This is a genomic window from Paenibacillus sp. LPE1-1-1.1, assembly GCF_040676435.1.
In the GTDB taxonomy this organism is placed as follows: domain Bacteria; phylum Bacillota; class Bacilli; order Paenibacillales; family Paenibacillaceae; genus Pristimantibacillus.
On sequence record NZ_JBEGHY010000044.1, the window covers coordinates 57,672 to 115,342 of the forward strand.

The following is a 57,671-nucleotide window of genomic DNA, read 5'->3' on the forward strand; positions in this document are numbered from 1 at the left end:
CGCCAATCGGCGGTATAGGGGGAGAGCAGGAAGTCGATTCCGAAGTGGATACCGTCATTGATTCCCAGGATGAACAAGTTCCGCTTGCTACTCTTCCGAAGACAGGCGATTCCAGCCCGGCTCCTTATTATTTAATCGGCGCTTTTGCGCTAACAGCCGGTTTTATCTCGCTTCGTAAGCAAAAACAACAAAGAAAATAAAAGCTCTTTTCCTCGCACTCCGGCGCTGCTTTACAGGCAGCTTCGGAGTGTTTTATCATATTTCGTTAACGAGCGGACACAAAAAATCCCGTATCGGAGGATACGGGATTTTGTAATGCGTGTAATAACGAATACATTGACTGTTACAAAGTCACCCAGCCATATTTAATCGATTGAATAACGGCTTGCGTACGGTCGTCTACTTCCATCTTTTGCAAAATGCTGCTCACATGGTTTTTAACCGTTTTTTCGCTGATAAACAAGAATTCTCCGATTAGCTTATTGCTCTTGCCTTCGGCCATTAGTCGAAGAACCTCTGCCTCACGGCGCGTTAACGGGCTCTCATCGCCTGCTACGAATTTCACTCCCGGCTCTTGGGCAGCTGCTGCGCCTGAAACGATTCCCATCTCGTCTAAATAAGTCATGCGGCGAAGCTGGTTGATCAGCTTGCCCGTTACTTTAGGATGGATATAGGCATGGCCTTGAACGACGGAGCGAATAGCGTTAATCAGCGATTCAGCCTCCATATCTTTCAACAAATAGCCCGTTGCCCCTTTTCGAAGCGTTTCAAACACATAGCTCTCATCATCATGGATAGAAAGAATGATAACCTTTACGTCAGGAAACATACTTTTCAAACGTTCTGTCGTGACAACGCCGTTCTCGATTGGCATATTGATATCCATCAGAACGATCTCTGGAATCGTATGATTGCAAAATTCCAACACTTGAATGCCGTCTCCGCATTCGCCAATGACTTCAAGATCGTCTTCCATATTCAGAATCCGCTTAAGACCTTCACGAAACAGCTGGTGGTCATCCGCAAGTAAAATTTTGATTGTACTCACATTGCTTGCAGGTTTCTGGATCATCATCATCTTACTCCTTTCTAGATTCGGCAGTAGTAGGTATATCTATCATAATTTTCGTCCCTCTACCGGGATTTGAGTCTATATCCATCCTTCCCTCTATCAGTTCAATGCGTTCTCTCATCCCCACCAATCCAAAATGTGCGTTTCGACTAGCATCCTGTTCAATGAGTTCGCTGTGAAAACCAACGCCGTTGTCTTGAATAACGAGTGAAATATGCTGCGGCTGATAGTTAATTTCAAGTTTGACATGAGTAGCGCTCGCATGCTTAAGAGCGTTGGAGAAAGCTTCCTGTACCAAGCGGTAGATTGCCGCTTCCATTGCCGACGGCATTCTAACCTCTTTACCGATAAGCTCGAATACGGTATGTATTTTTGTTTTCTCTTCGAAATCCTGCGTGAATTTACGAAGAGTCGGCACAAGTCCCAAATCATCCAGAGCCATCGGACGCAAATTAAATATAATTTTACGTATCTCTTCCAGCCCGGAGCGAACCTGCCCTTTCAAATCTACTAATTCTTCCTGTACCAATACAAATTCCTGCTTGATAAGCATTCGTTCTGCAATTTCTGTCCGAAGAACGATATTGGCGAGCGATTGCGCCGGTCCGTCATGAATCTCCCTGGCGATCCGTTTGCGCTCTTCCTCTTGCGCCAATATGATTTTCAAACCCAGAAGCTGCCTGGTTTTGGCAGACTCGATAATACGGGTAACCTGATTCAAATCCCCCGCTAAATATTCCAGAACGACATTGATTTGCGAAGCGATTGTTTCTGCCCGCTCAATGGAGTTTTCTACATTGCGGACACGTTTTTGCAAATCGTCGCGACGTGCCTTCAAGTAGGATTCCTTCTCCCGGTACACCATCAGATCCAGCTGGATTTGAGTAGCTTTCTCATACGCAGACTTAATATCTTCTTCCTTGTAGCGCACAAAATCCCGGCTAACCTCTGTCAGCCTAATCCGCGCACGGCGGTAGTCCAGCTCGAGCTGATCGACCTTATCGATCGTCTTCACCGTTTCTTGAAGAACGATTTCAAGCTCCTGCTCCAGGGTCTCCAGCTCCGTGCGCGCTGATTCGCATATTTCATAAATTTGATATTTGCTGTCTTCCATTACTTCAATCGCATTTTTGATGACTCGATTTATATCTCCCGTAAGGTGGTCCACTGTAGATCGGCAACCTTTCTGTAGTAAAGGTTAATCTACTCTATCATACCACAGATTGGTTATCATTCGTCCATCGTTAATCGATGGTAATCTTTTTCGTTTTCCCGTCATAGCCCACCTTTAGACCTAATTTTTCCGAAAATAGGCGAACCGGGATCAACGTGCGGTTGTTTCGGATAATCGGCGTTACCTCTGAGCTTTGACGCACGCCGTTTAGAATAAGATCCTTTTTACCTAGCGTCATTTCCATCAGCTTATCGCCGCGCAGCACCGTAACTTGACCTGTATTCCCATTAAATAACAGCCGGGATCCCATTGCATCCGATACAAACCGAACCGGTACAAACGTTATCCCGTTCAGCACGAGCGGTGCGGAATCCAGTTTTATTGCTTTTCCATTTACCATAGCCGTTGTTTTGCCTACAGTCATTTCGACCTTCGTCTTTGTATCAACCGTTACTGAAGGCGGATATTGCAGCTTCATATTATCTAGTCCGATTGCACCGGAAGGCGACCGTTCATCCTGGCCTTCCGCAATGGTTACTACATAAATCCGTTTGAGCTTAACCGGGAGTTTCATCCCTGCGGACGATAGGTTGACCTTTACGTTTTTCCAGCCGCTAAAGTCGAGCTGCTTAGCCAGGTCCAGAAGATGGGCTTTGCCATCGGCATCAATAAACTCCGCGCGTACCCAATTCAAGCTGTTGTCCCCGTAGAGGTCAACCGTCATTGACGTAGGTGAGCCCTCTATGGCGCGGCCATTTGTATTAAACACCGCGTAAGATGCTTTCGTTCCCGTACCGTTCGTGAAATCATAATCCAGCTTCAAAGCCTTCGCAGAGGTTTGACCCGGAAAATCCGATACCAAGTTCACGCTGCCAATCGTTGTTGCAGGCGTGATCTGCGACGTGATCGGATACGTCGATTTCTCGAAATCCTCGAAGGTGCTGACCGCTTCGCCCTGCGTAAAGGGAATCATGGCTGGAAACCCGTCATAGCGCGCAATCGCATAGCCCGTGGATGTTCCTGCATTTACCGATTGTACGGTTAGGCTGTCGCCTTTTTGTGCAGCCGTAAAACCAATAAACTCCCATTTTACGGAATCCCCGCTCAATTTATACGAACTGCCGTCCTTAAGCTTGACGGTCAGCGGAACGGAAATCGTAGCTCCTTTTGCCAATACGCCTGCCGCCGTATCGATGGAAAGCGAAGCCATTTGGTCTTGGCCGATCACTTCGATTTCCTGCTTGGTAGTGATTGCCCCAGACTTCACGCTAATCGTTGTTTTACCGGCTTTAGTCGCTGTGAATTCATTCCCCTGGAAGGTGCCGATTGCCTTCTCCGTGCTCCACACCGCCGAGGCATTATCTACATCGTATGGATTGTAGTACGTATCATAACCTTTTAACAAATAAGACGACTTTTGACCTATGAACATGACTTTAGACCCGCTCACGGAAATGCCTTTAAGCGTTCCCTTGGGAGCCGTAGTGAATACGCCTATTCCATTCGCAACGCTTCTTTGGGTGGAACCGTACTGCGTGGAATGAGCCAGCTGAAGCGCATAGTTGCCAAGCGGGCGTTCAATCATCGTGGTTGAGCCGCCTCCGTCTAGATTGACGCCTTTAAAAACACCCAGCTGCAGCATAACCTGCTGAAGCTCCTTCAGGCTGAGCCCTGTATTGCCGCCGAAACGCTCGCTCGTGATGAGATAGACTTTTGTTCCGTCCTTCGAATAACCTACTCCTGAACGGGAAGTATACGACGAACCGCTGACACCTGTAACATCGCGTGAAAACGGCGCTGATGCCCCCGCATTCACTAACAGCGTATGACCGCCGGCCATCATCTCAAAGGATGCCGGATCAATCTTCATGCCCGTTGTTTGCGACACAAGCGAATAATCAGCCGTTATCGGCTGTCCGACCTGCAGATGCTCCTTCACGTACGTTGCCGCTGTGCCATGCGTACGGAGTATGTAGCCGTCTTCCGGCGCTTGTCCCGCAATCGCTTTATCGATCGAGATCTCCTCGATGATCCCGTTACGGACTAAAACCTCTGTAGGCGTTGCGCCTGAATTTTTCGGACGCTCCGTTCCGCCCCATGCGCTTGTATAGATATACATCTGATTAACATGGCTATATTTGGTGCCAGTTGTTTCGGGAGAATACGCAGATTGGTTAAGGCCTTCTAGCAGGAAGGACGAGCCATCCGCAGCCGTTACCAAGCCTTCGAATGAATAGTTATCGATCATCGGCTTCCGATCCTTCGATACCGAAAAAGCATACATCCCTTTCAGTTTCGACGGGCTCGTCATGAACATGCCGCTAATCACCTGGCCGCCCATCGGCGCACCTTCATTGCCCATGACAAAAACATCCGCATTGATGGCTGCGACCGCCCCGTTTTCTTTCGTCATATTTAGTATGGTATTGACTTGGCCAATGCTGTTATTTTTGCCGCTCATCGCATTTAAGGAGACATAAGGATTTGTTAGATCTATCTCAATGACATGCACATCGGTTTGTACTTTTGAGCTTCCGCGCGTTGTATGAAATACGTAATCCAGGCGTTTGGCCCCTGCAGTAATAAACGATTGCTGCGAAAGCTTAAGTATAGGGTCGCTTGCAGCTGCCTTTGCGGACTCTATAACTGCCTTCTGCCAGCTTCCAGGCAGAATCGATGCAATCGGTTGTACTAACAATGCTCCACCTAACATAACGACTATAACGCGTTTCCCCAAGCCCTCCGACTGCCGTTCGATCATTTTTTGAAACGTGACCATTAGAATTGCAACTCTCCCATCCATTAATCTAATAGTTATAGACTACAAGAGTAGTAGAAAAGTTCCGTCCGATAAGAGACTGCTATCGTTTTATTTCATCCGATAAATATCCTCTATGCTATTTCAAGGAATACCAAAAAGGCTCAACTCGCCTGGAAGACGGTTAAGCCTTTTTCAAAAGTGATTACAGCAAGCAAATTTCAAGAATCCCGATAAACTTCGAAAACTAGTTCATTCTTCTATTTATAAGAAATTCACTTTTTGCAGCAAACGCATAATCATGACCGTACCTTCCGCGCGTGTGGCATTCGTTTGCGGACTTAATGCCGTGGCCGTTTTACCGCCAATAACGCCAAGGTATATCGATTTTGCGACATCTTCTTTCGCCCAAGCGCCAACCTTGCCGCGATCCGTAAACTTCTGCAAATAGGAGGCCGTCGATTGCGGAAGCGTAACGGTTAGACCGGCTGCCTTCGCTGCCCTAATCATCATGACGGCCATTTCCTGGCGCGTAATCGGATTGTTCGGCTTAAAGGTGCCATCCGTATTGCCTGCAACGATTCCCGCGGCCGATGCGGCACCAATATAAGCGCCCATCGCCGTATTTGCGTTTACGTCCTTGAATTTAGCCGCTGCCGGGCGATTGCTGCTCAGGCCAAGCCCTTTCGCGATATACGTTGCGAATTCACCGCGCGTTATGTTTTTGTTCGGTTCAAACTTCGTTGCCGTGCGTCCTTCAACGATGAATTTACGCAGCAGCATATGAATGGAAGCCGCAGCCCAGTGATTGGATAAATCCGAGAAGCTGTTCGAATTGGATACAAGCGCATAGGAACTGTTGCCCTTTCTTTTGAAAGTAGCTGTCGTCTTGCCGCCGCTAGTCGTTAGTACCGTTGGAACATAGGAGATTCCGCCTGTAGCAGGGTCAAACCAAACGACCGCCGTTTTGCTGGAATCAATCGTTTGATAGGTTTGAATCGTGCGTGATACATAACCGTTAAAATCATTCACGGCCTTCTGTATAGAACCGCTCACTGCCGTTACATCAAAATGGTAAGGTCCCGCGATTAGGCTCGTATTTGAACTGTTTATTTTAGAGCTGATATTGCCCGTCAGCGTGGACAAGCCTTGGTCGATGCGGATAAGCAATTGACCGGAGCTGCTTCCGCCGCCGAGCAACGAATTGATATTGGAAAAGTCAGCTGCATTCAGCTTCAGCTCGTAAGAAGCATCGCCGAATTGAACGGCAAATACAGAGCTGGCGTTTAAGCGGAATGCTGTGTCCAGCGCACTTATTGGGACTGCGACAATCGCTGCGCGTTCCGTTGCCGGCACTTTAAACGCTATGCGAGGGATAGCCAAGCCTGCTTTGCGGGCTGTCTCGTATGCCGTAAGCATTTTCTCGCCCGATACGGTGTACCGATTAGCCTGCGCGCCGGCAGGCGAGATATCCGCTGTCACTGAGGCTGCCGATGTTTTTAGACCAATGCCTCCGCCGTCGGCAGCTTCGTAATCACCAGATAGCCCATCTAGAATGGTCGTCTGATTTGCTGCGCTTATATTGGAGAAGCTGCTTATTGTTGTTCCGCTGTTTGTGCGAAGTCCGGCGGATGTTGCGTAATAAGTTACGGTAATGGCTTCGCCGACTGTGAAGGGCGCTGCCATCGTTAAAATGGCCGATGTTCCGCTAATATCCACTCTCGATACCGATTTTACGGAATCATTGGCTTTTACAAGAAACTGGATTGATGCCGGTACATAGCTGCTACTCAAATTTTCGGAAAAGTTAATCGTTAACGTGGGTCCCTTCGCAATGACTCCGTAAATACTGCCGCTTTGGCCCCCGCCAGATGCTCCCCCTGATGTAGCATTGTTAAAGGAAGGAGCGGCATTGCCGGCTTGATCGGTAATCAAAGTCACTGAGGCTAAATAAGATACCGAGACAACTTGTCCGGCATTTACAGCTGACGATAAGGTTAAAAGGACCGTGTCACCTGTAATTCGAACTTGAAGAATAGAGCGCGCGATATTATCGACCAATACGCCGAATTGGCCAACGGAAGGAACGCTCTGTGAATTCAAGCTTTTATTGTATTTCAAAGTTACGACTGTGCCGCTAAAGCTAACGGATTGCAGCGTCGGCACCCCTGTATCCGGCATGCTGTACATACTGTAGTTTTGAATGGCTGACAAATAGTTGCCTGCCGTATCCCTAATCGGATAGGAACCGGGCGCATAGGAAACATGGACGGTTTGATAGTTTTGAATATTGCCGTTAATGGTTAGCAAAACATTGCTGCCTTTGCTTGAGATCGAGGTCGTGCTGTATTGAACGCCGCCGACGCTGACCGAAAATTGTAAATAAGCATAGCTGCTTACAGCCGCTAAATCCTTGTCAAACGATAAGGTAATGGCGGCGCCTGAGGCATTGCCGCTCACTAGCGTTGGCGGCGTGACATCTTTGGCTCCGGCCACGTCTTGATATGCAGCGCTTGCCGCTTCATTGCCGGATGTATCCTGAATAAGTCCCAATGCCGCCTTGGTATATGAAAGCTTTACCTGCTGGCCTGCTACGATTGGGCTCGATAACGTAAGAAGGACCGCTTCTCCTCTTACCTGTACTCCGATTACGGAACGGGGCGCCCCGTTAACCGTTACATAAAAGCTTCCTGGGGAAGGAACCGCATACGCGTTCAGTTCCTCGCTATAGCTCATCGTAATCGCGGATCCGCTCCACTCCAGCTTACTCAAGGCCGGCGCTGTGTTATCCGAACCAAACGTTTGGAAAGTCCATTGGTATTCATTTAAAATCCCGGCGAAGCTGTTGCCCGCTAGATCCGTCACTGCGCTCGCATCGATTGATACATAATAACGGGTATTCGCTTCCAATGCTTGCGTAGGAGAAATGACCAGCACATTGTTGTGATTACCGTCTACATAAAAGCTAGCCGGGATGGGTGACAGCAGGCTATTTCCGATCGGGTTAAACGTTATTGAACCGGTCGCGCCTTTCTTAACAGCCTCGCTGAACGTCGCTGTGAAAGCTTGGTTTAGCCCGACAGAAACCGCATTGCTAACCGGATTCAAAAGTGCTAAGGTCGGTCTCACCGTATCTTGTGAAACGGTGAATTGCCATGATGTTGATGATGTTATTCCCAAGTAATGATTGCCAGCCGCATCGCGAATCGCACGATTGCCGATCGTTACATAATATTTCGTATTATTGACGAAAGCTTTCTCGGCTTCACCGCTAATCGCTTTATTCGGATCAATGGTCATCTGATAGGTTCCACCGCCCGTTACGCGTTCGGATGTGATCGGAATGGAGCGGAATAAGGCTCCTGTTGCCGATTCCCTAATTTCAATGGCTCCGCTGCTAGGAAAAACGGGCTCGTTAAAGGTTATTTTCAAAACAGAGCTTAAGCTGTTGATAGTTCCGCCTGTTGTTGGAAAATATGCGGACTCTACAGGAGGATTGATTTCATTGCCCGGGTCCGTGCTAAAGTTCCACACCGATGCTCCCGATATCCCGTGGTACCACTGATCCCCGCTTGGATCAGGCTGAGTAAAGGCACCTGCGTCAATTAACACATAATAAGCCGTGTTCGGTTCCAAATTAGAGCTTGGTGTAATTTTGACTGTATTATTCGTTACTGCAACTCTGGATGAAGCTGCATCAAAGCGCTCTAAGGTTGTATTGTTACTGATTCTGCGTATTTCAATATATTTATTCGGACGTGCTTGCACGTTTTTATCAAAGGTAATGGTAAGCGCTGCGTTAATCGGTACAGATGTTGCATTATCTGCCGGCACAAACGGTGCCGCCACGTTCACGGGAGCCGTTGCGGTTGCAAAATTCCACGTTGCCCCGTTATAGAGATTGCCTGCCGCATCTTGAAAAGCCGTATTCGGAATGACTACCGAATACGCTGTGTTCGGCTGCAAGGCCGACGGCGGTTGAATGACGATTTGGTTGGTCCCGCTGCCTCTCACAGCATTGGAAGTAACGGCAATCGTTTTGGTATCTTCCGCGGAATTGATCTGTATGCTACCGCTGGCCACGTAGACAGGTTCGTCAAAGGTAATGGTGATCGGCGTGGTAACCGCCGCGGGCACCGAGGTTGGCAGCAATACTGTATGATTAGGCCTAGTCGAATCTACTGCCGCAACCGTACGGAAATTCCAGCTGCTTGCGCTATTGATCCCGGCATAGCTTGCTCCGTTCGACTGGTTTACGAAAGCACCGGCATCTACCAATATGTAATAATTCGTATTTAAAGCAAAATTATTGGACGGATCAATGGTTACCGTACGCTGTGTGGAATCAATGGCTATTCGACCAGAAGATAACGGAATGCTTTCCACCAAATTGCTCGTTGCATAATCATAAATAGAAACAGACGTTGAGCTTGACCCTTTGCTAATGCTTTCGTCAAAGGTCATCTTCAAATCAGCCGTAAGGGATACATTAGCGAGATCATCGGCTGGACTGAGGCTTAATGCGACCGGACCTGCAGATGCGGCAGACGCTTGCTGCGGATCTGTTGCCCAGCCTGCCAGGCTTAGTTGGAGCAGCAGCATAACGGCGATAAACGATGACAGCTTGCTGGTTCGATTCATTTCAATTCACTCCTCAAAAAATTACACTCGTACCTTATTTGTCGGTTAGTTGATATGAAAAATTTAGGTTAAACTACTTTTTTGTGTCGAATGGCAAATAAAAAAGCTGTCCTCAAAGCAGCAGAGCTACTTAGAGGACAGCTTAGACGCCTATTAAGGCGTTATTTGTCGTTATAGGAATTACACGCCGCTTTGCACGCCAGCGTCTGCTTTAAGCTTCTCGGCTTTGTCAACGCGTTCCCAAGGAAGGTCAACGTCCGTACGGCCAAAGTGACCATAAGCAGCAGTTTGTCTGTAAATTGGACGACGCAGGTCAAGCATCTTGATAATGCCAGCCGGGCGAAGGTCGAAATTGCTTGTGATAAGGTCAACGAGCTTGTCTTCACCAATTTTGCCAGTGCCATACGTATCCACGTTGATTGAAACCGGTTGAGCAACACCAATCGCATAAGCCAATTGGATTTCGCATTTGTCAGCAAGTCCTGCAGCAACGATGTTCTTAGCTACATAACGAGCTGCATAAGCAGCCGAACGGTCAACTTTTGTAGGATCCTTGCCGGAGAATGCGCCGCCGCCGTGACGAGCATAGCCGCCATACGTATCAACAATAATTTTACGGCCAGTTAGTCCTGCATCCCCTTGCGGTCCGCCGATTACGAAGCGGCCAGTCGGGTTGATGAAATATTTTGTTTCCTCATCCAGCCATTCAACCGGAACAACCGGTTTAATAACATGCTCGAGGATATCTTGTTGGATTTGCTCAAGCGTGATTTCTTCCGCATGCTGCGTAGAAACAACGATTGTATCCACACGAACAGGCTTGCCGTCTGCATATTCGATTGTCACTTGCGTTTTACCGTCTGGACGAAGGTAAGCAAGCGTCTCGTTCTTACGAACTTCAGACAAGCGACGGGCGATACGATGCGATAAAGCGATTGGAAGCGGCATAAGCTCAGGAGTTTCGTTTGTTGCGAAACCAAACATCAAACCTTGGTCGCCTGCGCCGATATCTTCGTTCTCTTGCTTCATGTCCTTGCCATCGCGAGTCTCAAGCGCTGCGTTAACGCCTTGTGCAATATCAGCCGACTGTTCATTGAGCGACGTCAATACTGCGCAAGTGCTGGAGTCAAAGCCGTATTTGGCACGTGTGTAGCCAATTTCCTTAATCGTGCGGCGTGCGATTGCTGAAATATCTACATAATCAGCACTGCTGCTAATTTCCCCAATAACCAAAACAAGTCCTGTTGCTACTGAAACCTCACAAGCGACACGCGCGTGTGGATCTGCTTCTAGGAATGCATCTAAGACAGCATCGGATATTTGATCACAGATCTTATCCGGATGGCCTTCAGTAACGGATTCCGATGTAAACAAGTGGCGTCCTTTAACCGACATTCGTATCAACCTCCTACAACCTTAGTATGAAATAAGTGCGGACATTCTACACAAAAAATGAACCTTTCCCCGAAGGAAAAGGTTGTTTGACAACTCTTCTAAAACAGTATGATACCGAAAATGTCGCTTTGTGTCAATGGACGCCGACTTTTTATACAATTATTGGTATCCGCCAAGAACTGATTCCGCTTGCGCAATCAGTCTTCTTGTGATTTCTCCGCCTACCGAGCCCGCTTGACGTGTCGATACGGAAGACCAATGTACGCTTTGTCCTCCGCCAGCTCCGGAAGAAGCTCCCAACTCTCCAGCGAACTCTGTGTCAGCACCTGTGCCTGCATAGGCTCCAGATGTCAACCCAAATTCTGCTGCAATCTCATACTTCATTTGATTTAATGCAGCTTTGCTTGTAGGAACAACCACTTTATTCGAACGACTCATGAATAGCACCTCCATAGAATGTAGAATACATCTGTATTGTGCATCCTTCCATCCTTTTTGAAGCGTATAATCTATTGTCAGTTCGGGTAAAATGTAGTCTATCCATCCATATTATTGCAAGGTATAACTTCCCTTTACCAGTACAGTTAAACCATTCTTCTGGTTTGGATCAGGTAAAATGCCGCGTCCTTCGCGGGGAAACAGCAGCAAATGGTTAGTCGGAACCGCTTTACCCTTTGTCAAATCTGTTCCGCCTGTAAGATCCGCAATGCCGCTGGCATCGGAGCTGTAAGCAATCGCTTTGCCAACCCTTACAATGACTTCAGTACCTTGTCCTGCCATTAGCGTCTTGCCTGCAGGAACCGTAACAACCTCCAGCGCCGTATCAGTGCCCGGTGTTTCAGTAGATCCGCCGCCCGCTTTGGCAAGTAGCTCATCAACATAGCTTTTCGTTACAACCGGATCCTCGGCAGAGCCTGGAGTCAGCGCATTGGATTCCGCTTCAAGCGGTGAAGCAAAGTTCACGCCGACCCACACGCCAGCTCCTATTAATATTGCAGCTACGACTCCTCGCAATACTTTTTGTTTCACTTAGCCATCTCCTCTCTATCTCGCATCTCCTATAAAGATACTAGATTTAAGTAAGAGAAACCAGTTTTTTCACCAAACCGTTATTTATTTGCTAACCAATTCGTGTAAGTAGACCATTGAATATCTACCGATGCAAGCTTCTTTTGGCCACCGTCCATCAACTCGTAAAGGTTAAGCGTGTAATTATCGAATACTGGCGTACCTGTTAGATCCTCATTCACTTGGGAGAAGTTTTCTCCAAGTTTCCAGAGCGTACCGGCATCCGTTTTTGTTTCCAGATCGATCGTATGCGTAAAGATGATCTCTTTAGTAGAATCCTTCTCCAGAGCAATCATTAATTTATTTGCGCTAAAATCATCATAAGTACGATCTTTAGTCACCGTTGCGCCCATGTCGATATCAAGCCCATTCTCAAACATAAAAGCAGTAAAATAAGTCATATCAACGGTATAAGGTCCAACCTTGATTTGTTTAAAGCTCGATACATCCGTTTTCTCTACCGGGAGCTCAAGCTGTACCGCACGAATGTAGCCTTTTGCCGTTCCCGTACCTTGAATCATGCCATTGTCATCAAAAGCCTCGCCAATCATCAGCTTGATGCCTTCTCTATTTACGTATGGCGGCAGATCCGCGTAAACAAGCAATTTCTCCTTATTCGTAGGCTTGATCAGTTTATTTGCTTTTACAGTTTTCGCCTCATAATAGTTGCCTTCAACCGTTTTAAAATAAGCTACCCAAGTTGGAAGAACACTATTTCTTGTTTGTGTATTCGTAACGTCTATATACACTGCGTATAAATCTTTATCTTCGCTTTTGTAGCTTCTTACATCCGTCACTTGGGCAGTAAACCGCGATCCTACGTTCGACGGAGTATACAAAACTCCTGCTTTCAAAACAGGTACCTGTGTAATCGCTGATTTGGTCACTTCGGCCAGCGTCGTTGTTTCTTCGCCTGTTTTTTGATTCAATTGCAGCTTAAATTCCTTCCAGGTATAGCTCTCCGGTATTTCACCTATGAAATGCACGACTGTCGACGTGCCAGGCGCAAGACCGATCTCATCATTTCCGTTCAATTGTTTGGAGGCTAACGTAATATTATCATCGATAATAAATTGCCCATTCAGCGTAGGCAGCGGCAGGTAAACAGACTCTTTATTTTGAATGACCATCTCGGCAATGACTTGATCCTTCGTTCCCCACGGCAATCTTTGTACATTCTTCAGCACTACGCCATAGGTGCCGAAATCATTTGTAAATGTCGTTGATGCTGTTCCTGAAACGGTAGTTGAAAGCTTAAACGGGATATCGAAAGTGACTACAGGAAGCTCAACTTTGCTTGTTTCTGTACCCGCATTAGCCGTAATAATAAGCTTCCAGCCTGTTGTTGCGAGCGTAGATGGTATAGAACCTGTCAAACGAATGGCGTTTAGAACAGCCGGCTCTAACAAGAGGTTTTCATCCGTTTTGTTTTTCAATGAAAGCTTATATAATCCAGCAGATGTTTGCGCATAATAATTATAAACAGGTAAGGTAACACCGAATTTACTGGTATTTCGAGCAACATAACTTAGATTAAATTCATAGGCCTTATCTTTTTTGGTTACATTAATTTGATCAACTCTCACATTTACATTGGAATTGTTGATTTGAATCGCCTTGAAGCCGCCAGCTTTCACATAATTGGCATAGCCTTTAGGAAAAGTGTACTTTGCTACTGTACGCTCATAGCCTGCAACTGAAAAGTCGAACTTAATAATATTGATCACTAATTGATCCAATGTCATTTTAGAGCCCACCTGGCTGTAAAAGGTCAACGTTGCAGAAGATTTGGGAGCAATTCTTTTTTTAGTTTGATCCAAAAGGGTAAGCGTATATTTGGTTCCGCCGACCGACTTCAAACGGGCCCAGTAGTCATTCAGAACAAGATCTTTGCTATCACCGTTATAAAAAGTAAAAGTAAAGCTTGCAGTTGCTCCGCTTGAGCTAGGTACTAAATTGGCGTCTATTAGCTGAACGTAGGATGCACCGCTTATGTATATCTTTTTGTTCACAGCTGCTGCAGCAGTGCTGGCCGCGAAACTAACCGGTATTGCACTGAGCATAACGACTAATGCAACGAAAACAGATATAAATATGGATGTTTTTCTAAAGCTGTGCCGCATTGTAATAATCACTCCTATTATTTTAGCATTTCCTATTTAGACGATGAAAACATTGCAATAGTTTCGCTTCGCACTAAATAAGTTAAAGATAGATCTATAGGCTTGTACTTCTTGACCTCCTATCTACCCACGAGGATCATGTTCTTCTATGTATAACTATAACGATTTTGTGTGAACTCTATATGAACAAAAAAAAGGCCGTCGGTTACCCGACGGCCTTTCTTTATCGCTTAGAAACTAATCGAGATTAGTTCTTTTTAACGATTACCAATGCAGCTTCGTTGTAGATACCAATCGAAGTTGTACCAGCGAATACAGATACTGTGTAAGTACCAGCAGTATCTTCTTTAGCGCCAACGATATCAGCATAGTTACCTACGCTTACTACGTCAGTAGCAGATACGAAGAATACAGAAGTGTTACCAGTTGCGATGTAGTTAGCACCACCAACAGTGAATGTGCTGTTGTTGCTGTTAACAGCAATTGCAGAACCAGCTGCGCTGGAATCAGCAGTTACAGATGCAACATCGTATACCGCGTTAGTTGTTACAGTATCAGTCAGTTCAACTGGAGCTTTAGCAGTTGTTCCGATTGTGTTGTAAGCAGCTAGGCTGATAGGGAATTCTTTTGTTTCGCCTTTAACGTTCAGTTTAACCGCGTAAGTTGTAGTAGTTCCGTTGCTGCTTGCTACTTTCTCAACCAACAAACCGTGAACTGCAGGCAATGTCGCGCTAACTGCTTCGTTATCAGTAAGCAATACTACGAATGATGCTTTAACGCCGTTGCCAGCAACAGCAACTACGTCAGCTTTAGTAATGTCAGCAATTGTTCCTACAGTAACGTTGTCGTTAACAAGGTCAGTTGCTTTCAATACGATTGTCGAGCTGTCATATTGCAATGTTGTGTATGTGCTACCTGTTACAGTAGTCAATGTAGTAGCAGTTTTGCTGTCTACAGCAGTAGTAGTACCAAGGTTCAGTACATCAGTTACACCAGAGATTTTGCCATCAGTGTAAGCGAAAGTTTGAACATGGTCTTCAGCTAGAGTACCAACAAATGTTGCATCACTTGCAACAAGCGCTGTTTGTTTAGCATTGTCTTTAACGGAGAAGTAAGTGATTCTTTTCTTAGCTGCAATAATGCCGTCTTCAATTACACTTACGTTTTCAAGCTTAGTGATTACAACATCGTTGGAGTTAGCGCCAACAGTTGGAGCGGATGCATCAGCTACTTTACCGTCTTTGTTAAGAAGTAGAGTGTAGCTGTTGTTAATTGTCAATGCGCCAACACCAGTAAGTACTGAGTATTGTTTGCCATCGATTGTGTAAGCAGCAGTACCGTTAACAGTTGTTTGACCAACAACTTTACCAGTTACTACATTACGAGTAGCTTCGATTTTAACTGCACCAGCAGCGTTAGAAGCGTAAGTTACGATATCATTAGCAAGTAGGTCTTCAACTTTAGAAGCAACACCGTTAAGCGTTACTACTGCAGTGTCAGGAACAGATACAGTTGCAGCAGAAGTAGTAGCACTGCGATCCGTATCAACGTTCAAACGAGCCGCACGGTAAGCAGTTTTTGCATCAAGGCTTGTTACGCGAGCGTCAAGCACGTTCCATTTTGTAGCTTTAACAAAACGAACTGTACCGTCAGCGTTCAGGAAGTATTCAACTTCATCGTCAACTGTCAATGCTGTGTTAGCATCGCCGTTTACAAATGAACGTACAGGATTTGCAGAAGAATATTGTTTAGTAACTAGCTCGTCGCCGACTTTTACAGTCAGGTATGCGCTGTTAGCAACTGTTTGAGCTACAGATTTAACGCCTTTAATAACTTTAGCTGCGTCTTGGTTGTCAGAGATAACAACGATTTTGTCGTTTTTAAGGATGTAAGAAACTTCGCGACCAAGAAGGTCAGCCAATTTTTTACCGCCAGTAACGATTACATTGTCGCTAACTGCTACAGTGCTAGCAACGCCAGCTTCTGTAGTAAAGCTAAGGTTTTTGTTGGAGTCAACAGCTGAAGCAAGTAGGATACCCGATTTAGGGGAACCGATTTTGCCAACAAGTGGTGCACCAGCAGTTTCAAGGCCTGTTACGGAGTTGTAAGTAATTGTGTTTGTGTTGATTGTTGCGGAAGTCAATTGTGCTACTGTACCGCGAAGTGCGTTTTTACCTACATCTACGCTGCTTACTTTATCAAACAAGTTGATTTCGTCAGCTTTGATCAGGTAGTTGTAAGGCCAAGCGCCAGAAAGGTTAGCTTCTTTGTAGCCAAGTGCGCGAAGCATGATTGCTACAACTTCTTCGAATTTAACGCTGTCGCTAGGACGGAATTTACCGTTGTAACCAACGATGTAGCCTTTTTGAGCTGCTGCGTTGATGTAACCGGAGTACCATACGCTTTGCTTAACATCGGAGAAAGAAGGTTTAACGTTCTTCAAGATGTTAGCTGCGGATTCATTACCAGATGCGATGATTGCTGCTTTAGCCAATTCTGCACGAGTAATTTCGTTACCAGGCTTGAAAGTGCCATCCTCGTAACCGTTAAATACTCCAAGTGCTACTAGTTCTTCTACAGCCGATTGCTCAGGCTTGCCTGCTACATCGGATGGTGTTGCTGCGAAAGCTGGAACTGATAATGGAATGACTAGCGCTGTAGCTAGTACAAATGCTGCTATTTTTTTCTTCATAACCTTTATTTCTCCTCCTCTAAATACGTGCGGTTGTTGAGAGTTTTGTTTAAATAGTGAATTGCTCTTTTCCCTCATAGCCGATTCACCCCCTTTCCAGAGTTGAGCATAGATTTGATATAAATGATGTCTACAATCATGATAAACCCATTTGTAAGATCATGTCGTAGAAACTTGTAAAAAATGCGAGAAAATTGCTAGAGTCACGACACCACTATAACATTATACAATGGGCGGGTCGTACCGTAAAGAGGAAGTTGAGAATTCATTCCAATTCTTTACCAGCTGCAGTAGGTCTAGCGCATCAATTCCATGCGTTTGTTACAACGTCATGTATTTAAACGCATGTTGCCGTAAAAAGTTGCGATGTTCTGAAAAAAAATTAAAGTTTTTTTGTTTGACGCGTTATGTACCTCATTTCACCTGCTTTGCTCGTACTCGTTGAGCACTTTGTTAGTATAGCTTGTTTACATAGAGTTCGTCGATAATAAACATTTTCCAAATTTAATGTTTCACGCGGCGTGGAACGCCCGTGGCTGCAAGAAAAAAGGCTGGCTGCAGAATGTCTCCGCAGCCAGCCTTTTTTTCTTTATATAACCAATTAACGGATGCTCGGAAGCTTTTTCAAATCAGCCAATATACGAGCAACAATGATTGCTGCATCAGAGCGCAGAAGATTAGATCTTGGCTCGAATACAGAGCCTGCTTTTGGGTTACTCGGATCTACGGGAGAGCCGATAATGTATTTTTTCTTTGCGATAGCAATAACCGAGCTTTTCGCATAGAAATTCACGCTTCCTGCATCTTTAAACGTTTTCTCCAAATCCTTATCGATTTTCGTCGAATCCGTAGCCAGCTTCAAGTCGAGCGCCCTTGCGATAATCACAGATGCCTCTTCTCTTGTTAGGTTGGCGCTAGGCTGGAACGTTCTAGGGCCTGTACCGCGGATGATGCCTTCCCGGGCCGCCGTTTCTACATAGCGGTAGTCCCATAACGCATCGGGGTTAATGATCGCCGGCACATCATCGAAATGCGGCTTGCTGAGCTCATAGTTGAGAGGAATATCGAGCGCTTTGACCATCATTCTCGCGAACTCTCCGCGCGAGATGTAAATGTTGGCGCCGAAATCATCAAAGCCCGCTGCATTCATAATGCCTTTCGAATAAATGGCTTCAAGGAAGTTCCTGGCATAAGGATGGGAGGTCATGTCAGTGTACGAGTACACCATTTTACCGACCACATAGTATCCGAATTTATTAAAAGGAACCGTAATGGTGTTTTTCTTCACGTCTACCGTTCCGCCGATATTTTCCCAATACTTCGCTTTTACATCGTAACGGTAGACCGTGATGATCGTGCCGATGCTATCCTTCATATTCGGGTCGAAGGCAAGCGTTAGCGTTCCGGTCTTGGAAGTAACCAGCTCTCTATTGTCCGGACGCTCATCGTAGGTAGGAATCTTCGTTCCGCCCTTCCCTGTCGCGTTCGGGAATTGATACGGGTCAACCCCCATAGTCAGCGGATCGTAAGCACTCGTTGTCGCTGGATCATCTGCTAATCCCGCATCAATCCAATAAACCGGACTAGCTTTGGTGAAGCGAGTAGGATATGAAAGCCTGAACCTTGTCCCAAAACTCTCCAAAATAATATTGTAGTTTGGCGGCAACGCTTCTAGCTCGCGTCGGTCAACGACCCCATCTTCGGAGTTTGCGATGGCAAACAAGAGATTATGGCCGGTGAACACTTGGTTTTTCAGGGCCGCGGGCACGTTGAAATCGGTTCTGATCAGCGTTGTGCCTTTTTCGAATTTCAAATTCAGCGCTCCGTCAAATATCTTGTGGCTGCTCGCCATCGTTTGAAGAAATTGTGCGCCTGGAATATTGGTTGGCGCATACGTAATTTCAATGCTGCTTTGCACTTTATCATTCGCGCTCGAGATTACGAAATCAATTTTGTTTTTGCCAACTTTTAAATTATTTACGAATACGCGGTACGTATTCTTATAAAATTGTTCCACGGTAGCAGGATTATTATCGGAATCAAAATCAATTTTCTCTGCCACTTGTTTATTAATCGTGATCGTCTCCGCTCCAGGAGCATCGATGACAACTTCAATGTAGTTTTGATTGACGATATTTTTGGCCGGCAAAATCGGACGCAGCACTTTGTACGGCAGCGATGTCGGGTCAACTTCTAACCGATAGGACGCTTTCGGTCCTGTTTCGCCGTTGTTAAAAACCGTAAAGGTATACACGCTTGAGCTGCCGTCCGGGTTCAATTCTTGTCCCACTAAAATGAACGAGAATGTTTTCGTTAAAATATCATAACGAACCGCAAGATTGGCTACTTCATTAGCTGCGCCGTTATTTACGGTACCCAGCACGGTAGTGCCGCGCATAATAAAGAGTTTCTTGCTTAAATCCCATGCAATCGGATTCGTAAAATTACTGTTTTCGATTTTCAGGATATAGTTGCTCGGATCCGTAAGGCCGTTCGCAGGAGTATCCATCTGCGTAATTTTCGCTTGGATATTGTTGACGATATCGGCATCCGTGGCGCCTACAGCCGTAAAATCAATAAAGTCAAATGTACCGAATACGTTCATGAATGCTTCATTTGTCGTAAACACGCTGCCGCGGTTCACGAAGTTCGGATCATTCGGAACCGGCTCGCTGTATTGCGCGCCATAAGGATAAATGATAGTGCCTTCAACCGGTATGACAGGAATATTCGTCGGGATGAAGTAAAGCTTGATTTTTTTCTCATAGGAATTTTTACTTCCTTGGAATACGAACTTGATCTCATTCTCACCACTGAACAAAGAATCGAAAGCTTTTGTGCGTTCGGCAGCATTTAGAATCGTAAAGCTTGTTACTCCGCTTGTCCCTTGCGCGAGCTTGATTGGCGTATTGTTCACATAGAAGAACACCGTTTGCGCTGCTGTACCGTTAAAATCGTAACGAATTTCAGAAGTATTGTTGATATTATTGAGAATACCTTTGAAATCGCTCAACGTTCCGGTAATAGCCTCGGCAATCCGATCCGCTTTAAGCTTATTCGTGTCATCATAGACGGTCATATTATCAAATACGCTTGTATAACTGACATATGGGCCAAATAGCATCGTGAACTTAACCTGCTTCGTTACTCCGCCAACATTCAGCGTAACGGTCTGCGTACCCTCGAACGGAAGCTTTTTGAAAATAAGAATCTCACGCTTGTACACTTTGCCGTTCAGGTTTACGAACTTATTGACAAGACTGGATGAAACATTTTCGATGTTACTTGAGCTGGTGTAGTCAAAGCTTGATGACGGTGCGGATGTACCGGAAACATTTTTAATATCCGTTGCCGTTACTAGATTAACCGGGGTAGCCATATCCGCCGCACTCGGATTTCCAACAAGAACTTCCATAGCGAATGGCACAGTGTAAAGATTAGCGCCTTCAAGCGGAGTTCCGGATAAAGCTTCACCGTTACCTGTTCTATAACCGCTCAGGTAGTTAATCGTTTCAATAAATTTCAAAGATGCATTCTTCAACGAGAAACCCATAAGTCCGGTTCCTTCATCTGCCGGCTGCCCTAATGCGTCTTTTTTCGCGTTTTCTGCCGTAATTTGAATGCTATAGGATTTGTCGAAAACTAGTGGATGGGTGGCTCCAATAGCCGTTGTAAACTGATAGATGAAAAAGGCTTCATTTCCCGTATAAGTACCGACCGGAGTTGCTTCTGTCGTTGGAACGAGTGGGGTCCCAGCATTAGGTTGCGTATAGCTGATTCCGCCGCTCGCCGTAATCGTGTACTTAATTTTAATGTTTGCATTAGGATTCGGATGCGGCTCAAGCGTGCCATCCGCTGGAACGGTGTCATCCTTCAAATAGTTAGGAACAATAATTTTACCCGTTAGCGTCGTAGAATCCTCGTCCGTTACTAATAGGTTCGGATTGTATTCGAGCGGCTCGGACGTAGCTACCGAGTTAGCCGTACCGTTCAGGTTCACATCGTAAAATGTAACTTCCCCATTATAGAAGGCAACCTCGCGAGTCGTTTCGACCGTTTGGTTCGCATTTTTCACCTTAATCGTAACGAGGTTTTTACCTTTTTGAATCGTGATCGGCGATGCCGCAAACTGATAACTGTTGGAGCTGTTCACGGAATAGGTTTTGCTGCTTCCGTTTACGTCAACCGTCACCTGCTGCGCATTCGGCGCGAAGCCCGTAATGCTGATATCCGCGGACTGACGGCCTGCGGATGCCGCAGAGTGAACGACCGTAGTGCCTGCTTCTTCAATGTTGAATTTGTTTCCGTCAAGCTGTGCCACCAAATCATAAAATACCGGACCGTTGTGATATTCGATGTAGATCGAATTGGTCACTTCGCCGCCGCCTTGAACGCCCTTGAACGTAATGCGGTTCAGACCCGGGAAAAGTTCAACGTTAAAGACTTGGATAGAAAATCCATTGATATAGATGTTGCTTGTGATGTTCTCACGCTTAGAGCCAAGCTGATCATCGGTAGGATTATCATTGCCTTTGTTATTGATGATCTGAGTGACGCTGTAAGAAACCGACGAGGGATCTACCCCCGTAATGGATCCTGTCAGCGTTAGGCTGGGATCCGTCGTTACCCTTGCTTGCGTAGATAAATCCTTCTCGGTAGGGAAGCTGAAGCTGCCCGTTGCGGCGTTTGCCACCTGTGACGTACTGAACGGCGGCAACAATGTAATCAACAGTGCCAGCGTTAGCGCTAATGAAAGTAATCTTTTCAAAACAATGTTCCTCCTTTATGTATATAACGAGCATGGGTATTAGAATTAAAGTTCGACTGACGACTTTGCGGCTTGCTTGCGAATAAACCTTCCTCCCTTTTCCTCTTTAGCCAGTTATCGGTTGCTGAGCAGTTAGACGCGCTGATTGCAGAAAAGTTCTGTACTGTTGTTATCGGTTAACAGCTCCCATTTTTTTAGTGAAATACACAATTTAGGACAAAAAAAGAACCCCGTTTCCCATAGGGATTCGGAGCTCTTGATTATTTTGAACGGGATTCAGCGTCAACCTTGAGCCGAAGCCTCATGCGGTTTAAAAAATTAATTAACGGCCTGCGCGTTTTGTCTACGATTCCGGTAACCTCGGCCCCAATTTGCAGGAAGAACATCAGCATGCAAATAACGCCAAAGGTAATCCAGTTCGCCGCACTCGATTGCACGACGGCCGATTGCACGATAGCCAGTGCGCCGAAGATCGCGGCAACGCCCCAAATGATAAGAACCGTACGACGGTGGCTGAAGCCAAGGTCACGCAACCTGTGATGCAAGTGCCCTTTGTCTGGCGCAAAGATCGGACGTTTGTTCACCCAGCGGCGAACAATTGCGAAGAAGGTATCCGAGAGCGGTACGCCGATGATGAGCAGCGGCGTTACGAATGATACGATCGTAACCTGCTTGAACCCCAGCATTGAAAGCGTAGCTAAGCTGAAGCCAAGGAAAAGCGAGCCCGAATCTCCCATGAATATTTTTGCGGGATGGAAGTTGAATACGAGAAACCCGACGATTCCGCCTAAAAGCAGCGTGCTTAGCAGGATAACGGGCTGGAAACCCATTAACGAAGCCATCACGACAATCGTTGCGATCGCGATGCCGGAAACGCCGGCAGCAAGCCCGTCCAAACCGTCAATCAAATTGATCGCGTTCGTCACGCCGACGATCCAGAGAATCGTAATCGGAATACTGATCCAACCGGCAATCGGCTGCATCGTTTCTCCGAACGGAATGTTCAGCAGGTCGATTTTGACGTCAAAGACGAAAACGACAACGCATGCTGCGGCCACTTGGCCGAGAAGCTTCACTTTGGCTGACAGCTCGAAGCGGTCATCGAAAGCTCCTAAAATAATAATCATCGTACCGCCGACAAGCAGCGCGTTGATCATGTTTGAGTCTTGAGGACGGAGCAAGCCGTCCGGTATAAACGGCGATAAGAGAAAAAATGCGCCAACGAATGCAATATAAATAGCTAGACCGCCAAGCCGCGGCATGATCCGCGTATGTACTTTGCGGTGGTTTGGTTTGTCTATTGCGCCTATTTTGAATGCGAACTTCTTAACAAGCGGCGTCATCGCAACGGCTAAAACCAAAGCGATTATGAACCCAATTGAATACAGCAAGCCTACCGGCATGTGTGCAACTCCCCTTTTCTTTCTACCGAAGTGAATTATACTCCGATTGAAAAAGAAATTCCAACCCCGTTTTCAACCAATTTAGCGGGTTTTAACGAGAATTTCACGGTGTATACCGAGGTTTTGTTACGTTTTCTTTGTCGCGAAGCACTTTCACTACGAATTTCGGCAAAACGAGCATTCTTTTGTACCTTTTGGGCTCTTGAAGCAAGCGGTAAAACCATTCAAGCCGAAGCTTCTGGAATAGGATCGGAGCTCGCTTTAGCTTACCCGAAACGACATCGAAGCTGCCGCCGACGCCCATAATTAAAGGCACGCCGAGCTTTTGCTTAAACTTTACGATCCAAGGCTCCTGCGTATCCGCTCCGCGCGCGACAAACAATAAGTCAGGCGCCGCTTCCCGGATAACTTCCACTACTTCATCGTCCTGCTCCGGTCCAAAAAAACCGTTCCGATAGCCTACGATTTTCACTTGAGGGTATTGCAGCTGCAGTTTTTCGGCCGCGGCTTCAATAACCTCTTGCGAGGTGCCAAGCAGATAAGCCTTCCATTTGCGCTTTTCGCCCTGCTCCAAAAGACGGTGCATCAGATCAAATCCCGTTACGCGCTCCGTGACCGGATTGCCAACGTATTTAGCTGCCCACACCACGCCTGCTCCATCCGGCACGATAAGATCCGCGCGCCGGATCATCGCGCTGTAGTTCGCGCTTTCGACTGCCGACATAATCATGATCGGATTCGCGGTAATGACATGCGTTAACCGTCTTTGTTCGATGGCTTCCGTTAAATATTGAACCGTATCATCCATTCCCGCCTTGGAGAATGGTATGCCGTATATCGGCACTGTTGGTAATTGTTTCGACAAGAGGAACTCACCTCGATAATGTATGACGCAGGTATTGAACGATTTGTTGCGCCGGTTTCTGCGATTGTTGTTTTAAAAGGTCGATCATCGGCTTATGCTTCGCCTGCCAGCCGGCTTTGTCAGCGAGCAGCTGGCATGCCGCATCCGCAAAGGCGTCCGCGTCCAGCTGCTCGGTCGTGCCGATAGCCTTCAGGCCCAAGCGGCCTAGAAACTGATCGATTTTTGGGTCATAGGAGAGGCCAAGCATGGGAACCATCTGGCCGGCCGCGTAGATAAGCGCATGGAGGCGCATGCCTAACAAAGCGTCGCACCGGCTGACCTCCAGCAGCATTTGCTGGGGGTCGTCGCCGGGCGCGGCCAGCTCGGCGGAGGAACCATCGCCGAGCCGGCCGCGCAGCCGTTCCATCACCTGCTCCGACGTTTCCGTGTCGGAGGGGGTGTGGAACGGCAGGAAGCGCAGCCGCACAGGCATGCGCTTCGACAGCGCGACCAGCGCTTCGGTGGCGCGGGCGAGATCGGCGCCGTCGCTGCGCCACCGGCGCAAGGATACGCCGACTAGCGGCGGCTCCGTAGATCCGCCCTCGGCAGCATGCGAGATGCGGCTTCCTGCTTCTTCCGAGCCCTCCGGCAGCGGCAAGCCCATGACCGGGTCCGGCACCACTTCAATCATCCGTTCAGGCACCCCGATCCGGCCAAGCAAGGCTGCCGATTCCGCATCCCGCACGGATACGTATGCGCTGCGCTTCATTACTCCGCGTATAAGAGGATCCATGATGCGGCGGTTTACCGGTCCGATGCCTTGCGAGTAAGCGAATGTAGGTTTGCCAAGCAGCTGCGCGAGCTTCATAACGCCCGTATAATAGGGAATCGTCTTCGTACCCGTAGCATCCTGAAGAAGGCTTCCGCCTCCGCTTATGAGGCCGTCACTGTTCTTCAGCGCATGCCACAGATCTGCGGGATGCATCCTCCGAACGCTTTCCACCCCATACATGCTGCTTGTCCAAGCCGGATCAGCCGATAACACGACCGGCTGAATTTTTATGCCTTGAGAGCTACCTTCTTCTTCTAAAGCAAGCAATATCGATCGGAGCACCGCTTCGTCGCCGCTGTTGCGGAAGCCGTAATAGCCTGAGATTACTATTCGACGAACTTGTGAATGATTGCCGGTGCCCATTTACGAATTGCTCCTTCCACTAGCTGCCAAGCCAGGATCAAAATACAGCCGATTACCATACCTGTACCCAAGCCTAACAGTACGCGAATCATTGAGATATAAAGCGGAGTATGAAGATGCGCGAATGTATCCACCATCGACAGCTGTCCAATCGATCCGATAATAATAAGCAGCCAAGCCGCACGGTAACGAAGCGATAAGAATAGTCCAAGCAGCAATAACGGATGCGCCAGCAAAAATTCTTTAAACCTCGGCCTTACGCCGAAGGTCGATTCCAGGAAATGACGGATTACCAGTTCCACGGAGGATACTTGCCCGCTGTTGCCCGTACGCGACAAGTAATAATATCCAATGATTCCGATAATGCCCGCAAGGATAATCCAAGTTAATGTAATCGGCTTAGAAAGCAGCGCTCTCAGTCTGCCTACCGACATTTGGCTGTTGTACAGCAGCACATAAACCGCTACTAACGCAATAGGCGCGAGATGAAGCAGGCTTACTCCGCGGAACTGCTCCAGCACCAAATTGTAAGTGATGTTATTAAGCAATCCGAAAACAATCGGCACTGCCATCAGCGAGATCAACGTCGCGACAATGAACCAATTCAACGCTAGTCCAAAACGCCGGCCCGTAGACAACGCCGGAAACAGCCACTTCATCTTGTTTCCATTCTCGTAGACGGCACCCGGCTGCTGAGGCGTCGGGCTCTGCTTGCTGCGGCCCACCGTCCAGTCAACCCCGCCAACCACGCGCCGGTCACCTACCGTCCGGGAATAGATGCGATTCATGACCCACACTAAAGCAAGCGTTGGCGCGGCAATCGCCGCCCCTAAAGCTAAGCCCTGTTCCATGACAGAGCTGTTTAGCTTATACATGCCTGCGCTGCCGAAGAGGCCTATAACGAATACGGGAATATATACGCCTGGAATAAACGCGCCTACCAATAAAGCAATTAAGGCTATGGCGCCCGCAGCGACAATAGCTCTGACCGGCTTATTCCAAGATGGCTGTTCATAATCGAAAGCCTTTGCCGTGCCTGACGCAAATCCAGCCTTAGACAGCTTTTCGACTATGCCGTTTTTTTCGCTCATGGCCTCAGCCAGCCTGTCCAAGTTATCGACGACTTTAGCTTTATCCGTGTTGGATTGGGTGGTCCCGTTCATGAAAAACATTCGAATGTTGCGATCCTTAGCCGCTAGAAGAAAACGGTCGCCGATCGCGTCGGAAGTCATCGTCATCCCGTCGTTCTCCGACAAGGAATATAACCGGACTACATTATAGTTTGTAATATATGCTAATTTATTTATGCCTTCTTGAGGTTTTTTTAAATTTTCGATTGCCGCAACGCCCATATCGTATTTTTTAAGCAGTTCACCGAACTGATACAGGCTGTTGTCCATGGCTTGATCAGATGCGCCCTTTACTTTATCGCCGTCAAACAACACGCGGTTCACGCCGTACGCTTTTAATTTTGCAAGCACGGCTTCCGTTTCCGCTTGATCGTAAGGCTTTACGCGGTCGGAGAAACGCGGCAGAATCCGAAAGCCTGCGTCTTGAATCGTTTGCAGGGACATCGGGTCAAAATCCATCGTTTTCATGATCGCTTCGGCAATCGGCATTTCGACGACCATTCCGTTACGGCCGCCGTAGGACCAGCTGCTGTACACGGCCTCCGATCGATCAAGCGCCTGGCGCACGATCGGACCGATCATTTTTTCTTCTTCGGGACCGTTAAATAAAATATAAGTAAAGTTTTGGTCTGCCTGCTCAAATTTGTTTTGAAGCAGCGCAGCGTCCCTTGAGCTGTAAAAGGTCAGCCTTCCCGATAACTGAAGCTCCTTCAGCGAGCTCTCGTATACGGCCATCGTGGTAATACCTGATTCCTTCAACATTGCGAGCTTCTCCGTCAGGAATCCCTGAGGCCTTGCCTGACGCTCCGACACATCGACAATATCGCGGTAATCAAAAACATATTCCACTTGCTTCGACGATTTTTCCATTTCCATGCGAACAGCGCCGAGCGGCATTGCTGCCGCTACCCCTAGTAATGCAATAATCCAAAGTACGAATCTCGCGCGCCGATTCCATTGCTGCCAACGTAAAAACACGTAATTCCTCCGTTCTAACAGGCTGATTGTCGATCTATTCGCTACGGTCTACCCGTTCCATAACGGCGGTTTTTAACGTTTCCAGCGCAGCAGCGGCGGCATCCTTCGATTCACCCTTCACTGCGAAATAAACCTTGATTTTCGGCTCGGTGCCGGAAGGACGCAAGCAGAACCACGAGCCGTCCTCAAGCAAATACTTCAAAACGTTTTCAGGGCGAAGGCCGTCATGGCCCTTGCCGTAATCCAGTACCTGCTCCACTTTGACGCCGCCGATTTCGGTTGGCGGGTTTTGGCGCCAATCATCCATAATCGCTCCGATTTTTTGAACGCCGTCAAAGCCCTTGAGCGTGCGCGACTCTAAGCCCTCTAAATAGAAGCCAAATCCAGCGTACAGCTCAAGCAATACATCATACAGCGTTTTCCCTTGACTGCTATAGTATGCCGCAGCTTCCGCAATCAATAACGCAGCAACAATCGCATCTTTATCGCGTGCATAAGTACCCGTTAGATAACCGTAGCTTTCTTCATAGCCAAACAGGAAGGTATGCTCGCCTGTTTTCTCATAGCTTGTCATTTTTTCACCGATATATTTGAAGCCGGTCAGCGTATTCTCTACCGCTACGCCAAAGGAGCGCGCGATATCCGCGCCAAGCTCGCTTGTCACGATCGTTTTGATGACAATGCCGTTATCCGGCAATTGTCCGCGTTCTTTCAGCTGGCTCAGCACATAATGAACCATTAAAGCGCCAGATTGGTTACCCGTAAGAACGACATACTCGCCTTCGTTATTTTTCACAACCGCACCCATACGGTCCGCATCCGGGTCCGTACCGATAATGATGTCCGCATTCACCTGCTGGGCAAGCTTGATTGCAAGCGTGAACGCTTCGCGCTCTTCCGGGTTAGGGGATTTCACCGTGCTAAAATAGCCATCCGGCTGCTCTTGTTCCGGTACGATATGAACATTCTTAAATCCAACCTTCTTCAGCACTTCACGGACCGGCATATTGCCTGTCCCATGCAGCGGCGTGAAGACAACGCTGATTTTCTCTCCGATGCCGCCTTGAATGAGCTCCGCATTCAGGCTCTGTGCAACGACCGTATCAATAAATTGTTGATCGGCTTCTTCTCCAAGCCAGCGAAGCAAGCCCTTTGCTTCCGCTTCCTCGCGGCTTAGCCTTTTCACTTCATCAAAGCCGGTAATTTGTCCAATGGACGCAATAACCTGCTCCGCTTCTTCCGGAATGAGCTGGCAGCCATCTGCGCCGTATGCTTTGTAGCCGTTGTATTCAGGCGGGTTATGGCTTGCCGTAATGACAATGCCGCTGGATGCTTTAAGCGCACGTACAGCAAAAGAAAGCTGCGGAGTCGGGCGCAGCGCCGTAAACAAATAAGTCGTAATTCCGTTTCCTGCAAGCACGAGCGCAGCATCAAGCGCAAATTCAGGCGAGTAATTACGGGAATCATGAGCAATGACAACCGATGGGCCGTCTCCCTCCGGCTTCAAGCCGCCGAGCAGCCAATTCGCGAGTCCTTGCGTCGCTTTTCCTACTGTGTATGCGTTCAAACGGTTCGTCCCTGCGCCCATTACGCCGCGCAGGCCGCCCGTACCGAATTCAAGGTCACGATAGAAACGGTCCGTGATTTCTTTTTCTTCTCCTGCAATGCCGCGAAGCTCTTCCTTCGTTGCCGCATCGATAAGCGGATCGTTCAGCCAAGCCTCATATTTAGCAATAACCGTAGTATTCGTTGGATTCGTCATAATTAGCAGCCTCTTTCATTCATGAATTTTGGTTTATGAAGGATTAGATAAAGCAAACATAAGCTCGCCTTCGGCAACGATCTGATCACCTACTCTTGCTGTTCCTTGCCCTTTGCCAATTGAACCCTTGAGCCTTGTAATTTGAACTTCAAGCGTCAGCGTATCGCCAGGCTTAACTTGTCCGCGGAAACGGAAGCCGTCAATGCCCGCAAAAAAGCCCAGTTTGCCTTTATTAGCCTCAATCATCAGCATGGCCACGGTACCGACCTGCGCGAGCGCTTCTACAATCAGCACCCCAGGCATAACCGGATAACCGGGGAAATGGCCGACGAAATAAGGTTCGTTCATCGTCACGTTTTTGAGACCGACTGCCCGCACCCCCGGCTCAACCTCCAAAATCCGGTCGATAAGCAGGAACGGAGGGCGGTGCGGAATGATTTCTTGAATTTGATTAATGTCCAACATGTCAAAAAAAGCCCCTTTCAATGGTTAGGTGGTATAAAAAGCGTCAAATTGTACGACACTATATATATCCATCATAAAACTGCAGTTTATGAAGGTTAAGATAAGAGGCTTGGCTGCTTGGACCCGAAGTGTCCTCCGCCAAGCCTCTTTGTTCATATATAAGAAATTATAAGCTTTCACTTATAATGCGCTTATATATCTGCGCGAAACGGGCTTTCGCCGACAAAAGCCGGTTGCAGCCGTTTATGCTTGATATGTAGTTGCCTCAGATGTTCACGTATGTCCAGCCGGTGTTTCTGCAATCGGTTTGTTCAGCGCCTTGAACATGAAAATATACATGATTGATGTCAAGAAGGAGAAAGCAATAACCGCCCACAAGTAGGAATGAGCGTTAGGCGCTTCGAAGAAAATAAGCATGATCGCTGCATAGAAGAGCACGGTTGTCAGCTTTCCCATCCAATTCGCAGGCACCGTCTTTTTTCCCCGAAAATGAAAATACAATCCTCCGGCTATCATGCCCAAATCGCGCAAAAACATCGCCGCAGCAGCAGCCCATGAAATATGGCCGGAGATGAGCAGCGATACAATAACCGTAATGAGCATCAACTTGTCAGCGAGCGGATCAAGCATGATACCGACCATCGTCACCTGACCGCTTTTGCGAGCGATATAACCGTCAAGCACATCGGTAATACCGGCAGCGACCATAATCAGAAAAGCTGGAATCATATGTCCTTTTACAAACACTATTATGTAGACGGGGATCAATACAAATCGCAATGATGTTAAGAGATTCGGCAGATTCAAATTCTCACGCTCCTCTACCTATTGCTGACTGTCCACCATGGTTCCCAACTATTATACAACTACCTCCCGTAAAAATAAAACCACCGCAGCTTTGCAAATCCCTATCTCCTGTTCAACAGCCCTTATTTTCGGGGGTTTACTAAAATTTAATAACAAAAATTGCCTTTGTTATTCACTTTCGCCATCCCTAAACCGTTAATAGTTAATAAAAGAAAAACATTTACTTTAAACCGGAAAGGACAGGATGTAGTGAATTTTAGTTTACGTTTCAGCATGTCGTTGAAAGAAACACGCAGGTGGCTGGCAGCTGTGCTTGCAGCCGCTATCCTCATGACCTCGGCCTCGGGCGTCGTTATAGCCGCAGAAGATACCGTAACCGGCATTGAATTTAATTACGAGGCGTCGGATTACAACAGCAGCACCTCGTCGCTCGAAGTATTCGTTGAAGATGACAAAGTCAATTTATCCGTGTTTGCCTCCATTTCAGGCTCTTCATCCAAGAAGGATGTTACCACGGAAGCGACATGGAAATCTTCCAATACCGCATTCGTCAAAGTAGATAAAGGCATCTTATCCGGCGTCGGCAAGGGAACCGCGACGATTAGTGCCACTTATAAAGGCTTCACCATTTCCATTAAAGCCGCATCTGATTATGTTTATGATTCCATAACGCTGATGCAGAACTCATCAGAGGCACCCGCATCCAAGGATATTGAAATCGGTCAAGCACTAGCCTTCACGCTTTACGGAGCGAAAGGAAGCGTAACCGACTTAGCCGTCACGACCGAAGCGGTATGGACAACCTCTAATGCCGCAGTCGCAACCGTTGATGAAGGCGTAATTACTTTAATTGGCGTCGGCTCTGCTGCGATATCCGCGAAGCTCAAGGGCAAGACCGACACGATTACGCTTAATGTCTCGTCCCCGTACAAGACGATTACGATCGATTCCGGAGCTTCCGGCAATTTGGTCGAGTTAAACATCGGCTATGACGACAAAGCTTTGACAGCATCCGCCGCGCCCAAAACAGGCGGTACGGAACCCGTCACGGACGTTGCCAAATGGGTCAGCGCCAATGAAAAGATCGCCACGGTAAAAAAAGGCGTCGTATCTGCGGTTAGCGCAGGCAAAACAACGATTACCGTCTCCTATAAAGGAGTTTCTGCAACGGTCGATGTCGTCGTCCGCACGGCTTTCCAATCGATCAAGCTTTCGCCGGAGAAGGAATACCATCTGATGCTGCAGGACTCGCCTCTCCAAATAAAAGCCGCGGTTCTAGACAACGCCAATGTCACGACAGATGTAACCAATACAGCCGAATGGGCGTCCTCTAACGTCGTGGTCGCTACGGTGTCTGCAGGTAAAGTGACGCCTAAGGCAGTAGGAACAACCAAAATAACGGCCAGCCACAAAGGCGTGAGCCGCAGCATCGACATTATCGTATACCCAAGCGTTAATGAACTGAGCGTGGAGAGCAAAACCATTGACGGTTTCAATGGCATCAGCGGGGATTTGCCTGCAATCATGGCAACAACCTTTGACGGAACAAAGATAGACGTCTCCAAAATCGCTGCTTGGACCTCATCCGACCAGAAAATCGCAATCATCGAAGACGGAAAATGGACAGCGAAAGAGCTCGGCGAAACTACGCTTACGGCTACCGTACAAGGGCATAAGGTCGAAGTGAAGCTAATCGTACACGTGAAGCCGTTGAAGCTGATCGCCGATGTGAAGGATCTGAGCATTATTTTGGGAAAAGAAACATCGTACCCTTCCGTAACCGTCATTAATGAGGATGGCGAAGAAGAGGATGTCTCCAGCAAGATCAAGTGGAAAACGACCTCCGAGGATATCGTTCTGAAAGAAACGACGATGAAGGGCTTGGATGTTGCCAGCCTTACGCTTACCGCTACATACCTGACTAAGAGCGTATCCGTGCGGATAAAAGTCGAAGAAGAGATTACTAAGCTTGTCGTTGACCCCGTTACGGTCGAGCTTTATCCGGGAAAAACCAAATCGGTTAAAGTCACCGGCTATTACAAAAGCGGCAAACAAGTTTCGTTAAGCTCCAAAATGAACTGGGAGGTCGGAAATCCGGGTATCGCAACCGTTAGCAGCACGTCCGTTAAAGCCGTTGCCGTCGGAACAACGAAGATCACCGGCTCCTACCAAGGAAAAACCGTCGTCGTGCCTATCGTAGTGGTTCAGAAGCTGAAATCGCTTGTTCTATCAACTAAATCGGTACAGCTCAGCACGGGCGGAACTTATTCCGCTAAGCTGCAAGCCAATTTCACGACCGGTACTCCTGCCAATGTTACGGAAAGCGCCGTTTGGACAACATCCAAAGCAAGCGTTGCAACCGTTGAAGATGGCAAAATCGTCGCGGTCAGCAAAGGCACCGCATCCATTAAAGCAAGCTATGCCGGCAAAAGCGTTACGATACGCGTAACCGTCAAATAAAGAGAACAAGGGCTGTCCCAGGTTTGATTTGAACCCGCGGATTGCCCTTATTTTTTGCCCGGCAAAAAAAGGCTACCGGATCAGCAGCCGCAGCCTTTTATCCGATAGCCTTTTTTATTTTATAATCATCAGGATTCAGCAAAAACGAGATCGTATAAATGCCGCCACGTCGCCCAGCTGAACACTTCGCCCTCTGCTTGCTTGCCCAAAACGACATAGCCAATATAGAGGCCTGCCACAAGCATGATAACCATTATGAGCGGTACGATGCTTTTGCGTAATATCCACAGCAGCATGTTTACCCCTTGGGACCGTTGCTTCTTTTTGGAGCTACCGTCAGCCTTTGAGCGGCTTTTGCTCTTCTTTCTGCCGGCGCTGCCCTCTTCCGCTGTACTCCCGAACCCGCTTTCTTCGCGGTCCATTCGTTCATCGGCCATACTCATCAACATCATCCTATCCTTATGCGCGCAGCCCGTTCGTAAGGCTCATCATCGTATCGCTGGACGATAAAGCTCTAGCTGCCAATTGATAAGCGCGCTGCACATTAATAAGCTCGGTCATTTCATCCGTGAGCTCAACATTGGATTGCTCCAAGTAACCTTGACGCAGTACAATGCTATTTTCCGAATCCGGCACGATCTCCTGCACGACATCGCCAGCGTCAATTCCGTTAGCAACCACAAACAGGTTATCGGCAACCGCAGTCAATGCCGCGGGCCTTGAAGCCTGCAGCAGCTTAATGCTGCCGAGCTCTATTGTCCGCTCAGAGGATACACCAAGCACCGAGCCGTCCGGATTCACGCGGAGACTATACCCTTGCGGCAATACGATATTGCCTTCAACCCTATTCCCAGTCACGGCGTCTCTTACGTTAGCCACGACCGGATAACCGTCTTCCGTTGCCAAAATCGTATCACCGTTTGCGCCGACCGTCAACTGAAACGCCCCGTTACGCGTATAAGCGCGGTTGCCAGCGTCGTCCACTTCCACCTCGAACAGCGCATTGCCTTCAATCGCAATATCCGTTTCCTTATTCGTTCCCTGCATAGGGCCTTGGGACAAATTCGGCTGTACCATTGTCATCCTCGAACCCCAGCCTTGCGTGAAATCCATCGGCGTTTTACGCCCTGGCTGACTGAAAGCTTCCGGCTGGGTTCTTAGGTTCGTCAGAAGATCCTCAAAGGTCGCTTCCTTACGTTTGTAACCAACCGTATTCACATTCGCAATATTATCCGCAAGAAGATCGAGCTTCTGTTGGAGCCCGTTCATCGATACCATTGCGTTGATCATTGAACTGTTCATGCTTCGTGCACCTCCGCTGCTTCAACCTGTTGTTATACGCGGCCTACGTCGTTAACCGCTTTGCTTAAGCTTTGATCGTAAAATTGGATAACCTTCTGATTCGCCTCATAGGCACGAAGCGCAGACATCAGGTCAACGGCCGCTTGCGCCGCGTCGACATTCGAGCGCTCGACATAGCCCTGCCTCACTTCAACGCGCTCGCCCGGAGCAATGGCAACCGCTTCGCCGTCCTCGTCTGCAAAGCGAAAGCTTCCGTTCCCCTCGCGCACCAGCAAATTCGGATTATCGACGCGGCTGATCAGCAGCTGTACGCCTATATCCTGACCCGTCGAATCGATAAATCGCTGGTCTCCCGTTAAGACCAGACTGTCCAGCCCCACACCGACAGGCATTTGAATAGGCAGCCCATCCGTGCCAAGCACGCTTGATCCGTCGCTTCCCATCAGGAAGCCTTCCTCCGTCAGCGTGAACTTCCCGCCCCGCGTGTACCGGATCTCGCCATTTTGATCCTGCAAAGTAAAGAAGGCTTGCGGCTGATAGGTCACCTCTCCGTCTTCTCCAACGTTTTTGCCGGAAGCATCAAAGGCCAGCCCGTCCAGTTCAATATTGGAGACCAATGCGAAATCCGATGAGTTATTCGTTTGCGTTAAATCGCCTTGCAAATGGATAGACAAGCTTTCTTCGGCAAACACGCCGCTCGTCAGCTTCCCGATCTTTGCATAGTTTTCTTCGCCCGCTCCCGTTAATGACAGCATCATTTCCGGAAAAGAACGGGTTACCGCATTGGTTTGCTTATAGCCTGGCGTATTTATATTTGAAATATTATTCGTGACGGTATCATGTCTGCGCTGCTGGGAAATCATGCCGGACGCAGCCGTATACAAGCCTCTTAACATCGTTGTTACCTCCCCGGATGCTTTCAATCGAACTTACTATATATGTTATCGGTTGAAAGCAAGGCTGCCTGAATAGCTTGTCCTGCGACCTATGACTCATTTACGCCTCGGCTTCGCCCCCCTAAGGCTACCTACCCGCGCAAAAGATTATGTTTTAGGCCGCTGCTGTCTTTACTTCTTCCCGAGCTTGTCCAAGTTATCTAGCAAAATTCCAGTTCCTTTAACGACGCAGTGCATCGGATCCTCCGCAATCAGCACCGGTACCTTGAGCTCTTCCGCAAGAAGCGCATCAAGTCCGTCCAGCAAAGCGCCTCCGCCCGTCAAAATAACGCCGCGGTCAATAATATCTGCCGACAGCTCCGGCGGCGTGCGCTCAAGCACGGACTTTGCTGCCGATACGATAGACATAATCGGATCCCAAAGCGCCTCGCGCACCTCTCCCGAACGGATCGTCAGCGTAAGAGGAAGCCCCGAGACCATGTCACGGCCGCGAATATCAATCTCTTCTTGCCGTCCTCCCTCAAGCACCGTTCCGATCTTGATCTTAATGTCCTCGCTCGTTCTCTCGCCGATGAGAAGCTTGTATTTATTTTTGATAAACTTCATGATCGCATCGTCGAACTTGTCCCCTGCAATCTTAATGGAGGAGGACGTGACGACGTCGCCCATAGAAAGAACGGCCACGTCCGTCGTGCCTCCGCCAATGTCAACTACCATATTGCCGCTGGGCTGGAAGATATCCATTCCAGCCCCTATTGCGGCAGCTTTGGGCTCATCCTCAAGAAAAACTTCCTTAGCGCCGCTGCGTTCTGCAGCTTCGCGAATCGCTTTTTGCTCTACTGAGGTTATATTGGTCGGCGCGCAAATCAATATTCGGGGACGGCTAAACCATTTCCGTCCCTCGACGCGGTCAATAAAAGCTTTTAGCATGATTTCCGTAATCTCAAAATCCGCAATAACGCCGTCGCGAAGCGGACGGATCGCTATGATATTGCCTGGTGTCCGGCCTACCATGCGATGAGCTTCCTCACCGACGGCCAGCACGCGCTTCGTATCGCTTTCAATCGCAACGACTGAAGGCTCATCGAGCACGACGCCTCTACCTTTCACATGAATGGATACATTGGCTGTACCCAGATCAATCCCGATATCCTTGCTCAACATAAGGCTTAAGTCCCCCAACGAATAATAATTACCTAACGTACGTTTGGCTCCCTTGACACGGAAACCGCTAACGTTTATTATTCGCCAAAAAAGACAAATTTCCTCTATAATTCGAGAAAAAACTTCATAGCTTTCCTGCGGCGAGCACCTCGCGTTTCTTCGTGCTCGTTTTCTTGTATTTGATCTTGGTCGCTTCTCCTCCCCTCAAATGCCGGATGGATTTGTGGTACTCGAGAATGTGCTTAACCTGATCGGCCAAATCGGGGTTTATTTCAGGAAGCCGCTCAGTCAAGTCCTTGTGCACCGTACTTTTGGATACACCGAACTCTTTGGCGATCGTTCGCACCGTGTGCTTCGTTTCCACGATGCAGCGGCCTATTTTAATGGTTCGCTCCTTGATGTAATCGTGCACGTTCCCGCCTCCCTACTCGAGATAGTTTGGTACATTATATGAGTAGGTCACGTATATATTCGTTGTGGTCAAGCCTGACAAGCCGGAATGTGAAAAATTTTTCAGAAAAACGTAAAACAGGCAGGGATTTGATCCCTGCCTGTACGTCTAAAGACCTATTTTTTCAATAATCGGTTACTCGGCGATTAGCGAGCTCGGGTTAACCGGTTTTCCATTGCTGCGTGTTTCGTAATGAAGGTGAATGCCCAGGTCGCGTTCTAAATCATTGCGGCCTGCTTTTGCGATCACGGTACCTTGCGTCACATCGTCGCCTACTTCAACCGCAACATCGGTTACGCTTTGGTATACCGTTACAAGACCGCCGGCATGCGTAATCTCAATCACATTTCCATTCGTCGGTTCCGTTTTTACATAAGTAACTTTACCGGAGAGAGCAGCCAGGACGTCGAAGGATTTGCCGCTTGGGTCAACGAAGTCGATTCCCATATGCGGGGAGAAGGTGTCTCCTACTTGAACGAGTGCTGCCTCGCGCTCTTCATCGCTAGCTTTTTCGTCATAGAACGGCAGTTCTACTTGCAGTGCGGCTCTGTCAGCCAGCGGCCATTTAATCGACTCATTGCCTGCGATAACTTCTAGCACTTGATCGTCCTTGCCTTGCGTTTCGGTCGTACCCTCTTTTGAATCTTCAGTCGAAACGGCTTTTCCTGTTGTAGGACTCGTCTGATCCGCTCCCTGATAGATCCACATTAAGGTTACGATAATTGCTGCCGCGGCCATGAAGATTGCTGGGGATACCCATCGCTTTGCAAAAAGGTTTCTCCATCCACTGCTAGATTTGGCGGCAGACGTTCCTCCCAGAACGGTTTTGGGAGTTTCTTCTGGTCTTTGCTTCGGTTTGCTTTGATTTTGATCATTCATTTTCTATCACCTCACTAGCCATTGTTACCAGATCTGCTAGGTTTATACCTGAGGCGAAATGAAATATTGAAAGAGTTAAATATTAGGAGTGACTGGCCAGCTGCTCCGATAGCTTCGAAGCTTGCTCCACTTGAACGCTAGAATAGTAATGCGCCAAAATTTGCTCGGCGCTCGCCCCCGATTGCGCCATGCCGTTCGCTCCCCATTGGCTCATGCCGACACCGTGCCCATAGCCGTACGTCGTAATCGCTATCGTGCTGCCTTTGATTTTCCAGGTGAATTGAGAGGATGCGAGACCTAGCTTTTCTCTCACTTCCCGGCCCGTGAAGGTCGCTCCGCCTATGACGATCTTGCTGATCCGGTTACCCGCCGTCTTCTCTACTATACGAATGGCTGATTTGGCAGAGCTCTTCCCCGAGACCCCAAGCTTGTTATAAAACTCTTTTAAAGAGAGCTCTACCGTTTCCTTATAGCGCGGCGAAATAGCTTCATCCCAAGGACTCGCCACGCTGCGAAGATATGGAATCTCTTGCTTCCAATAATCCTCTGAGTTTTCAGTATACCCATTGCTGGTGGAAAAGAAAGCCGCTTCGATCGGATCCCCTTTATAGGTAATGATTTTGCCTCTCGTCTCTGCAACCGCATCATTCAGTTTCTTCATGTTTGTCTTTTGATCGGCCTTTGGCCATTTGCGGGCGAGGTCCGCGAGCGAGACATAAACTTGGTGCTCAACCGTGTCCGTCACGTCGGCGCCCTTAACCGGCACCCCGCTGTCATTGCCTTGAACGATTCTCCGTATCATATACGTACGTGCGGCAATGGCTTGCGCCTTCAATGCTTCCAGCTCAAAGCCGATGGGCATTTCCGCGGCCACGACGCCGCGGACATAGGTTTCCAGCGGAACGCGCTCGATCCGTTCTTCCTTTGTCATATAGACGCGGATGACGAGATGATCGAGAACCTCCGACGTCTCCGCTTGCGATTGGTTTCCTGCAGCCGGTTTAGCGCTCTGCGGATCAGCCTCTTTATCAACTGTCTGGCGTCCCTCGGTATCCTCCGGAGAGTCAATTGAAGACTCCGTTTGCGTACCCGTCTCTGCCGAAGGCGCCTCTATTATGTACCGTGCGGCTTGCGCGCCCCGGAGTTCATTCAGCGAAAGCCTGACTAGCAGCATAGAGGCTCCCAGCATCGCGCCTATCGCAAATAAAGCCAACCCTCTGCTTGTCCGCACCCGACCGATCAACGAAACTATCGAAATCTTCCCTATCCTTCGCTTCATGGGCTCTCCTTCCATCTTGGCCGGGAAGAGAGGAAGAATCCGCAGTAGGGAGCCCCTCTCTCTTAAACCGGTCCTGATGGTACATTCTATGAGCGCGAATGATAGGGTAGAACAATGAAAAGTCTAATCATGGCGAAGAGCGTCAACCGGCCGCAGGCTTGCCGCCTTATTCGCAGGCAAATAGCCGAATATGACGCCAACGAAAGCCGAGAACACAAAAGCCAGCCATACCGTATCTATCGGAACCTCCGTCTCTGTTTTCATGACCATTCCGATAATAAAAGAGGCCATATAGCCAAGAGCAATGCCTAACGCTCCTCCAAGGCCGCTAATGCAAACCGCCTCGACCAGAAACTGAAATAAAATATCCCGCTTCTTGGCTCCCAATGATTTGCGAATGCCAATTTCCCGCGTTCGTTCCGTTACCGACACGAGCATGATATTCATTATGCCGATACCGCCAACGATAAGCGATATAATCGCTACATATATAAGCTGCCTATTCATCGTTTCATTAACCGAATTCAACGTCTCCATGGCCTCTTCTTGATTCAGCACCCGGTACGCGTTCTCATTCCCTCGGAACTTCTCATAGAGAACGGCTTCGATCCCCGTAACGGTCCTGGCCATAAGCTTCGTATCCGACACGATTAGGTTAATGGTAGATACACCGCTTGTTTGAAATATTTTTTGCGCCGTCGTGACGGGAATTAATATTTTCTCGTCATTCGAGCCCGTAAGCGAGCTGCCCTGCGACTCAAGCAGTCCGACGATCGTAAAGTTGTAGCCGTTGATCGTTATTTTTTTGCCAACCGCGGCGGAGGGGTCTTCTCCTTCATCCTCGAACAGATCGGCTGCTGTATCCACGCCGATGAGCGCTACCTTTGTATTGTTTTTAATGTCCGGAGAAGCGATATATCTTCCGTCCTGAACCGGAAAATCCTTTACCTCCTCGTATGCGGCGGTTATTCCCTCAACGGTAACCGTTACCTGGGTTTTCCCATACTTCGCATAACTAGTCGTACTGGTCACCGGCGCAACGCCTGCTACGCCCGCCACGTCGCCAAGCTCATTCGCTTCATCCACGGAGAGCGTCGTAACCGTACCTCGGCCAGTAATCGTAACGGAGAGCGAATCCGGACTTCCAAGTGACGACACCTGCTGGGCCACCTCGTTGGAGGATGCCTTCCCCATGGCCACCAACGCGATAACCGTTGCAACGCCTATCAGAATACCAAGCATAGACAAGATCGTTCTAAGCTTGTTGGACAAGACGCTCTTGACTGCCATCTTGAAGCCCTGCGTGAGTTTCATCGCTGCCCCTCCTTCCTTGCTCCTGCTCGGTCAACACCCCATCCCGTATAATTACCGTTCGGCTTGCCCGCTTCGCTACTTCCATATCATGCGTAATCAGCACAATCGTCTGGCCTGCCCTGTTCAACTCCTCCATCATGCTGAGCACTTCCATGCCCGTTTTCGAATCCAACGCGCCAGTCGGCTCATCGGCAAGCAGCATGGGCGGATTAGTGGCAAGCGCGCGCGCGATCGCAACCCGTTGCTGCTGACCGCCCGAGAGCTCATTCTGGCGGTGATGCAATTTTTGGCCGAGACCCACCCGCTCTAACGCGTCCATTGCGCGCAGCTTTCGCTCCTTGCCGGACAAGCCCCGGTAAATAAGCGGAAGCTCGCAGTTCTCGAGCGCCGTTAGTTTCGGAAGCAAATGATAGCCTTGAAAAATAAAACCGATTTTTTTATTGCGCATTTCCGTCAGCTTATTGTCGTTTTGTCCTGTCACCTCAAGGCCTTCCAGCTTGTAGCTTCCTTCGCTCGGCAGGTCGAGACAGCCTATAATGTTCATAAGCGTCGACTTTCCCGAGCCGGATGGGCCAACGATCGCAAGAAAATCACCGTGCGCAACCTTAAGCGATACTTCATGCAAAACCGTCGTCTTTTCCCGCGCCATCATATATGACTTCGTAATAGCCGTCATTTCAATGAGAGGAACGTTTGGTTTTGTACTCATCGCGCGCCACCGCCCGCAGTGCTTCGCATTCCTCCGCCTGTTCCTCCGCCGGCCATGCCGCCGCCTGGGAATACCATTCCGCCGCCAGGGAAGCCGCCCTGCTGCATGGTCGTCTCTTCCGTATCGGTCCCCATTCCGGCTGTTCCTTGGGCAATAGGAACAAGCACGCTGTCACCCTCCGCAAGACCAGAGACGATTTCTACAAAGCTCTCGTCGCTAAGTCCTGTGGTCACCTCAACCAGCTGGCCTTCAAGACCGTTCTGCATCCTGCCGCCTGCCCGAGCGCCTGCCGCAAAACCGCCACCTGCCGCTGCGCCCGATTCGGTGCTTGCTCCCGCTTGTCCTGCACCGCGCTGGCCGCCTACGGCTGCGCCCGTACCCTGGCCCGCTGCCGGTTGTTCACCGCTTGCCGCGCCTGTTTGGCCTGACGCCGCTCCCTGCGGCGCCGTTCCTTGCTCGCCGCCTGCGGCAGCGCCCGTACCTTGGCCCGCTGCCGGCCGTGCTCCGCCGCCCGCGGTGCCCGTTTGACCCGCTGCCGCCCCCCGCTGGCCGCCTGCCGCTGCTCCTGTCCCGGCTGCAGCTCCTTGCTGCTGCCCGCCCGCGCTGGCCGCGGCTTCCTCCCCGTTTTCACTCGGTACACGCACAAAAGACTTCGTCCCCATTTCGACGACCGCATTAACCGGCACAAGAACGATATTTTCCTTGGATGCAATCGTTATTGCCGCTTCACCCGACATACCGACCTTGACCCCTTCAATATCCGTAAGAAGGATATTCACCTCAAATGCAGACGAACCGTTGCTCGAGGTACCCTCCATTGCAATTTCGGATACGGTCGCTTCAATCGTATGGTCCGTAATGGCGCTTAAAGACAGATCAACGGCTTGGCCGACCTTTACCGATGAAATATCAAGCTCATCCACGGAGGTTACGAACTCCAGCTTGGTATAGTCCACAATAGTCGCTACAGTCGTATTGGCATTGACTTCATCGCCGACCTCGATATCCATTTCCGTGATTTCTCCGTCAATAGACGCGGCTACTACCTTCTCCTCTTTTGCCTGCTCTTCATAAATATCTTGCAATTGCTCCTCGTAATCCGCTATTTCCGCGTTCGCGTCTTCTATGTTTTTCTGAAGCGATTGTTTCGTGACCTCTTCGTTTTCCGTGCCCGTCGCTTCCTTATAATTCTCCTGATAGCCTTCAATCGATTCTTGCAGCTTCGTTATATCCTTCTCGATTGATGTAATTTTTTCTTCATTATCTTCTGCAGCCTCGAACGTGACGAGAACCTGACCGACTTTGACCTTATCCCCTTTTTTTACATTCACCGTTGCAATCGTGCCGCTCTTGCCCGCCGTTACGGTTTCCCTCGAATTCGCAGCCACCGATCCCGTCCCGCTAATTTGTTTCAAAATCGATCCTTTCGTAGCGGAAACCGTACGCGAAGTGGGCGTAACCCCTGCCGCTTCTTTCTCTTTCGCAAAATAAAAATAATAGGCACCTGCTCCGGCAGCGGCCAGGATAATGATAATGCTGAGCCCTATCGTCCATTTCTTCATCTGCTTTAATCCACCCTCCATCGGTCTTAGTCAGTTAGAATATAGCACGCAAAAATGAACGGAAGATGAACAAGCCCGCGATCCCGTCACCTTAAGCTTTACAGCAAAATCCACCGCTAGCTGAAGATACGCCGCACAAAAAAAAGCATCGCTCCTTCTCCCGTTATAAGGAGATGTAGCAATGCTCTTTCAATAAAATCTCTATAAAGGCGGAAGCTCGCGAAGAACGGGCAGCGATGAAATCGCCCCTGCCCTGGTCGTCGTCAAAGCTGCTGCAGCATTGGCGAACGCAACCATTCTTTGCGCCTTTTCAGCGTCGATTCCGCTCACGGCTCCCTCAATTAATTGGAGCTGATACAGCAGCGCGCCTATGAACGCATCCCCTGCGCCCGTTGTATCTACTACAGCCACCTTCTGGCCAGGCACAGCCTCTTGATAGTCTCGCGTGTACCATACCGCACCTTCAGAGCCCTTTGTATAAATAACGGCCTGTACTTCTCCGACAAATAATGAAGAGATTGCTTCCTCCTCATTCTCGATGCCCGTAATAAAAGCAAGCTCATCCGAGCTGATTTTGACCAAATGGCTGAGCGGGATGAATTGAAGAATCGTTTGCCTGCACTGCTCGTGATCTGCCCACAGCGGCAGCCGTACATTCGGATCAAAGCTGATGATGCCGCCTGCCGCTTTCATCGCCGCAATCGCCTTGCTATGCGCATACTTAACCGGCGCTTCAACGAGATCAACCGAGCAATAGTGCAGAATATCTCCTTTAGCGAACCAATCCCCGCTGATCTCGTCTTCTGAAAGCAGCATATCCGCGCTAGGATTCCGATAGAAAGAAAAATCGCGGTCGCCGTCTGCTTTTAGGCTGACAAAGGCAAGTGCCGTATTTGCTTCATTCGTCCGCTGCACGAGCCTGGTATCCACACCGGCAGTCCCCATCGTTTCCACGAGAAAATCACCGAAGGCATCGTTGCCCAGCTTACCGATAAATGCGCTTTTGCCGCCGAGTTTCGCCACGGCGCATGCCACATTCGCCGGAGCACCGCCGGCTTCTTTCCTAAAGCCAACTACATTCTTTAATTCGATTCCCCTCGTATCCGGAATAAAATCAATTAACGCTTCACCGATCGTATATACTGTCGACAGTTTAAGCCCCTCCTACTTTATATCCCATTTTTTAAAGGATACCACAGAACATATTCCTTCGGCATACGCCTGTATGCCTAACGAATCGCTGCTTGGATAGATTCGGCCTGTCATTACCTTCTCGCCGCCCTGTATAAATACCTCGACGGAAGATTTATCAACAAAAATATTCAAAGCAAGCATACCATCCTTTAGCGCGGCCTTTGTTCTGCGCTCTCCGCCAAGACCGATGCCTGACTTATCACGGTTGAAGCGGAAGATCCCTTCCTTCTGACGATAAGACAATACAGTCTCTTCCCCGCCGCGTACCCGCAGCTTCAAGCCAAACTCCTCCGCTTGATCGGCTCGGAATACAACCTCCAGCTCGTAGCAGTCTCCGCCCACTTCCATATCTTTAACGCCAGCCAAAAGAACATTGCTTGTCTCATAAGCGTTATGCCGATACGACTTCGCTTCTTCCAGCGGCTTGAACAGCAATGACCTTCCTTCCATGACAACCTCACGCGGCATCGTCATCGCACCAGCCCAATAATGGCCGAGCTGCGTCGGAATTTCCGTCTCCCACGTTTCCATCCAGCCCATGATGATTCGTCTGCCTTTATCATCGATCGTTGTCTGCGGCGCATAAAAATCAAAGCCGCAGTCTATTGGTTCGTAGCGTTCATAACAAAAGCTGCTTTGCTCGATATCCAATCGGCCGACCATATAGGTGGCGGAGTGGAGATTATGATAGTCGTCTCCTTGCGCAGGCATACGCTGCGGCGACATCACCAGCACGTCGTGCCCACCCAGCTCGAACAGATCCGGACACTCCCAATTATCGCCCAGTTGACCATCGCTGCGGGCGATTTCGCCAACCAGGCTCCAATTTACAAGATCCTGTGAGCGATATAATAAGATAAGGCCAGCGCCTTGCCCATCATTTGAGCCTATGACCGAATAATAAATACCCTCGCGCATAAACACCTTAGGATCCCGGAAATCCTTTTGGCTTATTTCCGCCGGTATTTGCTCCGATCCGATGACAGGGTTGCTAGTCAGCTTCTCAAAACGAATGCCATCCTCGGATACGGCTATGTTTTGATTTTGGCGGAAATCGTTTTCCTTATCCGGTCCCGTTATGACATGGCCGGTATACATCAAATACAACTTCCCGTCCCGCTCAAACGCGCTGCCTGAGAAGCAGCCGTCGCGATCGTAGTCCTGATCCGGAGCCAGCGCTACAGGAAGATGTCTCCACGTGATCAGGTCGCGGCTCACCGCATGCCCCCAGTGCATCGGACCCCAGACCGGTTGATACGGATAATGTTGATAAAACATATGATATTCGCCGTTATAATAGATAAAACCATTAGGATCGTTCATCCACCCAAATTCGCTCATTAAATGAAAGCCCAGCCGATACTGTTCTTTCAACAAATATTTACGCTCTGCAATAAATGTGTCGGCATTTTCTCTCGTGTACAAAATAATGCATCCAACCCTTACTTGTTATTTAATCGAACCCTGCATAACCCCTTGGATAATATATTTCTGCGCAAATAAATAGACTACAAGCACAGGCAAAATGGTCAGCATAAGACCAGCCATAAGCGGGCCGTAATCAACGGTGTACGTACCGAAGAAATAGAAAGTAGACAGCGGCAGCGTCCGCTCGGCCGGCGCGATCAGCACTAAGGACGGCAATAGAAAATCATTCCAAATCCACAACACATTCAAGATCGCGATCGTAACCGTCGTTGGGGCCAGCACCGGAAAAACAATGCGGAAAAAGGTTTGCGTTCGGGTACAGCCGTCAATAAGCGCCGCTTCTTCCAGTTCCGCCGGTATGCTTTTTACAAAACCATGGTAAATAAAGACCGCGAGCGGACTGCCAAATCCGATATACATATAGATAAGCGCCCATTTGCTGTTCAAAAAACCAATGGAGCCGTATATTTTGACGAGAGGGATCATAATGGCTTGGAACGGAATAATCATTGCCGCTACCATTAAGAAAAAAGTGTATTGATTCAGCTTTGTTTGATTTCTTACAAAATAGTGGGCAGTCATGGCTGCCAAAAAAGAGATCAGTATGACGCTTAGCACCGTGATAACGACCGAGTTCGTAAATGCGGAAACATACTCCATTTTGCCAAAAGCATTCTTATAATTGGCGAAGCTAAAGCTATCCGGCAAGGACAGCGGACTGGATGTGATCGCCTTATTTTCCTTAAACGAGTTGACCAGCAGCATCAAAAAAGGAAAGACAAAAAGAACTAAACTAATGAGGAGGGCAATGAATTTCGTCCACGCAAGTGCTCCATTTTTATTTTCCATCACGCCTCAACCTCCAGCTTCTTGCTAAAGTAAACCTGAGCAATGGTAATCGTAGCTACAAGCAGGAACAGAACGAAAGCCTCCGCTTGGCCGACTCCATAGTCTCTCGATAAGAAGGCCTTCTCGTACACATGCATCGAAACCATCTCCGTGCTTTTGAACGGTCCGCCCTTCGTTAAAGAAAGGTTCAAATCATAAACCATAAAGCATCTTTGGAGAGATAGGAAGATACAAACGATAAATGACGGAACCATCAGCGGCAAAATCATTTTGCGCATTTTGGTCCATAGGCTCGCTCCATCGATACTGGCCGCCTCCAAAATATCCTTAGGCACATTCATAAGTCCGGCCACATAAATCACCATCATATAACCTGCATATTGCCATACCGTAACAATAATCATCGTCCAAAAGGCTTTATTCGGATCAGCCAGCCACGAAGTGCTGAACAGCGGGATACTCAGTTCTTTGCCCAAGTACACGAGCACGTTGGAGAAAATAAATTGCCATACAAAGCCGAGTACTATTCCGCCTACCAGGTTCGGAATGAAGAAGCCTGCCCTAAAAATACTTTGCCCCTTCAAGCCTGCCGTCAGCACGTAGGCCAGCAAAAAAGCAACTGCGTTTATAAGCGCGACAGAAATGAACACATATTTCAAAGTGAGTAAAAACGATTTCCAAAACACCGTATCCTTGAATACCGACAAGTAATTATCAAACCCCACCAGACTGCTTGTGGTCGATATGCCGTCCCAGTTCGTGAAGGTCAAGTATATGCCATACAGGAAAGGAATTATCATTACGGCTAGAAAAGCAAATAAAGTAGGTCCGGTGAACAGCAGCCGCAGTCTCAAACGATTCCACAGCCCTTTTTCCGTTATCATCATAGTCCCTCGCATTCTGCATGTTTTTTAGTGAATCGAAACTTAGATAAGAGCAAACGGCTTACCCTGTCACATTCGCAGGGTAGGCCGTTGTCTTACTGCAACTGTTTATTTAACAGCTTTCCAATAATCTTCGATTTCTTTGGTTAATTCCGCGCGATCACCCGCGCCAGCCAAATATTTTTGCATCGCGGCACCTAACTTAGCCCAGTGATCTGCAGGAAGCGTGCTCATTGAATCTTGAGTTTTGCCGTTTGCGATATGCTCGGAAATCGATTTCGCAAGAGGGTCCTTCGCTTCAAGCGTAACATTCTTAAACGCTGGAATGATGTTCGCTTTATTAACAAGGAAGTCTTGCCCCTTATCGTTGTATACCATCCATTCCAAGAACGTTTTTGCAGCAGCTTGCTGTTCAGCCGTATTTTTCTCTTTGTCGAGCACCAAACGCTTCGAAACAGCCGAAGAAATTTGTGTATTGCCAAAATCATCCGCATTGTTGCTCACCGGCACCGGAAGGAAGCCATACTGGCCGCTAGCTGTATCGAAGCTGCTGATTTGCGGCCATGCCCAGTTCCCTTGGAACCAAATGCCTACCTCGCCTTTACCCAGCACTTCCGGACCTCTCTCATAGGTACCGGATAGCGGCGATGCTTTATCGATGTTGTATTTTGCCATGACATCAAACGTATCGATCAATCCGTTAAAGACAGCGTTGCTTGCCAAATCGACTGTCCCTGCTTTCAAATCATCAACAAACTTCGCAACCGCCGCAGTATCAGCAGATTGACCTGCGTAAGCAAGCGGCAAGTAGTGAGCTCCCAGCGACCAATCCATCGGCGAAATGATAAGCGGCGCTTTCCCGGAGGCTTCTATTTTTTTGAACAGTTCTTCAAGCGCGTTTGTTGTATTAATCGTTGCTGGATCAAAGGTTCCGCCCACCGCTTTATCTACAACCGCTTTGTTGTAAATGAAGCCATAGCCCTCAATGGCAAGCGGGAATGCGTAGTTTTTGCCATCGAACGTCGTAAGCGAAGTGCTGCGGTCAACCGCGTCGGCCATCCACTTCTCGCCGCTAAGGTCTAGTATGCGATCTTTAAACTTCTCTACGTCACCCGTATCGAGCATCGTAATGGTCGCAGGATTTCCTGAGGCATAAAGTGCCGATGCTTTCTCAAAAGGCGATTGTCCAGCAGGTACAGGTATGATTTCAAGCGTTATGTTCGGATAGTCTTCTTTAAAGGTTTTTGCCGCTTCTTCCAGCGGGGCTTGAATTTCACCCTTAGAGTTAAGCAGCGTTATTTTCACTTCTGATTTTTCATTAGATGAACCTGCGTTACCGGAATTGCTGATATTGCTGGAATTACCGGTATTACCGGAATTGCCGCATGCCGTAACAACCATAACAGCGATAAGCGACAGCGCAAGCACTTGTATCCACTTCAAAGATTTCATATCATTGCCCCCGATTCTATAAATTTACAAGCGGCTTACCGATCGTGTAAACCGCTTTCATTACGTATTATATATTCGTGAAATTCATATGTCAATCGTTTGACATGTCAAACGATTGACATATGATGTTAAAAATAAAAAAACCCTTATCTCATAAGGGTTTTTCATGGTTAATGCTATGTAGTTGCTCTCTCAATAAGAGACACCGGTATAATATTTTCGGTCTCGAAAAACTCCTCGTTCATCTGCTTCACGATTAAATCGACCGCCAATTTGCCGATCTCTGAAATCGGCTGTTTTATCGTTGTCAGCTCCGGCGTTATCCATCTGGCAGCCTTAACGTCGTCGTAGCCAATAATCCTCACATCTTTCGGAATTCGTTTGCCCGCAGCCGCGCATTCCTTAACGGCGAACGCAGCAATAATATCACTCGTTGCGAATAGGCCGTCAATATCGGGGTGATTTTTGAACAACTGATTGATAATTTGTTCATATTGCACTTGATCAAATACATTCATATCGGTCTGTATGATGATGTGCTCGATTCCATGCTCCTCCATCACGGCCCGAAAGGCCTCTGTCCGCTGGTTTGCAAGCAGCCGCAGCTCCAGATTTCCGCATATATGCGCTATTTTTTTACAGCCTTTATCGACCAACAGCTTCGCGGCAAGATCTCCGCCCGCAAAATTATCCGAGGAAATAAACGGAATTTCACCGCTGATTTGACGGTCAATGGTCACGATCGGCGAGCTTAAATTTTTGTATTCTTCCACCTGCAAGGTGTGGCTTCCCATAATGATGCCATCGACACGATTCCGCTTGAGCATTTCGATGTAGTCCTTTTCCTTTAGCGGATCAAGCTCCGAGTTGCAAAGCAGCATTTTATAGCCCAGTTCATACGCATAGTTTTCCACATAGTTCGCTAGCTCGCTAAAAAAAGGATGAGATACGCTAGGTACGATTAGTCCGATTACGTTAGATTGCTTTCTTAATAATGCGCGGGCAATTTCGTTTGGCTGGTAATTTAGCTCCTCCATGGTCTTATACACCTTGGCCCGAGTTGCCTCGCTAATATAACCGCGATTATTCAATACGCGGGAAACCGTCGTTACGGATACTTTCGCTAATTTTGCCACATCATGTATCGTTGCCATGGCTGCCCCTTTGCATGTTCAGTCGTTCTACCCATTATAGCGAACTAAACCGTAAAATTATACTCATTCTGCTGTTCAAAAGCTTGTCGTGTCTATGCAATCTCACTGTTCCATTCTATAAAAAGAAGCTGTTTCAGATAGGCCAGTTACGGCTTATTTGAAACAGCTTCTTCGTTTTGCGTATCTCTATTACCGTTAAGCCCAGGTTGGCTGTACTTTAAGAACAGCTACTTCTTTCTCGCGCTTATAGGGTACAGCATTGTCTGTCTCTGAAACCGCCGCGGAAATCGCAACCACGGATGCTTTATCCCGTGCTGCCGATGACGCATTGCTTTGTTTGTTTGAAGCAGCGGCAGAAATGCTTTCTTCAATGGACTCGACACGATGGATATCCGCGCCCAGAGCAGCGAGCTTGCCCGTAATATTGACATATCCGCGGTCCACATGATGCAAGCCGGTTACTTCCGTCTCGCCGTCTGCGCGCAGCGCCGCACATATAAGCGCAGCTCCCGCTCTCAAATCGGTTGCGCATACTTTTGCGCCCGTTAGCGGCAAACCTCCGCTGACAATCGCGGTGCGTCCATCCACCTTGATTTGAGCGTTCATTTTTTGAAATTCATCCACATGCATAAAACGATTTTCGAATACCGTTTCCGTAACGACGCTCGTGCCTTCCGATACAAGCAGAAGTGCCATCATTTGCGATTGCATATCTGTCGGGAAGCCCGGATGCGGCAAGGTTTTGACATCGACGGATTTCAAAACGGTTCCCGATTGTACGCGGATTCCATTATCGCTCTCCGTAATTTCTACGCCCATTTCTTGAAGCTTCGAAATGACCGGCGTCAAATGGTCGGCAATTGCGCCTTCTACGAAAACGTCGCCGCCCGTAATAGCCGCAGCAATCATAAACGTGCCCGCTTCAACGCGGTCAGGAATCACATTATGCACGGCGCCGTACATGCGGTCTACGCCCTCGATACGAATAACTCCCGTACCGGCTCCGCGAACCTTGCCGCCCATTGCATTAATGTAATTAGCCAAATCAACGATTTCCGGTTCTTTGGCTGCATTTTCAAGAATGGTTGTGCCGTCCGCCAAAGCGGCCGCCATCATTATATTTTCGGTTGCGCCTACGCTGGCTACATCCAAATAAATTTTCGCGCCCTTAAGCCGTGTCTTCGTGCTGGCTTCAATAAAGCCGTGGCCAAGCGTAATTTCTGCGCCCATCGCCTCAAAGCCCTTGAGATGCTGGTCAATCGGACGAGTTCCGATTGCGCAGCCGCCCGGCAGCGAGATTCTTACCTTGCCGATGCGACCCAAAAGCGGTCCCATTACGAGAAAGGATGCGCGCATTTTACGGATAAGCTCGTAGGGAGCTTCAAAAGACGTAATAGCCCGCGCGGTAATGCGCATGGTTTCATTGTTATAGGATAATTGTGCGCCTAACGAGGCTAACACTTTCTGAATCGTCATAACGTCGTCGAGGAGGGGTACGTCATGGATGACGCTGTCTCCTTCTGTCGCCAATAATGAGGCCGCTAAAATGGGGAGTACTGCATTTTTTGCTCCGCTGACACGGACCGTTCCCGTTAAACGCTGGCCTCCGCGGACGATAATTTTGGTCATCTTATGGTTCCCTCCGCGAACTGCAATTTCTATTACATTTCTATTACCTATTCGTGAATAATTTGGAATTGCTCACTTTACCCAAACTTCATCTTATCAACAATTACATGAATCGACAAGCGTTAAATTATTGCCACTTTTTGTACACGCTTCCCTCGCCAATTTATGACTTTTTTCTCCAGAAACATCTCTTTTTCAGTCGAAAAATACGTTTCCAATTTCAAAACAGGCCTTAATACATACCTATTCGCAAGCCACTGTCATTTTGAGTCCGCCATGTATTACCCATTGTTGACATGTTTCGCTTTTGTTATTCGACAAAGCTTTTGAGAAGCACGGTATAACCCCAATATTCCAAAATAAACCTGGCCAATAAGTGGCCCATAATTATGGCTGTAACGACTTGAAACATCCGTGCTTTGGGACTGCGCGGAAAACGGAAAAACGTCTCCCACTTTACCTCCTGCAGGATAAACCAAACAAAAATAATGCTCAGAATAACAATGACGATAGAAAATAATCCGGTCATGCCGGTATACGTTTGTAAATCTTGATAAAGCTCATTATCAACGTTCATGCTGCCTCCCTGGCTTCTCCTTCTTTTAGGATCAAAGGCCGGTGCTGCACGCAAGCGGCAAACAAGCCGTCCGTACATCCCCTAACTTCCTTCAAACGAAACGGCAAGCCAAATTGTTCTAGGGAAATTTTAGGTAATGACCCGGTAAAGCAGCACCGTAAAATCTGCGCGGCTTGCTTGCTGCTTCGGCATAAACCGATTCGACTCCACGCCTTCGATTTGCCCGTTCAGCCTCATTGCAAAAAGCATGGGGGCCGACCAATGCGTCTTGGATACGTCAACGAACGGATCCGAAATCGGCAGCCGGGGCTGCACGCCGTCCGCATAGCCGATAATCAGCGCCATCTCTGCACGGGTAATCGGCTGATCGGGCTTAAAGGAGCCACCCGGGAAGCCTTTTACCCACCCTTGACCGACGGCGCTTGCAATCGCATCATAAGCCCAGTGGTTAACAGAAACGTCTTTAAAACGTTTGGCAGGCAATGTGCCGGTTGAAATCGGCTTATAGGCCTTCATGACCATTGCCACGGCCTCCGCTCGCGTAATGGCACGCTTTGGCTCGAACCGGTAGCTGCCTGTTCCGTTTATGATGCCCTTTTTGTTCATCGCTACAATTTGGTCTTGCGCCCAGTGGCCTTTAATATCCTTGAATCCGGCAATTAACTCCTCCGACTTTACTTTTAACCGGTAATATTGCTTGTCAAAAGGGGTCTCCGCCAGCAGTTTTACGTAATACACGCCTGGTTGCAGCAGCAGCTCCTTCGTTTGCAGCTTGCCGCTCGCTCCCGTGCTAACGGACGCTAACTGCTTCATACGTTTGTCGTACAGCTGAAGATTCAAATCATTATCGCTCGGCACGCCGGTTATCGCCATGCTGATGATGCTCGGGCTCGCCACGCGGTATTGAAACCAATCCACGTCGGCGTAGCTGCCGATCACACCCAGATACTCCGTGCCGGATTTCATCATAAAGGCTTCATAGGATTTATCGTTCGGTTCATTCGGATCATCATATTTCGGCGTATAGTCCATCTTGAGCGTGTAGGTTCCAAGAGTCGGACTTGCTTCGGAAGAGATCGCATTGTGAACACGAATATAATATTTGCCAGGAGTCACAGTTATGACTGGCGACCGTTCCGTCTCCCCTTCGCCTTCATCGTCGTACGCCATGAGCTGCTGCCCCGCTTTTTGGAGCGCCAACCCCGGATCGATGCGTGCGGTATTCGCAGTGAGCACGAGACTAAACTTACCGCCTTGCGTAAAAGTCACGGCAAACCAGTCCCGGTCGGCGGTTTGATGGAAATTGCCGGTGATCGACTGGGAACGGGGCTGAAGCGTAGACGCTTCATAGGACTTATCATTCTGTTCATAATCATCTGGTTTTATCGTTAAGGCGGATGTCAGCAGGTAAGGAAGCTCATCCTCGCTGCTCTGGTTGATCAGCTCGAGATGAATCAGGTGATTGCCCTTTTTCACATCAAACTCGATCGATCGGTTTGCCAGCTTCGTATCTGCGGTGCTCTTCTTTACTCCGTTTGTATACTGGGTAAGGCGGACAGGCGGTACAATTTTGCCGCTGGCTACAAGCCCTTCGTATTGAATCGTCAGCTTACCGTCATACGGCGTATCGATGCGATACCAATCCTGATCGGAGGTCCCCTTCAGCAAGCCGGATACCTGTGTGCCGAGCGGAAACCTCGCAGCCGTCTTCTGGCTGTCGTTGGGCTCGAACCCGTCTGTCTGCAACGTGGAGCGCACCGCTTGGTCAATTTGCAGCACGCCGTAGCCGGAAGCACTGTCCGCGCCGGTCGAGCCGATATCCTTGGCCGTTTGTCGCAGCAGCTCCCGTATTTGGTAGGGCTTCAGATTCTTGTAGCGCGCCCAGATTAGAGCCGCTGCCGCCGCTGCCTGAGGGGCAGCCATGGAGGTGCCTTCTTCCTTCTTATACTGACCGCCTAGAGCCGTCGTATAGACAGTCCAAGGCGCGACAAGATCAAGCTCGGTGCCCCGGTTAGAACGTGCGTCAACCGTGTTGTCCGTTTTCACGCCGCCAACGGCGAGCACGGTTGGATAGGCTGCCGGGTACTTCACCGCAGCCCTTTCCCCGAGTGCCACCCCGTCATTGCCCGCGGCTGCTACCAGAAGCACGTTTTTGCTTTCCGCATACTTTACGATATCCAGCATATAAGGGGAGTAACGATGTAAGCCGACGGACAGTACTATGATCTTTGCACCGCTGCGAACCGCGTACAAAATGGCTTCGCCAAGTTCCTGTTCCGTGCCGTCCCCGCTCTGGTCGAGCGCTTTGATCGGCATTATTTTGGCTTTCCAGACGATGCCTGATACGCCCAAGCCGTTATTTCCTCTTGCCGCGATGACGCCGGCTACGCTCGTGCCATGGCCGTTGTCATCCTCCGGAGGTTTTCCCGGGTTCACCAGATTGGCGCCCGGAACAAGATTCTCCTTCAGATCCGGATGATCGAGATCCACGCCGGTATCAACGATCGCAATGGTCAGCCCTTGCTGCTCGCGAACGGTTTCCCACGCTTTTTTCGCGCCAATCTGACCGAGATAAAGCTGCTTAGTCAGCTCGGGGTCATTGGCGGGCACCGTGGCAGGCGCAGTGGCTGCTGCCAGCTTCGCTGCGGGAGCAACCGGGACAATAGCCCTCTCCGGCACTGCCTCGGCTTGCAGGGGCTCAGGCGGCTCCTGCGAAGACTCGCTCGCAGGCAGGGACAGGATGTGCACCGCCGCATTCGGGTGCACATACTCCACGTCCGGCAAGCTTCGCAGCCGGCGCAGCCATTCCTGCACGTCCGCGCCCTTATCGGCCGGACGTACGAGCATGACCGCCGCCTCATTCTGGCGGCGGAGCACCTGCGTCCCGCGCAGCTCATGCGCGAGCGCGGGGCTTCGCCATTTGAGCAGCCAGCTTTGCGGCTGCTCGGTTACGCCGCCTGCGGCGGCAAGCGCGGCAGGCACCGCTGCGCGAGCGGGCCTTGCGGGGGCTATGCCCCCGAGCGTGACGCTCACGAGCAGCAGCGCGAGCACGCCCTTGGCGATGGCTTGCCTGCGCAAGCGCGCAGCCCTGTTTGGTACGGCGGCAGACGGCTTATCCGTCTGTTCTCCGCCGCCAGCCCTTTGCCTTTTCCCTACCCGTTTTGGTTCCATTCGATTAATCATCGCAATCTGCCTTCGCATATCAAATCCGTTATTTTCCGTTCCCACTTTCATTTAAAAAATCCATCATTATCAGTTCTCTTCGGAGCCGTCATTTCCCTTGTTTCACACAGACAAAAGGACAATAGTCCTATGAACCTGCGGTTGCACGTCAAAAGATAGAGATTGTCCGTCATAAACTATTATTTCCCGGTAAATATGTACTAGAGTTAGCATCGGTCCCGGAAGATCTGCACGTCTCAACGACTACTTACATGAACCATTTCTCCCCTGATGCTCATTACCCACATCATTTATCCGTGAAACAATAATAAGCCCCGTTTTCATAAGCAGCCGAAAAGCCAAAAACAAGGGGCTGTCTCCTAGGTCCATTTTCACGGCCTTTCGGGACAGCCCCACTTCGGTTTGATGCCGGTGGCAAGGAATTTCTCCGTTGCCCGCTCTATTAACCGCCTATCAGTAAGTCGCCTTTAAGCGAGAATACCGCGTTGATCCATTCCATTAACGGTCCAGGGAAAATACCAAGCGCTATCGTCGCCGCGGCACATATCCAAATGACCGCTCCGGTTTCGCCAGGCAAGCGAAGACCGTCATCCTCGTTCCCGCTCCGCATAAACATTTGGCGCACTAAGCTGAAGTAGAAATAGTAGGAGATCACGCTGCTGGCTACCATTATGGCCGCCAGCCAGTAGGCCTTGGCACTTGCAGCGCCCAGCAAAATAAACAGCTTTCCGAAAAACCCCCCCGTTATCGGGAGTCCTGACAACGACAAGATGAAAATAACCATAGCCGCGGCCGTCCAAGGGGCTCGGTAATACATACCCGCGAAGCTCCTCATCTCCTCATTGCCGGAAGAGCGGCTGACGACCGTAAGTACAGCGAACGCCCCAATCGTCATAAACAGGTAGGCTGCCAAATAATAGACGAATTCCGAGAAATTGCTGCTGTGCACTACCGTGATGGAAATGCCGATCGGCACGAGCATATAGCCCGCATTAGCGACGCCCGACAAGGCGAGCAGGCGTTTCACGTTTTTTTGCCTAAGCGCCGCCGTGGTTCCGACAAGCATCGCGGCTGCGGCCAGCACCAGAAGCATTAGGAAGAGATCCTTGGACACATTCGCGTCTTCGCCGTTCGCAACTAATACCGTGCTAAACATAATTCTAAAAACAGCCGCAAGCGCTGCTCCCTTGGCGATAACCGCCAAAAAAGCGGAAACCGGCGAAGGCGCTCCCTGATACACGTCAGGCGTCCAGGCATGAAAGGGGGCAGCCGCGACCTTTATGCCGAAGCCCGCAATCATAAAGAGGAAGCCTACATACACAAACGCTTTATAATCAATGATTGCGCGCGGCAGCTCCTCTGCGATGGCCCCAAGATCAACGGAACCCGTGATGCCGTAAAGATACGACATGCCGAACAAAACCATCGCGGACGAAATCCCCCCCGTTACCACATACTTAAATGCAGCTTCCGCGGATAACGACGATTTTTTCCGAATCCCGACCAGGACGTAGCTCGTTAAGCTAAGCAGCTCCAGCCCGATGTACAGCGTCACCAAGTTTCCCGACGAGGCCATCATCATTGCCCCGATAAGCGCCGGGAGCAGCAGATAAAAATATTCGGACCGATCCGTTATCGCCTCGTCATCCCGCACCGATCCGAGCGCAAGCAGGACGATCAGCGCAGTGCCCGTCAAAAATACGATCTTGAGCAAGCTGGAGAAGTCATCGATGCGGTAGCTGTTGCTCAGCAGCTTAATCGCCTCAGCCGATGCGCCTCCCTGGTTCATATCCAGCATCCGAAGCGCCACGAGCGTCAGCGAGGCAAGCACTCCCGCCAGCGTCAACCAGCCGATGGTCAGCCTGCTTACGCGTTTCGGCAATATTAAATCCAGCACGACCAGCAGCAGAAACACAGCAGTTAGCACGAATTCCGGGGCAAGGTAGAGCATATCCGTCCATGTCAGTGGTATAAATGAAACGCCTTCGTACATGGTCTATCCCCCCGCCCTTGTTGCAAGTAATTGGTCGAACAGGCCATCCATGCCGTATTGCACCGTGTCCGTAAGGATGGATGGGAAGCAGCCGAGCAGCAGGATGAACGCCAGCAGCACGATCATCGGCAGCGCTTCGATGAGCCTTGCATCCTTCAGCGCGGCAAAGGTCTCCCGCTGCGGTCCGAACGTAATTTTCAATACCGCCCGAAGCATGTAAACCGCGGTCAAAATAATGCCAAGCGCCGCTGCCGCCGTCAGCCAGCGCTGCGATTCAAAAAGCCCTAGCAGCGATAGAAACTCGCCTATAAAGCCTGATAATCCCGGCAGGCCGATCGAAGCAAGCCCTGCCGTCAGCAATACGCCGCTTATAAATGGCATAGAGCGCGCCAAGCCTCCCAGCTCGCCAAGCTCCGTCGTGCCTGTTCGCTCGTAAATGCTGCCTACGATTAAGAAAAGAAGCGCGGACACGAGTCCATGCGACACAAGCTGAAATACCGCGCCTTGCATCCCAATCTCATTCATGGCAGCAAAGCCGAGAAGGACGATTCCCATGTGGCTGATCGAGGAATAGGCGAGCACGAGTTTAAACTCCTTTTGTCTAAAAGCAAGCAGCGCCCCGTACAAAATATTGATAACCCCCAGCACCGCCAGCGGTATCGCAAATGCGCGTGCCTGCTCCGGGAAGAGCAGCAGCCCGAATCGGAGCAGGCCGTATGCGCCCATTTTCAGCAAAAGCCCCGAATGGATCATGACAATGGAGGTAGGAGCCTCCGTATGCACCTTCAGCATCCAGGTATGGAACGGAAAGATCGGCAGCTTAATGCCGAAGGCAATCAGCAGCATGACAAACAGCGTCCACTGCATCGTATCCGTCATGAGGAAAGGATTAATCGTGCCGACCTGCTCGGGAGCAAGATTCATCCATGCCGTCGGGTCGGACATATTGCGGAATATATCCGTATAGCTGCCGCTATAAATAAAGCTAATCCGTTCGCCGGCTTGGTCTATGTGGAAACCTGCCGTGTTCACAAGAA

The 57,671-nt window shown here is 49.0% G+C and carries 41 protein-coding genes (2 of these 41 cut by a window edge); 3 read left to right on the forward strand and 38 right to left on the reverse strand.

Annotated features, from left to right (window positions below):
* Positions 1-200, forward strand: the final stretch of a protein-coding gene (locus MRBLPE1_RS27005) for an LPXTG cell wall anchor domain-containing protein (protein WP_364151692.1). The gene continues 961 nt to the left of window position 1, outside the view; 200 of the gene's 1,161 nt are visible here — the last part of the coding sequence; its start codon lies beyond the left edge, outside the window; its stop codon occupies positions 198-200.
* A 143-nt stretch (positions 201-343) separates the two neighbouring features.
* Here the strand turns inward: MRBLPE1_RS27005 and MRBLPE1_RS27010 are convergent, their stop codons facing one another.
* The 8 genes from MRBLPE1_RS27010 to MRBLPE1_RS27045 all read right to left on the reverse strand — a co-directional run bounded on the left by MRBLPE1_RS27010 (position 344) and on the right by MRBLPE1_RS27045 (position 13,853).
* Complete coding sequence (locus MRBLPE1_RS27010) at positions 344-1,072, reverse strand: response regulator transcription factor (RefSeq protein WP_308995364.1); 729 nt, start codon at positions 1,070-1,072, stop codon at positions 344-346.
* 7 nt (positions 1,073-1,079) lie between these two features.
* A complete protein-coding gene (locus MRBLPE1_RS27015) occupies positions 1,080-2,240 on the reverse strand; it encodes a sensor histidine kinase (protein ID WP_364151695.1) in 1,161 nt (386 codons plus the stop codon).
* Positions 2,241-2,316: 76 nt separating this feature from the next.
* Positions 2,317-5,025, reverse strand: a complete 2,709-nt coding sequence (locus MRBLPE1_RS27020; protein ID WP_364151697.1) for a stalk domain-containing protein — start codon at positions 5,023-5,025, stop codon at positions 2,317-2,319.
* A 243-nt stretch (positions 5,026-5,268) separates the two neighbouring features.
* Positions 5,269-9,645 (reverse strand): Ig-like domain-containing protein, encoded by a 4,377-nt coding sequence (locus tag MRBLPE1_RS27025; RefSeq protein WP_364151700.1) that lies wholly within the window; start codon positions 9,643-9,645, stop codon positions 5,269-5,271.
* 180 nt (positions 9,646-9,825) lie between these two features.
* Positions 9,826-11,040 carry a methionine adenosyltransferase gene (metK, locus tag MRBLPE1_RS27030; RefSeq protein ID WP_364151703.1) on the reverse strand — a complete coding sequence of 405 codons (1,215 nt, stop codon included), beginning with the start codon at positions 11,038-11,040 and terminating at the stop codon, positions 9,826-9,828.
* 159 nt (positions 11,041-11,199) lie between these two features.
* Positions 11,200-11,478: an alpha/beta-type small acid-soluble spore protein gene (locus MRBLPE1_RS27035; RefSeq protein ID WP_364151706.1), complete on the reverse strand. Its 279-nt coding sequence runs from the start codon at positions 11,476-11,478 to the stop codon at positions 11,200-11,202.
* 111 nt (positions 11,479-11,589) lie between these two features.
* The gene (locus MRBLPE1_RS27040; RefSeq protein ID WP_364151709.1) at positions 11,590-12,069 is read right to left on the reverse strand and encodes a hypothetical protein; all 480 of its coding nucleotides are present in this window, start codon (positions 12,067-12,069) and stop codon (positions 11,590-11,592) included.
* Positions 12,070-12,149: 80 nt separating this feature from the next.
* A complete protein-coding gene (locus MRBLPE1_RS27045; RefSeq protein ID WP_364151712.1) occupies positions 12,150-13,853 on the reverse strand; it encodes a hypothetical protein in 1,704 nt (567 codons plus the stop codon).
* Positions 13,854-14,100: 247 nt separating this feature from the next.
* Between MRBLPE1_RS27045 and MRBLPE1_RS27050 the strand changes: the two genes are divergently transcribed.
* Entirely contained in the window at positions 14,101-14,271 is a 171-nt protein-coding gene (locus tag MRBLPE1_RS27050) for a hypothetical protein (RefSeq protein ID WP_364151715.1), read from the forward strand.
* A 207-nt stretch (positions 14,272-14,478) separates the two neighbouring features.
* Here MRBLPE1_RS27050 and MRBLPE1_RS27055 read toward each other — a convergent pair whose 3' ends face one another.
* The 9 genes from MRBLPE1_RS27055 to MRBLPE1_RS27095 form a co-directional block, all read right to left on the reverse strand.
* Positions 14,479-16,923: an S-layer homology domain-containing protein gene (locus MRBLPE1_RS27055; protein WP_364151718.1), complete on the reverse strand. Its 2,445-nt coding sequence runs from the start codon at positions 16,921-16,923 to the stop codon at positions 14,479-14,481.
* A gap of 601 nt (positions 16,924-17,524) precedes the next feature.
* A complete protein-coding gene (locus tag MRBLPE1_RS27060; RefSeq protein ID WP_364151721.1) occupies positions 17,525-21,691 on the reverse strand; it encodes an S-layer homology domain-containing protein in 4,167 nt (1,388 codons plus the stop codon).
* Between the two features lie 260 nt (positions 21,692-21,951).
* The gene (locus MRBLPE1_RS27065; protein ID WP_364151724.1) at positions 21,952-23,094 is read right to left on the reverse strand and encodes a glycosyltransferase family 4 protein; all 1,143 of its coding nucleotides are present in this window, start codon (positions 23,092-23,094) and stop codon (positions 21,952-21,954) included.
* Positions 23,095-23,197: 103 nt separating this feature from the next.
* A complete protein-coding gene (locus tag MRBLPE1_RS27070; protein WP_364152723.1) occupies positions 23,198-23,902 on the reverse strand; it encodes a WecB/TagA/CpsF family glycosyltransferase in 705 nt (234 codons plus the stop codon).
* Between the two features lie 64 nt (positions 23,903-23,966).
* Positions 23,967-25,133: a polysaccharide pyruvyl transferase CsaB gene (csaB, locus tag MRBLPE1_RS27075; RefSeq protein ID WP_364151727.1), complete on the reverse strand. Its 1,167-nt coding sequence runs from the start codon at positions 25,131-25,133 to the stop codon at positions 23,967-23,969.
* Positions 25,097-27,241, reverse strand: a complete 2,145-nt coding sequence (locus tag MRBLPE1_RS27080; protein WP_364151730.1) for a DUF5693 family protein — start codon at positions 27,239-27,241, stop codon at positions 25,097-25,099. Before MRBLPE1_RS27080 ends, csaB begins: the two co-directional genes overlap by 37 nt.
* A gap of 34 nt (positions 27,242-27,275) precedes the next feature.
* Positions 27,276-29,003 (reverse strand): phospho-sugar mutase, encoded by a 1,728-nt coding sequence (locus MRBLPE1_RS27085; protein WP_364151733.1) that lies wholly within the window; start codon positions 29,001-29,003, stop codon positions 27,276-27,278.
* A gap of 33 nt (positions 29,004-29,036) precedes the next feature.
* A complete protein-coding gene (gene fabZ, locus MRBLPE1_RS27090) occupies positions 29,037-29,468 on the reverse strand; it encodes a 3-hydroxyacyl-ACP dehydratase FabZ (protein ID WP_138753720.1) in 432 nt (143 codons plus the stop codon).
* A 273-nt stretch (positions 29,469-29,741) separates the two neighbouring features.
* Positions 29,742-30,275, reverse strand: a complete 534-nt coding sequence (locus MRBLPE1_RS27095) for a CDP-alcohol phosphatidyltransferase family protein (RefSeq protein ID WP_364151737.1) — start codon at positions 30,273-30,275, stop codon at positions 29,742-29,744.
* Between the two features lie 249 nt (positions 30,276-30,524).
* On the opposite strand from MRBLPE1_RS27095, the gene MRBLPE1_RS27100 reads away from it, so the two are divergent.
* Complete coding sequence (locus tag MRBLPE1_RS27100) at positions 30,525-32,735, forward strand: Ig-like domain-containing protein (RefSeq protein WP_364151740.1); 2,211 nt, start codon at positions 30,525-30,527, stop codon at positions 32,733-32,735.
* A gap of 128 nt (positions 32,736-32,863) precedes the next feature.
* Here the strand turns inward: MRBLPE1_RS27100 and MRBLPE1_RS27105 are convergent, their stop codons facing one another.
* The 21 genes from MRBLPE1_RS27105 to MRBLPE1_RS27205 form a co-directional block, all read right to left on the reverse strand.
* Positions 32,864-33,178 carry a DNA-directed RNA polymerase subunit beta gene (locus tag MRBLPE1_RS27105; protein ID WP_364151742.1) on the reverse strand — a complete coding sequence of 105 codons (315 nt, stop codon included), beginning with the start codon at positions 33,176-33,178 and terminating at the stop codon, positions 32,864-32,866.
* 16 nt (positions 33,179-33,194) lie between these two features.
* Positions 33,195-34,037 (reverse strand): flagellar hook-basal body protein, encoded by an 843-nt coding sequence (locus MRBLPE1_RS27110; RefSeq protein WP_364151745.1) that lies wholly within the window; start codon positions 34,035-34,037, stop codon positions 33,195-33,197.
* A 32-nt stretch (positions 34,038-34,069) separates the two neighbouring features.
* A complete protein-coding gene (locus MRBLPE1_RS27115) occupies positions 34,070-34,933 on the reverse strand; it encodes a flagellar hook-basal body protein (protein WP_364151747.1) in 864 nt (287 codons plus the stop codon).
* A gap of 171 nt (positions 34,934-35,104) precedes the next feature.
* Positions 35,105-36,097: a rod shape-determining protein MreB gene (gene mreB / locus MRBLPE1_RS27120; protein ID WP_364151750.1), complete on the reverse strand. Its 993-nt coding sequence runs from the start codon at positions 36,095-36,097 to the stop codon at positions 35,105-35,107.
* A gap of 124 nt (positions 36,098-36,221) precedes the next feature.
* Complete coding sequence (gene spoIIID, locus MRBLPE1_RS27125; protein ID WP_053373789.1) at positions 36,222-36,509, reverse strand: sporulation transcriptional regulator SpoIIID; 288 nt, start codon at positions 36,507-36,509, stop codon at positions 36,222-36,224.
* Between the two features lie 174 nt (positions 36,510-36,683).
* Positions 36,684-37,427 (reverse strand): M23 family metallopeptidase, encoded by a 744-nt coding sequence (locus MRBLPE1_RS27130; RefSeq protein WP_364151753.1) that lies wholly within the window; start codon positions 37,425-37,427, stop codon positions 36,684-36,686.
* An 82-nt stretch (positions 37,428-37,509) separates the two neighbouring features.
* Positions 37,510-38,706, reverse strand: a complete 1,197-nt coding sequence (spoIID, locus tag MRBLPE1_RS27135) for a stage II sporulation protein D (protein ID WP_364151756.1) — start codon at positions 38,704-38,706, stop codon at positions 37,510-37,512.
* Positions 38,707-38,829: 123 nt separating this feature from the next.
* Positions 38,830-40,020 (reverse strand): ABC transporter permease, encoded by a 1,191-nt coding sequence (locus tag MRBLPE1_RS27140; RefSeq protein WP_364151759.1) that lies wholly within the window; start codon positions 40,018-40,020, stop codon positions 38,830-38,832.
* Entirely contained in the window at positions 39,962-40,729 is a 768-nt protein-coding gene (locus MRBLPE1_RS27145) for an ABC transporter ATP-binding protein (RefSeq protein WP_364151762.1), read from the reverse strand. The genes MRBLPE1_RS27140 and MRBLPE1_RS27145 overlap by 59 nt, the downstream gene beginning before the upstream one ends.
* Entirely contained in the window at positions 40,726-42,291 is a 1,566-nt protein-coding gene (locus MRBLPE1_RS27150) for an efflux RND transporter periplasmic adaptor subunit (RefSeq protein WP_364151764.1), read from the reverse strand. The genes MRBLPE1_RS27145 and MRBLPE1_RS27150 overlap by 4 nt, the downstream gene beginning before the upstream one ends.
* Positions 42,292-42,492: 201 nt before the next feature.
* Positions 42,493-43,443 carry a carbohydrate kinase family protein gene (locus tag MRBLPE1_RS27155; protein ID WP_364152726.1) on the reverse strand — a complete coding sequence of 317 codons (951 nt, stop codon included), beginning with the start codon at positions 43,441-43,443 and terminating at the stop codon, positions 42,493-42,495.
* Positions 43,444-43,455: 12 nt separating this feature from the next.
* A complete protein-coding gene (locus MRBLPE1_RS27160; RefSeq protein WP_364151766.1) occupies positions 43,456-44,910 on the reverse strand; it encodes a glycoside hydrolase family 32 protein in 1,455 nt (484 codons plus the stop codon).
* A 24-nt stretch (positions 44,911-44,934) separates the two neighbouring features.
* Positions 44,935-45,762, reverse strand: a complete 828-nt coding sequence (locus tag MRBLPE1_RS27165) for a carbohydrate ABC transporter permease (protein ID WP_364152728.1) — start codon at positions 45,760-45,762, stop codon at positions 44,935-44,937.
* Complete coding sequence (locus MRBLPE1_RS27170) at positions 45,762-46,646, reverse strand: carbohydrate ABC transporter permease (RefSeq protein ID WP_364151769.1); 885 nt, start codon at positions 46,644-46,646, stop codon at positions 45,762-45,764. Before MRBLPE1_RS27170 ends, MRBLPE1_RS27165 begins: the two co-directional genes overlap by 1 nt.
* Positions 46,647-46,754: 108 nt before the next feature.
* Positions 46,755-48,098 carry an ABC transporter substrate-binding protein gene (locus MRBLPE1_RS27175; RefSeq protein ID WP_364151772.1) on the reverse strand — a complete coding sequence of 448 codons (1,344 nt, stop codon included), beginning with the start codon at positions 48,096-48,098 and terminating at the stop codon, positions 46,755-46,757.
* A 176-nt stretch (positions 48,099-48,274) separates the two neighbouring features.
* Positions 48,275-49,252 carry a LacI family DNA-binding transcriptional regulator gene (locus tag MRBLPE1_RS27180; RefSeq protein WP_364151775.1) on the reverse strand — a complete coding sequence of 326 codons (978 nt, stop codon included), beginning with the start codon at positions 49,250-49,252 and terminating at the stop codon, positions 48,275-48,277.
* Positions 49,253-49,447: 195 nt separating this feature from the next.
* Entirely contained in the window at positions 49,448-50,881 is a 1,434-nt protein-coding gene (gene murA, locus MRBLPE1_RS27185; protein ID WP_364151777.1) for a UDP-N-acetylglucosamine 1-carboxyvinyltransferase, read from the reverse strand.
* A gap of 310 nt (positions 50,882-51,191) precedes the next feature.
* Complete coding sequence (locus tag MRBLPE1_RS27190) at positions 51,192-51,458, reverse strand: DUF1146 domain-containing protein (RefSeq protein ID WP_364151779.1); 267 nt, start codon at positions 51,456-51,458, stop codon at positions 51,192-51,194.
* Between the two features lie 129 nt (positions 51,459-51,587).
* Positions 51,588-54,692 (reverse strand): S8 family peptidase, encoded by a 3,105-nt coding sequence (locus MRBLPE1_RS27195; protein ID WP_364151782.1) that lies wholly within the window; start codon positions 54,690-54,692, stop codon positions 51,588-51,590.
* Positions 54,693-55,083: 391 nt separating this feature from the next.
* On the reverse strand, positions 55,084-56,634 hold the full coding sequence (locus MRBLPE1_RS27200) for an NADH-quinone oxidoreductase subunit N (protein WP_364151785.1): 1,551 nt from the start codon (positions 56,632-56,634) through the stop codon (positions 55,084-55,086).
* Positions 56,635-56,637: 3 nt separating this feature from the next.
* Positions 56,638-57,671, reverse strand: the 3' portion of a protein-coding gene (locus tag MRBLPE1_RS27205; RefSeq protein ID WP_364152730.1) for a complex I subunit 4 family protein. The gene runs 595 nt beyond the window's last position; only the last 1,034 of its 1,629 coding nucleotides appear in the window; its start codon lies off the right edge, out of view; its stop codon occupies positions 56,638-56,640.

Excerpts from the sequence above, each read along its gene's own strand:
- MRBLPE1_RS27165 (WP_364152728.1), bottom strand. The coding sequence starts at position 45,762 with ATGGAAAATAAAAATGGAGCACTTGCGTGGACGAAATTCATTGCCCTC.
- MRBLPE1_RS27140 (WP_364151759.1), bottom strand. The coding sequence starts at position 40,020 with ATGAAACTCACGCAGGGCTTCAAGATGGCAGTCAAGAGCGTCTTGTCC.
- murA (WP_364151777.1), bottom strand. The coding sequence starts at position 50,881 with ATGACCAAAATTATCGTCCGCGGAGGCCAGCGTTTAACGGGAACGGTC.
- MRBLPE1_RS27190 (WP_364151779.1), bottom strand. The coding sequence starts at position 51,458 with ATGAACGTTGATAATGAGCTTTATCAAGATTTACAAACGTATACCGGC.
- MRBLPE1_RS27105 (WP_364151742.1), bottom strand. The coding sequence starts at position 33,178 with ATGAGTATGGCCGATGAACGAATGGACCGCGAAGAAAGCGGGTTCGGG.
- MRBLPE1_RS27180 (WP_364151775.1), bottom strand. The coding sequence starts at position 49,252 with ATGGCAACGATACATGATGTGGCAAAATTAGCGAAAGTATCCGTAACG.
- MRBLPE1_RS27045 (WP_364151712.1), bottom strand. The coding sequence starts at position 13,853 with ATGACATTGGATCAATTAGTGATCAATATTATTAAGTTCGACTTTTCA.
- MRBLPE1_RS27150 (WP_364151764.1), bottom strand. The coding sequence starts at position 42,291 with ATGAAGAAATGGACGATAGGGCTCAGCATTATCATTATCCTGGCCGCT.
- MRBLPE1_RS27145 (WP_364151762.1), bottom strand. The coding sequence starts at position 40,729 with ATGAGTACAAAACCAAACGTTCCTCTCATTGAAATGACGGCTATTACG.
- MRBLPE1_RS27020 (WP_364151697.1), bottom strand. The coding sequence starts at position 5,025 with ATGGTCACGTTTCAAAAAATGATCGAACGGCAGTCGGAGGGCTTGGGG.
- mreB (WP_364151750.1), bottom strand. The coding sequence starts at position 36,097 with ATGTTGAGCAAGGATATCGGGATTGATCTGGGTACAGCCAATGTATCC.
- fabZ (WP_138753720.1), bottom strand. The coding sequence starts at position 29,468 with ATGTTGGACATTAATCAAATTCAAGAAATCATTCCGCACCGCCCTCCG.
- MRBLPE1_RS27115 (WP_364151747.1), bottom strand. The coding sequence starts at position 34,933 with ATGTTAAGAGGCTTGTATACGGCTGCGTCCGGCATGATTTCCCAGCAG.
- MRBLPE1_RS27170 (WP_364151769.1), bottom strand. The coding sequence starts at position 46,646 with ATGATAACGGAAAAAGGGCTGTGGAATCGTTTGAGACTGCGGCTGCTG.
- MRBLPE1_RS27035 (WP_364151706.1), bottom strand. The coding sequence starts at position 11,478 with ATGAGTCGTTCGAATAAAGTGGTTGTTCCTACAAGCAAAGCTGCATTA.
- MRBLPE1_RS27050 (WP_364151715.1), top strand. The coding sequence starts at position 14,101 with ATGTATATCTTTTTGTTCACAGCTGCTGCAGCAGTGCTGGCCGCGAAA.
- MRBLPE1_RS27110 (WP_364151745.1), bottom strand. The coding sequence starts at position 34,037 with ATGAACAGTTCAATGATCAACGCAATGGTATCGATGAACGGGCTCCAA.
- MRBLPE1_RS27200 (WP_364151785.1), bottom strand. The coding sequence starts at position 56,634 with ATGTACGAAGGCGTTTCATTTATACCACTGACATGGACGGATATGCTC.
- metK (WP_364151703.1), bottom strand. The coding sequence starts at position 11,040 with ATGTCGGTTAAAGGACGCCACTTGTTTACATCGGAATCCGTTACTGAA.
- MRBLPE1_RS27055 (WP_364151718.1), bottom strand. The coding sequence starts at position 16,923 with ATGAAGAAAAAAATAGCAGCATTTGTACTAGCTACAGCGCTAGTCATT.
- MRBLPE1_RS27070 (WP_364152723.1), bottom strand. The coding sequence starts at position 23,902 with ATGGATGATACGGTTCAATATTTAACGGAAGCCATCGAACAAAGACGG.
- csaB (WP_364151727.1), bottom strand. The coding sequence starts at position 25,133 with ATGGGCACCGGCAATCATTCACAAGTTCGTCGAATAGTAATCTCAGGC.
- MRBLPE1_RS27010 (WP_308995364.1), bottom strand. The coding sequence starts at position 1,072 with ATGATCCAGAAACCTGCAAGCAATGTGAGTACAATCAAAATTTTACTT.
- spoIID (WP_364151756.1), bottom strand. The coding sequence starts at position 38,706 with ATGAAGCGAAGGATAGGGAAGATTTCGATAGTTTCGTTGATCGGTCGG.
- MRBLPE1_RS27175 (WP_364151772.1), bottom strand. The coding sequence starts at position 48,098 with ATGAAATCTTTGAAGTGGATACAAGTGCTTGCGCTGTCGCTTATCGCT.
- MRBLPE1_RS27025 (WP_364151700.1), bottom strand. The coding sequence starts at position 9,645 with ATGAATCGAACCAGCAAGCTGTCATCGTTTATCGCCGTTATGCTGCTG.
- MRBLPE1_RS27130 (WP_364151753.1), bottom strand. The coding sequence starts at position 37,427 with ATGAATGATCAAAATCAAAGCAAACCGAAGCAAAGACCAGAAGAAACT.
- MRBLPE1_RS27065 (WP_364151724.1), bottom strand. The coding sequence starts at position 23,094 with ATGCCGGTAGGCTTGCTGTATTCAATTGGGTTCATAATCGCTTTGGTT.
- MRBLPE1_RS27085 (WP_364151733.1), bottom strand. The coding sequence starts at position 29,003 with ATGACGAATCCAACGAATACTACGGTTATTGCTAAATATGAGGCTTGG.
- MRBLPE1_RS27195 (WP_364151782.1), bottom strand. The coding sequence starts at position 54,692 with ATGAAAGTGGGAACGGAAAATAACGGATTTGATATGCGAAGGCAGATT.